The organism is Levilinea saccharolytica (genome assembly GCF_001306035.1).
GTDB classification, from domain to species: Bacteria; Chloroflexota; Anaerolineae; order Anaerolineales; family Anaerolineaceae; genus Levilinea; species Levilinea saccharolytica.
Genome location: NZ_LGCM01000045.1, coordinates 57,377 through 115,047, shown reverse-complemented (window position 1 = coordinate 115,047; position 57,671 = coordinate 57,377). Strand labels below are relative to the sequence as shown.

Genomic DNA, 57,671 nt, shown 5'->3' with positions numbered 1-57,671 from the left:
CCTGTACGAGGTGACCGTGGCGGGGCTCAACCCGCTGCAGCTGGTGCTGGTGGGCACCACCCTGGAGGCGGCGGTGTTCCTCTTCGAAGTGCCCACCGGCGTGGTGGCCGACAGCTTCAGCCGCCGCCTGTCCATCATCATCGGCCTGTTTCTGGTGGGAGCGGGCTTCATCACCGAAGGGCTGCTGCCCTTTTTTGTGCCCATCTTGCTGGCCCAGGTATTGTGGGGGGTGGGCTACACCTTCACCAGCGGGGCGCTGCAAGCCTGGATCAGCGATGAGATCGGCGAAGAACGCGCCAACCAGGCCTTCCTGCGGGCGCGCCAACTGGAAATGCTCACCGGCCTGGCGGGCATCGCGGCCGGAACCCTCTTGGGGCGGGTCAACCTGGCCTTTCCGCTGGTGGCCTGCGGTGCGCTGATGGCCTTGCTGGGGCTGGGGCTGATTTTCACCATGCCCGAAAACGGCTTTAAGCCCACCCCCAGCGCCGAGCGCACCACCTGGGGCAATATGTTCGAGACCTTCCGCGGCGGCCTGCGCACGGTTCGTCAGCGCCCGGCCTTGCGCGCCATCTTGTGGATTGGGCTGTTTTACGGCCTGTACAGCGAGGGCTTTGACCGTCTGTGGGTGGCGCACCTGCTGCAAAATTACAGCTTTCCGTGGGCCGAACCGGTGGTGTGGATGGGCCTGCTGCGCGGGACGGCCATGCTGCTTTCGGTGGCCGCGGTGGAGATGGTGCAGCGCCGCGTGGATGTGACCCGCCTGCGCAGTCTGGCGGGTTGGATCGCGGCGGCCAGCGCGGGGATTGTGCTCAGCCTGGCGGGTTTTGCCGTGACGCGTTGGCTTCCAGCCGCGCTGCTGCTGTATTTGATCATTTCGGTGCTGCGCAATTGGGTGGAGCCGCTGTACACCGCCTGGGTGAACCAGCGCCTGGATTCACAGGTGCGCGCTACCGTGCTTTCCATGAGCAGTCAGGTGGACGCCATCGGGCAGATTGGCGGCGGGCCGCTGGTGGGGCTGGTGGCCCAGCAGGTTTCCATCACGGCGGCGCTGCTCAGTTCCTCGGCGCTGCTCACCCCCGTCCTGGGTCTCATCCGCCCCCAACTGCGCGCCCCGAATCCACCCGCCGCCGGGCAGGGGGAAGACCCGCGCGATTAGGTCATTCGGCGGGGCTGCCCAGTTCGTCGCAGGCCGCCACCATCAGGGTGATGTCATCGGATTGGTCCACGCCGCCGCTGTGCGCCGCCACGGCTTCTAAAACCGCCTGGTGAATGGCCGCGGCGCTTTGGCCGCGCAGGGTTTTCAGCAGCTCGTAGAAAGGTTCATCCCCCAAACATTCCTGAGCGGCGTTCTGCGCTTCGGTGATGCCGTCGGTGTACAGCACCAGACGGTCTCCGGCCTGCAAGCGCACGCTGACCTGCTCCCAGGTGACATCCTCATAGATGCCCAGGGGGATGCCTGTGCGGCGCAGCAAGGGTGTATCGCTGGAATCCGCGCGCAGCCAGCAAGGGGGGTTGTGCCCGGCGTTGCAGTAAGTCATTTCGCCGCTGATGGGGTCGAGCACGGCATAAAACACGGTCACAAACAGATCGGCGCGCGTATCTTTGAGGATGCGCTGGTTGGCCACGCGCATGACATAGTCGGGGCGGGTGTGGTAAGCCACGGCATAGGTGCGAATGAGGGTACGGCTGAGGGCCATATACAGGGCCGCGCCCATGCCCTTATCGGCCACGTCGGCGATCACCAGGGCCACCCGTCCGTTGGGCAGAGGGATGATGTCGTAAAAATCGCCTGAGGTTTCGCGGGCGGGCAGCAGGGCGGCGCTGAAATCCCAGCCTTTGAGAGCGGGCAGTTCATCGGGCAGCAGGCTGGCCTGAATCTCCCCGGCCAGCTGTAATTCCTGCTCCACGCGTTGGTGGGCCAGGGTGCGGGCGTAAATGCGGGCGGCGTCCAGCGCAGCGGCAATCTGCGCCGCCAGGGACTGCGCCGCGGGCACGGTGGCGTCAATTTGCTCGGCAGAGCGTTGGCGCGCCAGGAACAGGGCGCCGATAGGCGCGGGGTGATCCTTCAAAACGATCGGCACGGTCACCACCGCCGAACGGGAGCGGGTCTGGTTCCAGGGCAGCACGCTGTCCAGGGGGAACACGCGCGACTGCTCCGCGCTGCGCGCCCAATCCCAAAAGGTCTCATCCGCGGCGGGGCTGTCGTGATCCGAACGGAACAGGGTCTCCCCGTTGAACAAACGAATGTCCACGTAACAGCTGGCGAACATGCTGGGGATATGCTGCTGCAGCACCTGCGGCAGGGTGGAGGCGTCCGGCGGAGCCAGCAGCAAGGCCTGCGATAGGCGTTCCAGCTCACCCAGCTCGCGCGAACGCATGTGGCTGCGGTCAGCGGCGCGGCTGAGCTGATTAGCCATCAGGCTGACCAGCAGGGTGCCGCTGAGCAAATAGAGATAGGCACCCAGGCCGTTTTGCACGAACAGGCCCGCCAGCAGCACCGCGTAGGGCATCACCAGCAGGTGCCAGCCGGTGGTCATGAGCGAAAAACGCCAAAATATCGAGGAACCCTTCTGCATGCGGGCGTTAAAATTGGCGGTCTGCCACAGGTAGGGCAGCCACAGCAGGAAAGACAGGATTTGCCAGATGAGGCTGATGCCCAGGGCCGGGAACACGCTGCGGCGGGTGAGGCCGGTCATGGGCACGCTGCCGCCGATTAAGGGGTAAATGCTCAGGGCCGCCAGGGCCAGCAGCACCGCGCGGGTGAGGTCGAGGGTCAGGTTCCAGGCGATGTTGAGGCTGGAGCGGGTAATGCGGTCGCGGCGCCAGCGCAGAATCTGGCTGAAGATGGCCCACAGCACAAACGGCCACAGCCCGTTGGGGCCAAAAACCAGCACCGCCGGCCAATGCACCAGGCTCCACAGGTTCTCCTGCCACGAGGCGTAGTTGCCGGGCTGGATTTCATAATAGGTGTAGAAATCGTACTGCTCAAAGAGGAAAAATAACGCCAGCAGCCCCAGCAGGTAAAAAATCTGTTCTGGGAGGGCTTCCAGGTCGGTGGCCAGGATCAGCCACACCACACCCGCCAGGGCCAGCGGGGCGGTGTACAGCAGGGCAAAGGCCTCGGTGACGTTTTCCCCTCGCTCCTGAAAGCCTTTTGAAGTTTCGCCGCGGTTGAACAGCCGGGCAATGCGCAGTAAGAAGTTGTGCAACGCTCACCTGTGTTGGGAAAGAGTGCGGTCCGTTGCGGCCGCGAACCTGCCATTGATGTCACTGCTTGCCCTCGCCTTTTGAGGACGAAGCAGTCTCTACCTAAAAAGAGCAGATCCCTTCAGCCTACCATGTCACTGCGAGCCCCCGCCTTTTGGGGGCGAGCCCCCGCCTTTTGGGGGCGAAGCAGTCTCCACCTCAGAAAAGCAGACCGCTTCACATTGACATGTCACTGCGAGACCCGATGGGTTTTCGGGTCGAAGCAGTCTCTACCTAAAAAGAGCAGATCCCTTCAGCCTACTATGTCACTGCGAGGCCGGGTGACCTTCCCGGCCGAAGCAGTCTCTCCCACAAAAGGTACGGATCCCTTTGGGGCGTGGTGCGTTCAGACAACGAACGCACCCTACCGGGGCTTCCCGGCCGAAGCAGTCTCCACCTTGAGGGAAGAGATCACCGCGCCGCTTTGCGGCTCGCGATGACACCAAGAAGTGTCACTGCTTGCCCTCGCCTTTTGAGGGCGAGCCCCCGCTCTTTGGGGGCGAAGCAGTCTCTACCCAGAAAGAGCAGATCCCTTCAGCCTACCTTGTCACTGCGAGGCCGGATGATCTTTCCGGCCGAAGCAGTCTCCACCCTGAGGGAAGAGATCGCCGCGCCCTCGAAGTGCGAGGGCACGCCGCTTCACGGCTCGCGATGACACCAAGAAGTGTCACTGCGAGGCCGGGTGACCTTCCCGGCCGAAGCAGTCTCTCCCACAAAAGGTACGGATCCCTTTGGGGCGTGGTGCGTTCAAAAAGCGAGCGCACCCTACCGGATCAAGGCTGCGAGGACAGGGCTGGGCGAACCGCCAGGGTTAATTATACAATTAACCCCACAAAATGAAACCAACGGATCGAAAAGAGGGGTAGTATACTTCATGGCTGAATTCCACACCCCTGGGAGGCAGTTCGCACACATGCACCACCGTACCGCCTGGAGCCTATATGCCGCCGCAGCCGCCGCCGCGGCGCTGTGGACTGCGGCTGCCTTTTGGGGGCAAGGCCGCACAACCATCGCCTGGGCCGGCGCGGCTGCCTTTGCCCTGCTGACGGCGGGCCTGACCCTGTTCGCCTGGGGGCTGCGCCAGGGCTGGCCGCGGCTGAGCGGCTTTGTGGACCATCTGCGCCCCAGCTGGGTCTGGGCAGGGGCAGCCCTGGGCTGGCTGCTCCATCTGATCACTGTGGTGATCCTCTCCCTGCCGCCGGAAGCCTATTCCGCGGCCGTGCAGCCCTTTGCCCTGCGGCTGCGCCCGGCGGGCGCCTTCCTGACCGTGTGGGGCGCCCTCACCGCCCTCACGGGCTGGCTCCTGGCCTCCGGCGCAGGCCAAACCCCGCTGGGGCCGCAGCCCGCGCAGACCGGCCTGACCCCCGCGCAGCGCCGCATCCTCGCCTGGGGCGGTGGGGGTCTGCTGGTGGGGGTGGGGACGTTGTTTCTCTCCGGTGCGGTCACCCCCCAGCAGATGAGCTATTTCCTCTTCACCCAACATCCCCTCCTGGGCGCGTCCCTGTGGCTGGGCAGCGGGCTGTGGCTGGCCGGGCTGCTCCTTTGGGGCGGTCGCTGGCTGCGCCTCACACCGCTGATCTTCATGGCGGCGGTCTGGGCATTAACTACAACCCATGCGGCGCGCTTCTACGACACCAACACTTTTTCTTACTACCACCTCGACCGCCAGCCCGACAACAGCCTGATGGAGCTGATCACGGATGAGGGCTACGAGTTCGCCACCTACCCGCTGCTGGTCTACCTGAGCGATCACTTTGCGGGCAGCACCTTGGTGGTTCGGCCCGAACTGGCCCGCGAACTGAGCCTGGGCGCAGAAAAACTGACCTACGCCGGGCGTCTGGCCGGTGTGGAAGCTCGCGCCACGGAGGCACCGCCAGTGAGCCGCCTGGAAGCCCTGGCTGAACGCCCCCAGGATACCCTATCCATCCGCAATCCCGACAGCGGCCTATGGCAGCGCTACACCCTGCTGCGCGTGACGCCCGCCGAAGACGCAGTCCGTATCTGCCTGGAGGCGCTGACGGCGGATCATTTGCTGGTGTACCCCTGCGCCTGGGAATGAGGGGGAGGACGCTTTGAACCTGATCGGCTTGAGTGTGGGGTTGTTTCTGGTGGGGCTGAGCCTGGGGCTGGCGGCTGGGCGGCGGCTGCCGCTGGGTGTGCTGGCAGGCTCGGCCTATCTGCTGGGCGCGGCCGCCTGGGCCGCGGTGACGGCAGTGATCCTGGTGCTAGGCATCCCCTACACCCTGATCTCAGCCGGGTTGGGGACGGCGGCGGTGGGGTTGGCGGCGCTGCTCTGGGCGCGGCGGCGCGGCGAGCTGAACCTGAGCCGCGCGCAAGGGCTGGTCCTGGCCGGGAGCGGGCTGCTCTTCACCCTGTTGGCCGCTCTGGGCACACGCTTCAACTTCTCGCAGGCCACCGGCGACAGTGTAGTCAAAATTCTGACCGGCCGTGCCCTGGTGCTCGACGGCCTTTCCGCGTCGGTGCAGGCCAATTTGCAGGGCAACAGCCTGCTGCCCGTGTCGCTGCAAGCCGCGGCCTATTGGGTGGGGGCGGAATATCACGTTCTGCACCAGCCGCTGACGGCCCTGTCGCTGTGCACCCTGTTTTTGACCCTGGGCGTGCGCAGCCTGCGCGCGCTGGGCGCACAGGCGGGCACGGCCCGCACGGCGGCCGGGTTGACCCTGGGGGGCTTTGCCGCCAGTTACCTGTTTCTCTTCCACAGCGGGCACATTCACGACAATCTGACGGCCGCCGCATTCCTGTTCACCGGCATGGTCAGCCTGTGGTGGGCGCAGCGCGAACCCGAGGCGGGTTGGCTGGGGCTGGCCGCGGCGGCCTTCACCGGCCTGAGCCTGACGCGCATTGACGGAGCCCTCTACGGGCTACTTTCGCTGGCGGTCTTCCTCAGCCTGGGCGCGGTGCCCCCCGCACGGCTGCTGCGGGTATGCGCGCCGTTTTTAGCGCTGGCGGGCCTGTGGATGGGGCGCATCCTGTTTTTTGGCCCCAGCGGCACGAACTACCTCAATGCTGGGAACGCGGCCTTCATCCTGGCTGCGCTGGCGGGCTTTGCCCTGCTGCTGGCAGCGGCGCAGCGCTGGCCCAGCCTGGCGCGCGTCTGGCTGCCGCGCCTGCATTGGGTGGAACTGGCCGCGGTGGGGCTGGCCTTTGCTGTCTTCACCCTGGCCGCGCCGCAGACCATGCTCCAGAGTTTGCGGGTGACGGCCGATAACCTACTCTTCAAAGGCTGGTGGTGGGGGCCGCTGTGGCTGGTGGTGTTGGGCCTGGGTCTGCTGGCCCTGACCCAGCCCGCGCTGCCCGCCGAGCGCATCTTCAGCCTGGGGATCGGCGTGTTTTTCCTGTTCCTGATGACGGAGAGCGGGCTGCGCGACCCCTACCGCTACGGCATCGGCGATTCGGCCAACCGCGCCGTTCTGCACATCCTGCCGGTGGTGATGTTCTACCTGCTGCTGAAATTTTCCCCGGGACGCGCCCCCGACCCGTCCGCCGAAGCTCGTCTGCGTTCCGGCGGACGCTACGCAGCCGCCCTGCTGATGGCAGGCGGGCTTTTCGCCGGGGTCAGCCTGCTGTGGGCCTTCCAGCCCCAGGATTACGCCCGGAGCGCCCAGGTGGCGGAGGGGGCAGCGGCATTTACGGAAGAGACGGGGATCGAATGGGCGCTGCGCGGCTTCGCGGATGAGCGCTTTGCCCAGGCGGGCAACAGCGGGCCGCTGACCCTGACCCTCGATTTAGGGCATGTGCGGCGGGCCAGCGTGTTGGAAGTGAAATCCGGTTATCAGGGCGAGGGGCGGGGCATCGCGGCGGTGTTCAGCGATTACCGCTGGGAGACTTCGGCCGACGGGCGAGCCTGGCAGGTGGTTTATGATTCACGCGCCGGGGATGCGGGCCGCCGGCGCACCGTGTCGGAGACGGTCTACCAGTACCCGCTGGCCCAGCAGGGGGAATTTCGTTATGTGCGTCTGCGCTACCGCGGCGGGCCCGATCAGCGCCTGATGCTGTGGCGGCTGAGCGTGTACTCGCATTCACCCGACGGCTTTTTCCGGCCTTAGCGCGGCTGCGCCCAGATCACCCGCTGCACACGGAAAAGGAAGGGCTTTTCGGCGCTGTCGGGGGTCTCCAGCAACGACCCGCACACGCCCAGCCAGGCGGCCTGTTCCGGCGCGGGCGGCGGTTCGTCCAGCACCACCCACACCCGTTTCAGCGTGCGCCGGTCCACATCCAGCCATACCCAGGCCGGAGCCTTCAGGCTTTCAAAATGCAGCGCGGCTTCGCTGTTGGGCAGGTTGTGCACCTGACGGCGGAACAGCTCCGTGTGGAAGCTGGGCAGCACGTCCGGGCGCAAGTCGCTTTTGGGGATGAGCTGAATGAATGTCCCCGGCTGGTAACGCACCACCGCCGACTCCTGCGGGGCGGGGCAGGTCAATTCCGGCAGGGGAGCAGGCGCATGCCCCATCAGCAGGCTGAGCGGCCCCGCCAGCACCACCAGCCCCGCCAGGGCCAGCACCGCGCCGGGCAGTCGGTTCATGGGCGGGGTTTCGCCCAGGGCGCGGCTTTCCCAGGCCTCCAGGCGCAGCCAGCGCAGCAGCTCGGCGGTTCCCAGGGCGGGCAGCCAGGCAAACACGGCGATGGTGGCGGCGTAGGGGCGCATTTTGTGCGCATCTTCCGGGGGCACAAAGGGCACCGAGAGCAGCACCCCCACCCACACCGCCAGCACCAACCAGGGGATGGGCTGCGGCGGGCGGCGCAGAGCGCGCACCAGGGCCAACCCCCACAGCACATACAGTCCCAGCCAGGCGGCCGTCTGCAGGCGCGGGTTCTCGCCGCCCACATAGGAATACACCCCAAACCAGGGATCGGTAAAGAATAATTGCCATTGGCGCAGCGCGCCGCGCGCAAAATTCAACGGTTGGCGGCGAATTTCATCCAGGGCCAGGGCGTACACCGTCTGCGAACGCTGCGGCTCCGGCAGGTTGGCCACCTCTGGGTGATCGCGGAAGACCTGCGTCCAGCCCTTGCCCCCCACCGACACGCCGTAGAGCGAAAACGAAAAGTTGGAAAAAGCCGCCGAGGTGGGCGAGGCCACCACCCGCAGCACGGCGAAATTGAGGGCAAAGCCCAAAGCCACCGCCAGCCCGCCCCACAGCACGGGTCTCCAGGCAAAGCGGCGCACCCCGCGGAAAGCCCAGCCCAGCCACAGCAGCAGCAAGGGCAGCACAAAGAAGGTTCCAGCGCGGGCGTTGAGGGCCAGGGTCAGGGTCAGCAAACCCGCCGCGGCGTGCCAGAGGCGTTGGTGGGCCGCGCCGCGCCACAAAAGGGCCAGCCCCAGCACCCCCAGCGAAAAGCCCACCGATTCGGTCAGGGCGATGCCGGTGAAGCGCCGGGCAAACAAGAACAGCACCGCCCAGGAGGCCGCCGCAGCGGCCGGGCCGTGGGTGCGCTGAATTTCGCGTGTGAAGGCATGGGCGCTGAGGGCCATCAGCAAGGTCAGCGCCGCCAGGGCCGCTTGCAGATGCCCGCCGGTGACGGTCAGCAGCAGGGCCAGCGTCCCCGCGAAGAGCGGACGGCGCGCCGAAAAACTGGTGACGGGGCTGCCTTGCAGCAGGCGCAGCGCGTCCTGATAATACGAAGCGGCGTCGTTCCAGGGCAGCAGCCCGCTGACCACGGCGGTTTCGCTGAGACCGTTGGCCCACAGCCCCACCAGCGCCAGGGCGTACGCCGCCAGGGTGACGGACAGGCTGAGGGCGTTTCGCCAGCGCCCCGGCAGGCGCAGGGCACCGTAGAGCAGGGCAGCGCTGAGCAGCAAAGGCACGCTGAAATCGGTGCGCGCTGCCCCTCCGGCGGTTTTCAGCCAGGGCAGGGGCGCCGCCAGCAAAGCGGCGAAGAGCAGCAGCGGGGCAAGGCTTTCCAGGGGCCAACGGGCGAGTCGCGTTTTCATCGGCTCCAATTGTACCGTGTTTTCCGGTCGGCGAGAATCAAACGACCCGCCGGGGGTGGGCGGGCCGTTGTGAGTCAACGCAGAGTCCTCAGCGCAGCAGCATCAGCGCGGCCGAGGCGTAATCCAGCAGAGGGCCGGGGAACAGGCTCAGCGCCACCACCAGGAAAGCCGACACCAGGGCGGTGAGCTGAATCCAGGGGTCCTGGGTGAGGGTGGGTTCGCCGGGTTTCATGAACATGTACACCACCACGCGCAGGTAGTAGTAAGCCGAGATCAGCGAGGTCAGCAGGCCCACCAGGGCCAGGCCGGTGAAACCGCCTTCCACCGCGGTGCTGAACAGGTAAAATTTGCCCCAGAAGCCCAAAGTGAGGGGCATGCCGGTGAAGGACAGCATGAAGACCGTCATGGCCGCGCCCAGCCAGGGGTATTTGCGCCCCAGCCCGGCGTAATCGGCGATCTCCAGGTCTTTGTTTTCCTCTTTTTCCAGAGCAATCACCACCGCCCAGGCCCCCAAGGTGGCCAGCGAATAGGTCACCAGGAAGAAGAGCATGGCGGCGATGGTGTCTTTGAGCACGGCTCCCTGCCCGTAAGGCACAAAGGCCATCAGCATGTAGCCAGATTGGGCGATGCTGGCATAGGCCAACATACGTTTGATGTTGGATTGGGCGATGGCCAGGATATTGCCGCCAAACATGGTCAGGGCGGCCAACGCCCACAAGATGGGGGTCATATCTGCTGAGATGCTTTGGAAGGCCACCACAAACACGCGCAGCAGCGCGGCGAAACCAGCGGCCTTGGCCCCCACGGTCATGAAGGCCGTCACGGAGGAGGGCGAACCCTGGTACACGTCCGGCGCCCACATGTGGAAGGGCATCACCGCGGATTTGAAGCCAAAGCCCACCAGCAGCATGGCCGCACCCACCAAGAAGAAGACCGGGTTGGCCGTTCCGCCCTGCACCGCCGCCACCACCCCCGGCAGATCGGTGCGGGCGGTGGCGCCGAAGATGAGGGCCACGCCGTAGAGCACAAAGGTGGAGGAGAAGGCCCCCATGAGGAAGTACTTGAGGGCGGCTTCTTCAGACAAAAGCTGCAAGCGCGCAAAGCCAGCCATAACGTACAGGGGCAGCGAGAGCAGCTCCAGGGCCAGGAAGACGATGACCAGATCGTTGGCGTAGGTCATCAGCATCATGCCCGCCACGGTGAAGAGCAGCAGGGAGTAATACTCGCCGCGTTCGATGTGCGTGCGCTTGAGGTAGTCATAAGCCAGGGCAATGCCCGCCAGGCCGCTGCCCAGGAAGATTACATCCAGGAAGACGGCAAAGCCGTCCACAGAGACCATGCCGTTAAAGGCTTCCAGGCTGTGCTGCCCGCGCGCCAGGGTCAGGCCCAGGGTCACGGCCAACCCGCCCGCCGCCAAGATAGCGGTGAGGCCCTTGCGGTTGGCGGGGATCCACAGATCCACCAGCAGCAGCAGCACACCCCAGGCCGCTAAAAAGGCCAGAGGAAGGATCGTGATCAGATCGTTCAGTGTCATCGCGTCACTCTCCGTTAATGCAGCGCCAGGGCCGCAGATTGAACCGCCGCGAGGATCTGGGCGACGCCGGGTTCGATCAGCCCAAAGAAGGGCTTAGGATACAGGCCAATCCAGAAAATCACCACCAGCAGCGGCAGGATCACCGCCAGTTCGCGCGGGCTGAGATCGGGCAGGCTGCGGTTTTCCGCGTGGGTGATGGGGCCGAGGAAGACCTTTTCCATCATGTGCAGCAGGTAGACCGCTGCCAGGATGACGCCTAGGGTGGACAGACCCGCAAACCAGGGGCTGCCCAACGCCGCCGAGCCAAAGGCCCCCGTCAGAATGGTGAACTCGCCCACGAAGCCGTTCAGACCCGGCAGGCCCATCGAGGACAGGCTGACGATGAGGGCCAGGGCCGCCAGAACGGGGACGCTCTTCCACAGGCCGCCAAAGGACTCCATCAGGCGGGTGTGGCGGCGCTCGTAGAGGAAGCCCACCATCAGGAACAGCGCGCCGGTGCTCAGACCGTGGTTCACCATCTGCAAAATGGCCCCGCTCAGGCCTTCAGCGTTCAGGGCGAAGATGCCCAGCATGACGAAGCCCAGATGGCTGACCGAGGAATAGGCCACCAGCTTTTTGACATCCTTTTGGGTGTACGCCACCGCCGCGCCGTAGAGGATGCCGATCACAGCCAGCCCCGCCATCCAGGGAGCCAACTGCAGGCTGGCCTGGGGGAAGAGCAGCAAATTGAAGCGCAGGAAACCGTATGCGCCCATCTTCAGCAGCACGCCCGCCAAAATGACCGAACCGGCGGTGGGCGCTTCCACATGCGCATCGGGCAGCCAGGTATGCAGCGGCCACATGGGCACTTTGATGGCGAAGGCCAGGGCAAAGGCCGCAAACAGCGGGATCTGCGCGGCGGCGAAGCTGTCGCGAGCGGCCAGCAGGGCCGGCAGATCAAAGGTCTTGGCGTTCCACCCCAGGTACAGGATGGCCAGCAGCATGATCACCGATCCGGCCATGGTGAACAGGAAGAACTTGACGGCGGCGTAGATGCGCCGTTCGCCGCCCCACAGGCCGATGAGGAAGTACATGGGGATGAGGGTGAATTCCCAGAAGATGTAGAACAGCACCAGATCCAGCGCCAGGAACACGCCCAGCATGCCCACTTCCAGCAGCAGGAAGAAGATCATGAAGCCTTTGACCCGTTCTTCCACCGCTTTCCAGGTGGAAAGCACAGCCAGCGGGGTCAGGAAGGTGGTCAGCAGCACCATGAGGATGTTGAGGCCGTCCACGGCCATGTGGAAGTGGATGGGCAGACCGGCGATGCGGAACCACAGGCGGTGAATGCCCACGTCCTGGCGGCCGTATGCGGCCAGCACCCACAGCGACAGCCCAAAGGTCACCAGGCTGGTGATCAGAGCGGTCCAGCGGATGGCCGATTTTTGCTCCGATTTGAAGAACAAAATGACGGCAGCCCCCACCAGCGGGAAAAAGGTCATCAAAAGGATTGGATTCAAAACCATAGTCATCGGTTCGCTCTCCCGCGGCCTAGTTGAACGCCAGGAAGGCCAGCATGAGCACCACGCCAAAGAGAACCACCAGAACGTAGGTGCGCACATAACCAGTTTGAATGCGGCGCAGGCTGCCCGCCGCCCAATGGGTCAACTGCCCCAAACCGTTGGCAATGCCGTCAATGCCGGTGCTGTCCACCGGACCCGAAAGCCAGCTCGCCAGGGCGTGGTAGGGGCGCACAATAACGGCTTGATAGAGTTCATCCACCCACCATTTGTTTTGCAGGGCGCGGAACAGGCCGCCCAGCGGCGCCGCCAGGGGATCGGGGTCGCTGGCGCGCATCTGCCGTTTGCCGTACAGCCACCAGGCCAGGGCGATAGCCGTCAGCGCCAGCAGCACCGAGCCAACCGCCACGGTCAGGTTAAATTCCACCACCAGGCTGTGCTGGAGGGAATGTTCCAGCCAGTGTTCCAGGGTGTAAATCTTAGGCAGGTTGAGCGCGCCGCCCAAGGCCGAGAGCAGCGCCAGCAGGATAAGCGGCACGGTGATGAGGGCCGGGCTTTCGACGGCATGTTCGGCAGCGGTGCTGCGCGGGCGGCCAAAAAACACCAGGAACACCTGACGGCCCATGTAAAAGGCAGTCAGGAAGGCGGCCGCGATCAGCAGGGCAAAGATCGCCGGAGAGGTGTGCAGGGCAGCAGCCAGAATTTCATCCTTGGAGAAGAAGCCCGAGAGCGGGGCAATCCCCGCCAGGGCCAGCGCGCCGATCAGATACACCCAGAAGGTGGTCTTCATGCGCCCCTGCAGCCCGCCCATGTTGCGCATGTCCTGCGGGTCGAAATGGTCTTCCTCGTGCCCATTGTGCCCGTTGTGGGAGTGGGCATGGCCGTGTTCCAGGCCGAGGATGACGGAACCCGCCGAGAGGAAGAGCAGCGCCTTGAAGAAGGCGTGGGTGATGAGGTGGAACATGCCCGCCACATAGGCCGTCATGCCCACCGCGGCCACCATGAAGCCCAGTTGGCTGATGGTGGAATAGGCCAGCACCTTCTTGATGTCATTTTGCGCCACGGCGATGGTGGCGGCGAAGAGGGCTGTCAGCGCACCCACCCACATCACCGCCTGCTGCGCCGCCGGCACTTCCAGATACAGCGGACTGGAACGAGCCACCAGATACACACCCGCGGTGACCATGGTGGCGGCATGGATGAGGGCCGAGACGGGGGTGGGGCCGGCCATCGCATCGGGCAGCCACACAAACAGGGGCAGCTGCGCCGATTTGCCCGCCACGCCCAGCAGCATGAAGAGGGTCACGGCCAGCACCACGCCGGGGGCCGCCTGCGCCAGGGCCGGGGCCTGGGCGAAGATTTCGTCAAAGCTGAGCGATTTGAAGTTCCAGAAGAGCAGGAACATGGCCAGCAGCAGGCCGAAATCGCCCACGCGGTTGACCACAAAGGCCTTTTTAGCCGCCTTGGCGTTGGCGGTGCCGTCCGCGCCTTTTTCAAACCAGAAGCCAATCAACAGATAAGAGCATAAGCCCACGCCTTCCCAGCCCACAAACAGCATCAGGTAGCTGTCGGCGCTGACCAGGATCATCATGGCGAGGATAAAGAGGTTGAAATAGACGAAGAAGCGGCGGTAACGGCTGGGGTCGCCGTTGTGGCGCACATCGCTGTGCATGTAAGCCGTGGCGTAGATGTGGATGAGGGAGCCGACGCCCGCCACCACCAGCATCATCGTCACCGACAGGGTGTCCACGCGGAAATCCCACCCCAGGTTCAGCCCGCCCACCTGAATCCAATCCAGCAGGTGGAATTTTCCCACCCCCGGCTCGCCCGCCAGGGTGACAGCCAGCACCACCGCCACCCCAAAGGCCGCCAGGGCAGCCAGGCTGGCCACCGCACCGACAAATTTTTCACCGAGACGCTGGCCCAGCACCAGGTTGATCACCAAACCGATCAACGGCAGGAAGACCACCCAGGGCACCAGACTTACGGCAGGGTTTTGAAGGGTTTCACTCAGAAGCATGTTCCTCTCCCGTGTCCAAGACACCCGCCGCAGCGGGTGCAGTTGGATCAGCCTTTCAGGCTGCTCATCTGGTCCACATCAATGCTGTGCTTGGTGCGGAAAATAGCCACCATCAGCGCCAGCCCCACCGCCACCTCCGCCGCGGCCACGGTCATCACGAAGAAGACTGAAATCTGGCCGATGATGGTGCCGTAATAGGCGGCAAAGGTGACAAACAGCAGGTTCGCGGCGTTAAACATCAATTCCAAGGACATGAAGACGATCAGGGCGTTGCGGCGCACCAGCACGCCCACAATGCCGATGACGAACATGACAGCCGACAAAGCCAGGTAGTAACCCAACGGCATGGTTTTAGCCCTCCTTCTCGCTCACAGCGGTGATCAGGTCTTTGCTGGCGGGCTTATCGCCGCGGGTCAGCAGGATGGCGCCGACGGTGGCCACCAGCAGGATGAAGCCGGTGACTTCAAAAGGCAGGGCGTATTGGGTGAAGAGGGCCATGCCCACGGCTTCGGGCGCGCCCGCGGTAGCCGCAGCGGGGGGCACGGGGGTAGTCATGTACCCGGCTTTCCACACCCCGAACAGGCCCAATTCCACCAGGAAAACCACGCCCAGGATGACGGCCAGCAGGCGCTGACCTTGCAGCTTTTCTTTGGCGGCCAGGCGTTCTGCGCCCAAGAGCATGATCACGAACAGGAACAGCACCATGATGGAACCGGCATACACCGAGATCTGCACCACAGCGATGAACGGTGCGCCCAAAATCAGATACAGCAGGGCCACGGTGGTGAAATTGCTCACCAGGAAGAGGGCCGAGTAGATGGCGTTGCGGCTGATGACCATCCCCACCGCGGTGATCACCACCACCAGGCCGATAAAACCAAAGAGGATTTCGCCAGGCAGCATGGGATTCCTTCCTTTTAGTCGCTGGGGTCTTGCATGGCCGGCACCGAACGGGTGAACACACCCGGCGGGGTCTCTTGGGGGGTCAGTTGGCCGCCTTCCGCCACCGGCTCCAGAAGCAGATCTTTGGTGTAAATGGAGGCGGCGCGGTCCACAAAAGACAGCTCGTAGTTATCCCCCAGCACAATGGCTTCGGTGGGGCAGGCGTCTTCGCAAAAGCCGCAGAAGATGCAGCGCAGCATATTGATTTCATAGGTGCTGGCGTAGCGCTCACCCGGGGAATAGCGCGCCGCATCCGTGTTTTCGGCGGCTTCCACAAAAATGGCGTCCGCGGGGCAGGCGGCAGCGCACAGGGCGCAGCCGATGCATTTTTCCAGCCCGTTGTCATAGCGCTTCAGCGTGTGGCGTCCCTTAAAGCGCACGCGCACGGGGCGCTTCTCTTCAGGGTATGAGATCGTCACCGGCTTGCTGAAAAAGGCTTTCAGCGTGGTCCACAGTCCTTCGATCATCGCTTAACCTCCTACCAATACAATCACAACGGCTGTGATCACAATGTTGACCAGGGCGACCGGGAAGAGCACCTTCCAGCCGTAGAACATCAGCCGGTCGTAGCGGATGCGCGGCAGGGTGGCGCGCAGCCAGATGATGACAAACAGCCACACCAATACCTTGGCCAACAGGTTGATCGGCCCGGCAAAGCCCCCCAACCATTCGGGCGGCAGCGGCCAGGCATAGCCCCCCAGGAAGAGGGTGGAGCCGATCATGGCCACGGCGATCATCTTGATGTATTCAGCCATGAAGAACAGGGCGAACTTCATGCCGGAATATTCGGTGTGATACCCGGCGGTCAGCTCCTGCTCGGCTTCGGGCATATCAAAGGGGGCGCGGTTGATCTCCGCCAGGGAGGACATGAAGTAAATCAGAAAGGCCACCGGCTGGAGGACGATGAAGGGCAGGGTGCGCTGACTTTCCACCACGTCCACCATGCTCATCGAGCCGGCCATCATCACCGGCGCCAGCATGGCCAGACCCAGGGCCAATTCGTAGCTGATCATCTGCGCTGTGGCGCGCAGACCGCCCATCGTGGCGTATTTGTTGTTGGAAGACCACCCCGCCAGGGCGATGCCGTACACGGAGATGGAGGTGACGGCCACGATGTAGAGCACGCCGATGTTAAGGTCCACCAGATACAGGGGCACAGGCCGCCCAAAGAGCATCACCTGCGGCCCCCAGGGGACCACGGCGGTGATGATCAGCGCGGGGATGACGGTGAGCACCGGCGCAAGGACGAAGACAAATTTGTCGGCGTAGGCCGGGATCAATTCCTCTTTGAAGATCAGCTTAACCCCGTCTGCCACCGGCTGCAGCAGGCCAAACGGCCCGGCGCGGTTGGGGCCGATGCGCACCTGCATGCGCGCCAGCACGCGCCGTTCCAGCAGGGTGACGTAGGCGAAGCCCGCGGTCATGAAGAGGATGATGAAAAGGGACTTGATGACCCATTCCCAGATTAATGCAGCATCCATGCGCACCTCACTCCTTGTTAGCCTGCCCGCTGGGGACAGGCGCCGGTACACGCACGACCACCCACGGCACATTGGGGGTGGGGAAACCCGCGCTGCGCGGCAGGCCAGCCGCATTCAGCGGCAGGTTTTCATCCGCCGCCGCGGGCAGCCGCAGGATCTCATCCCCGGCGGTTATTTCCACTTCCTCGCCGGGCTGAACGCCCAACTGCACCAGCAGGCTGGGGTGCAGCCAGACGGCGCGGGCCGCCAGGCGCTGACCGATCAGCGGGGAATGCCGCACCAGGCTGCCGTGGTCGTACAGGCGGCTGAAGCGCACCAGGCGCAAAGCCCCGGCAGGGACCGGCGCGGGCGCGTAAGCCTTGGGCGCGGGCAGGCTCACCATCTCCGGCAGGGGCAGAGACACGCCCAACCCCTGGGTATTCTCATACGACGTGCCGCCGTAATACAGGTCTTTGCGCCCGATGATGGGCCACTGCTCCTGGGTTTCGGCCAGGCGCTGGTAGCTGATCGCGGCGTAGGCGGGGATCTGAGCGGCGATGCGCTGCATCACCAGGGCGGCGGCGCGGCCTTCCACATCCGTCAGCAGACCCGTGCCCAACTGGGCGGCGATGACGAAATCGGGGCGGGCATTGGCGCGCGGCGGGGTGACGGGGTAAAAGCGCTGCACGCGCCGTTCGCCGGAGGTGTAGGTGCCTTCGCGCTCGGTATAAGCCGCGGCGGGCAGCACCACATCAGCCCGGCGCGCGCTTTCCGTCAGGAACAGCTCCTGCACCACCACAAACCCGGCCTGCTCCAGGGCAGCCGCCAGCGCGGGGTCGTCGCCCGCCGGGTCGGCCCCAGCCAAAAGCACCCCGCCCGCGCCCGCCAGGCTGTGCGCCAGTTCGGCGGGGGCCTGCGGGTGGAAGCCCATGTCCCAGGCGCCCTGGGTGTTGCCGTGCGGCCAAACCCCCACCAGCCCGTTGTTGGGGCGGGCGGTGTGGCCGGTGTGCACCAGCAAATCGGCGGCGGCGCGGGCCAAAGCCTCGGATTCGGCCAGTTCAACCCCGTCGCTGCCGAAGAAAATGACCACATTTTCGGCGCTGCGCAGGGCTTCGGCGGCCTCGCGGAAATCCCCTTCCAGCCCAGCCGGTTCCAGCAGGCTGGCCAGGGCCTGGGCTTGCTGGCCGTAATCGGCGCGCAGGCGCAGGCTGGCAAATGCCTCCAGCCGGGTCGGGCGGGCGCCCAGGGTGATCAGCCGCGCTCCGCGCTGGGCGGCCTGCTTGATGCGCAGCCACCACAGGGGGGCCTCTTCGTGCAGATCGCTGGCGGCCACCAGCACCACCGAACCCGCGCCCAGATCGGCCAGGTTGCTGCCGGGGGCCAGGCCCACTTGAGCGGTCAGGTCGCCGCCGGCCATATCGCTGTACAGCACGGCGCGGCCTTTGCGTGCGGCGGCCAGGGCGTGCAGGTTGAACAGGTCTTCGTTGCTCAGCCGCCCGCCCGCCAGCACCACCAGCTTTTCACCGGCGCTGCGCAGACCCTGGGCAGCGGCCTCCAGGGCTTCGTCCCACGAGGCGGGGGTCAGCTCGCCGTTCCTGCGCACCAGGGGCGTGGAAAGGCGTTCGGGGCTTTCGGTGTAGTGATACACAAAGCGGGCCTTGTCGCAGATCCAAATCTCGTTGACGGCCTCGTTTTGGCGCGGCAGGGCGCGCTTGATGACGGACTTGCCGTCCGAACGGGCCTCGCGGCGTACGTTGTAGGTCAGGTTGCAGCCCACCGGGCAGTGGTTGCACAGCGAGGCGGCGGATTTCAGTTCCCAGGGGCGGGCGCCAAAGCGGAAATCGGCGGTGGTCAGCGCGCCCACCGGGCAGATGTCGGTGGTGTTGCCGGAGAAGATCGAATCAAAGCCCGGCTCAGAATGGGTCATGATCTCCAGCGAGCGCCCGCGCTGGCTGAAGCCCAACACAGGGTCGGCGGCGATGTCGCTTTGGAAGCGCACGCAGCGCGCGCATTGGATGCAGCGTTCGCGGTCGAGGAAGATCAGCTCGCCCAGGGGCACATGCTTCTGCTGGCGCATTTTCTCGTCAAAGAGGAAGCGGCTTTCGCCGGGGCCGTGGGCCAGGGTCAGGTTTTGCAGCGGACATTCGCCGCCCTTGTCGCAGATGGGGCAGTCCAGGGGGTGCGAGGTGAGCAGAAATTCCAACACCTCTTTGCGGGCCGCGGTCACCTTTTGGTTTTCGGTGAGAACCACCATGCCCTCCGAAACGGGGGTGGTGCAGGCCGTCTCCAGCTTGGGGGCAAACTGGATGCGGGGCTTGCCGTCCGGCTCCAGCACGGGCTGTCCGCTGGCGCGGTCCATCACCGGGCGGCCGATTTCCACCAGGCACATGCGGCACATGCCCACCGGTTCCATCTTAGGATGGTAGCAGAACACGGGGATGTCGTTGCCAATCTTCTTGGCCGCATCCACCACCAGCGTTCCGGCGGGGACGGTTACGGTCTGATCATCTATGCTGAGCGTTACCATTTTCGCCATTAATTCTCAACTCCTTCGCGCTCCGGTCAGCGCCGGTGGGCGCGCGGTGGGCTTTATTTGTGCAGAAAATCCTCGCGGAATTTCTCGATGCCAGAAACGACCGCCATGGTGGAAAATTCACCCAGGGCGCACAGGCATTTGCCTTGCATCTGACGGGCAACCGCCGCCAGCAGATCCACATCCTTTTCGCTGCCCTGCCCCGCGGCGATGCGGGTGGCCAGGCGGTTCATCCAGAAGGTTCCTTCGCGGCAGGGGGTGCATTTTCCGCAGGATTCGTGCTTGAAGAAATGCACCGTCTTCTGCACCAGGTCGGCCATGTTCACGGTGTCATCCAGGATGATGACCGAGGCCGAACCCAGGGGGGCGTTAAGATTGTTCTGCGTGGATTCGTAATCCATGGGCGTGTCCAGGGCGGCGTCATCCGCGGCCACGATGGTGGACGAAGCCCCGGCGGACATGAAGGCCTTCACCTGGCCGCCGTTGGGGATGCCGCCGCCGTGCTGGAAGATCAGCTCACGGAAGGGCGTGCCCAGGGGCAGCTCATAGTTGCCCGGCTTGTTCACGCAGCCCGACAGCGAGAAGATCTTGACCCCGGGGCTTTTCTCGGTGCCGAAGGAGCGGTACCAATCCGGGCCGTGTTCCACAATCAGGGGCACATTCGCCAGGGTTTCCACGTTGTTGACCACGGTGGGGCTGTTGTACAGGCCGTGGGTGGCGGGGAAGGGCGGGCGCAGCCGCGGCTGACCCAGCTTGCCTTCCAGCGATTCCAGCAGGGCGGTTTCTTCACCGCAGATATAGGCTCCGGCCCCCAGGTGGGTGGCCAGGCGCAGGTGGTAGGCCGTGCCGAAGAGGTTTTCGCCCAGCAGCCCGGCCTTTTCCAGCTCGGCGATACAGCCGTCCAGCTTTTGGGCCAGCGCCCAGAATTCGCCGCGCAGGTACACGTAAGATTGGTTGGCCTGCACCGCGTAAGAAGCCAGCATCAGCCCTTCCAGGAACTGGTAAGGGTTGGATTCCAGCAGCTCGCGGTCTTTAAACGTGCCCGGTTCGGATTCGTCCGCGTTGGCCACCACGTAATGCGGCCAGCGGTCGTTGGGCAGAAAAGCCCATTTCATGCCGGTGGGGAAGCCCGCACCGCCGCGCCCGCGCAGGCCCGAATTTTTGACCGCCGCCAGCACATCCGCGGGGGTCATGCTGGTGACGGCTTTGCGGAAAGCCTCAAAACCGCCGTGGGCGCGGTACACGTCCAATTGGTGCAGGTTGGGTATTTCTCGGTGGCGCAGGAGGAGATATTGACCCATGCCTAGGCCTCCTTTCCAGCCCGCGCGCGCAGCTCTTCCACCAGGGCGCGCACGGTTTCGAGGGTTTGGTCTTCGTGGTAGGTGATTTGCCCATCCCCTTGCAGCTGGAACATGGGCGCGCGGTGGCAGGCCGCCAGGCACTTGACCTCTTCCAGGCTGAACATGCCGTCAGCGGTAGTCTGGCCGACCTCAATGCCCAGGTAGGCCTTCAGTTCCTGCAAAAAACGGTCTGCGCCGCGCAGCACACAGGGCAAATCGGTGCACACCTGAATGCGGTAACGCCCGCCCGGCTCTTCGTGGAAGAGGGTGTAAAAACCAGCCACCGAAGCCACCTCGGTGGCAGAAACCTCCGCAATTTCGGCGATTTCCGCGATGGCCTGCGGGGTGATGTAGTTCTTCTCGGCCTGCGCCAGGAAGAGGAGCGGCATAACCGCCGAGCGTTTACGCTCAGCCGGGTAGCGCGCCAGGATGCGCTGGACTTCTTGGGGGTATTTGCTCAGCAGCTCGTTCACCGGTCAGCATCTCCCAGAACAATATCAATGGAACCAATGATCGCCACCACGTCCGCCACAAAATGACCGCGGCTGAGCAGCGGCATAATTTGCAGGTTGGGGAAGGTGGGGGTGCGGAAGTGCACCCGGTAGGGCTTGGGGCCGCCGTCGCTTTCTAAGAACACGCCCAGCTCGCCGCGGGGCGATTCAATGGTGGCGTACACCGACCCCTGCGGGGCCGAAAAGCCTTCCGTCCACAACTTGAAGTGGTGGATGAGGGCTTCCATGCTGACGCCGATCTCAGAGCGCGGTGGGGGCACGTATTTGCGGTTGTTGGAGCGCACCGGCCCGTAGGGCAGGCGGTCCATGCCCTGCTGAATGATACGCAGGGACTGGCGCATCTCGGCCATGCGCACCAGGTAGCGCGCGCGCACATCCCCGGCGGTCTCGGTGGGGATGTCGAAATCGTAGGTCTCATAGCCGCTGTAGGGGCGGGCTTTGCGCAGGTCATAGGCCATGCCGGCGGCGCGCAGCACCGGGCCGGTAGCGGCATAGCGCAGGCAGTCCTCTTTCGAGATGATCCCAATCTGGCTGGTGCGTTCCAGGAAGAGGGGGTTATTGTTCAGCAGGCGCTCGTATTCGTCCAACCGGGCGGGCATGAGGGCCAGAAAATCGCGCACAGCGGCCTCAAATTCCACCGGCACATCCCGCCACAAACCGCCCGGCCGCACGTAGGTGGTCATCATGCGCTGGCCCGCGCACATCTCAAAGATGTCCAGAATCAGCTCGCGCTCGCGCATGGCGTACAGGAAGAGGGACATGGCCCCCAGATCCAGAGCCGAAGTGCCCACCCACACCAGGTGCGAGTTGATGCGGGTCAGCTCGGCCAGGATCACACGGATCACCTGGGCGCGCTCCGGCACGTCCAGATCCAGCAGCTTCTCCACCGCCAGGCTGTACACCAGGTTGTTGCCGATGGGGTTGAGGTAATCCAACCGGTCTGTCATCACCTCAGCCTGCTGGTAATTCTTGGATTCCATGTTCTTTTCCACACCGGTGTGCAGGAATCCAATGTCGGGAATACAGCTGACCACCGTTTCGCCGTCCAGCTCCAACAGCAAACGCAGCACACCGTGGGTGCTGGGGTGCTGCGGGCCCATGTTGAGCAGCATGGTCTCGCCGCTGCGGGCGCGGTCGGATACCAGATGGCGGAGTTCATCCACACTGACTTCGCGGATTTCGGTCATGAACGCTCCTCCAGCCTATTCTTTGGGGTGCGGCTTGCGCAGGCTGATGTCGTCAAAATTAAAGGTAAACTGGACTTCTTCATAGCCCAGGGGGTAATCTTTGCGCAGGGGGTGGCCCACCCAGTCGTAGGGCATGATGATGCGGCGCAGATCGGAATGCCCCTCAAATTGGATCCCGAACATGTCCCACACCTCGCGCTCATACCAGTTGGCGCCGGGGTACACGCCCTCCAGCGTGGGCACTTTCGGTTCTGCCGCCGAAAGGGGCACACGCACGCGCAGCAGGCCGTGGTGGCTGACGGAGTTGAACTGGTAAATGACGTGGAAGCGCGGTTCTTCTTGGGGCCAATAATCCACCGCGGTCACATCCACCAGCATCTCAAATTGGAAGCGGTCGCGCAGGGCCTGGGCAGCAGCCGCGATCTGTTCGCGGGCGAGGATCAGGGTGTGCTCGCCGCGAAAGGTTTGCAGACTGGCGCCGAACTCGGCCTGAATCGCATCAACAGCAGCTTGGAGATTTTCGTTCATCGGCATCATCCATCTTCGATCGGGAGAAGGGTGCAGGCAGGGGTATTAAGCCCAGGTTTTGAGCTTTTCTTGTTTGATCTTTTCGTGCAGGGTCATCACCCCGTGAATCAGGCCTTCGGGGCGCGGCGGGCAGCCGGCCACGTACACATCCACCGGCACAATTTCGTCCACCCCCTGCACCACGGCGTAATTGTTGAACACACCGCCGCAGGAAGCGCAGTCGCCCATGGCGATGACCCATTTGGGCGAGGGCATCTGGTCGTAGAGCTGGCGCAGCACGGGGGCCATCTTGCGGCTGACGCGCCCGGCCACAATCATCAGGTCGGATTGGCGCGGGCTGGCGCGCATCAGCTCCATGCCGAAGCGGCTCATATCATAATTAGCGGCCTGTGCAGCCATCATCTCGATGGCGCAGCAGGCCAGCCCAAACAGCATCGGCCACATGGAATTGGTGCGGGACCAGTTGATCACATCTTCCAGGCGGGCGGTGACCACGCCCATGTTTCCGGCTTTTTGCTCTATTCCCATTCGAGCGCTCCTTTCTTCCAGGCGTACACGTAGGCTACCTCTAAAACCAGCAGGAAGACGATCATCAGCCACAGGCCGGGCATGCCCAGGTCGCGGAAGGTGACCGCCCAGGGTAAGACAAAGATGACCTCAATATCGAACAGGATGAAGAGCACCGCCACCAGGTAGTAGCGCACAGACATGCGGCGGCGGCCGGGGCCGTAGGGAACCATGCCGGATTCATAGGGGGAGGATTTGCGTTCGGTGGGGCGTTTGGGGCCGAAAATGGTCCCTAAGACGACCACCAAAACCCCGACGAAGACCGCCAGGCCCAAGATGACAAACAGGGGGAGATAATGTTCGATCATAGGAATCCTTACCGGATAGGTCTTATTTGTGTGTAATGAGTATATCACATGTCCAGATTGGTGGCAATTTTCACATACAAGGGAAATGGAATCATGAATAAATTTCGCGGATTAACCCCGTAAGGGCGAGGTAGTACCTCGCCCTTACGCTCATTTTTGCGCTGCCTCAGCCCGCTACGGCAGCACCTCGATCCAATCCAGGTTAACCTCACCGCTGACGCTTTCCAGGGTGAGGGTGTGCTCCCCGGCTTTGAGCAGCTTGCTGGTCCATACCAGGCCGTCCTCCTGCACCAGCGAACTGGATTGATTCAGGGTGGTCAGGGTCACGCCGTCCACCTTGACGCGCAGCTTGCCCAGCCCCAGGGGCAGGCGGCTGTAGGCCAGGCGGATCTGGCGGCCCTCAAAATTCAACCCGGCGCTGGCGCGCGGGGCCGAAGAGGTCAGCAAAGCCCCGCTGTCCTCCCACAGCCCCAGGGTGGTCAGGTTCCCCAGGTCGGCTTCGTAATGGTTCTCGGTCAGCGCCGCGGCGGGCGCAAACTGGAGTTGGAAGTTCAGATTCGAGCCCAGCGCGCCAGGGGCGGCGGCCACTTCGATATAATACGTGACGCGGCCGACCAGATCCACCGACAGGCGGGAAGTGCCCTCCGCGCCGCCGTTGTCATCCCAGGCCACCAGCTGCGGGGCGCTGCGCGAGCCGTACCACACCCCCAACAGGGTATCATACTGGCTGCCCTCCGTGCTGACGGTCAGCGTGCCGCTGCGCAGTGGGGTAAAGCGGTACCACACGCTGCGCTGGCCCTGGCCGATACCGGGGAAAACCGGGTCGAGCAGGCTGGTGGTGGCGGCGTACACGTCGTCACTGCGCTGGAAATCCGTTCCCGTCAGGCTGTCGCGCACCAGGCGGCCGTAGGCGATGAGGTTGTTGGAGGCCTTGCGCGGCGTGAATTTGGTGCTGACCACCAGGTTCTTGGCGGTGTCGCTCTTGGCGGCAATTTCCACATAGTAGGTCGTGCCCGGGTTCACCGTCAGGCTCACCGAAGAATTCTTCTTCTGGTTGGGGCGGTTGTCATTCCATGCCACCCGCGTCCATTGGTCCGCGGTGCGCGTCCACACCCCCAAAACCGTGTCGTAGTCGCTGCCGAAGGTATTCACCTTCAGCGTCCCGCTGGCGAAAGGTGAAATCTGATACCAGACGGTGCGGTAGCCCTGGAATGGTTTCTTCTGGATGGTGTAGGTGGGGTCGCCCGGGTCAGCCGTGGCAAAATCCACCGACTGCACAAAGCGCGATTCGCGAATCCCGCCCGGCGTTTCCAGCAGCACCGCCCCCGCAGGGGTGTCGTTATCCGGAGGCAGGCCAAAGGCGGCCGTCACGGCGGCGTCGCTGTTCAAAATCACCTGGAAGGGGTTGTTAAGGGACTGATACGTGCCGCTCCAGCCGCCAAAGCGGTAATCCTCCGCGGGCACGGCGGTGAGGGTGAGGGTGGTGTTCTTCAGATATTTGCCTGCAATAGGGCAATTGGGCTCAGGGCTGACCTGCACCTGCCCGCCCTCCAGCGGCTGAACGCTGGTGGTGAGGGTGTAACATTCCAAGGCCGGGCCGCTCGCGCTGAATTTCAGCGCACCGCCCACCCCATTCAGGCCGTACGCGCCGATGCGGAAGTAATAGGTGCTGCCGGCCGCGGCCTGGAAGGAGATGCGCGAGGTGGGGTCGCTGCTGCTGACGTCGTCATTCTCACCTATTTTCACCAGGCTGTCATTTTCCATGCGGAACAAAGCCAGAACGGTGTCGTAATCACTGCCGCTGGTGTGGACGGTGGTGGTTCCGCTGGCGTAGGCGGTGAATTTGTACCAGACGGTGGCCGAAATGGGGATGGTATTGTCGTTGGCGGCGCCGGAATCTTCAACCCCCGCCCCGTAGGTGACCTGGTTGGCCGTGTAGGGCAGGGTGGTGAAGACCGCGGCGTTGGCCGGCAGGTCGTTGGCCGGGGCCGGCAGAGGGGTGTCGTAGAAGGTGTGCAGCCATTCATCCCAGGCGGTGTTGGCGGTGAACTGCAAGATACCCGCCGAGCCGTCGTAATGGATGATGGACGAGGTTTCGCGGACGGGGAAGAAAATGCTGATTCCGTGCGCCGCGGCGTATTGGGCGCGGTTGTGAATGACCGCCGCGCTGACGGCCGTCTGCACGGCCTGGGCGGCGTTTTGCACCGCCGTGTCCGTCACCTTAGCCTGCACCTGGGCGGCGAAATCGTAGAGGTCAATGTAACCGTCCAGGTCAAATTCCAGGGCGGCCAGACGGGCTTCCATGATCTCCCCGGCGTGGTCGGGCGCGGCCGTGATGAGCGCCTGGGCCAGGTTGTGCGTGGCGGTGTTCAGGGCGGTGTAGGGCGCACCCAGGTCCACCGCCGCCTGGGTTTCGGAATTCAAGTAGGAGGTGTAGTAACTCTCCGCAATCTGGGTTCCCAAAGCAGCGGCGGTGATGGCCGGGTTGCTGGTGATGGCGCTGAGGATGGGGGTGTAGGGCCAGCCGTTGCCGGGTTCGGTTTTCTCTGAGCCCACGCGCACCGAAGCGTAGGGGATGATCTGGTTATCCACTTCGGTCATGGCCATCAAGCAGGCGTCAAAGCCCAGCAGATCTATGGGATGCCCGATTTGAGCCGCCGCGGCCGAAAGCACCTGGCGCAGCTCCGGCATTTGCAGATGGTCGCCGTCGGTGGAGTCGCTCAGAATGGATTTGAGCACCACTTCGGGAGAAGCCTGCAGCCAGCCGTCGCCGTGATCCCACAGCACCACGGCGTAATGTTCTGCGGGGTAATTAGTGACCGCCCAGGAGATAAAATCGGTCAGCGCCTCGGGGCTGCCCATGTTCACCTCGCCCAAACTGGTGCCGTTGGCGGCCAGGGGGGTCATGCCGGGGGTGACGTAGAAACGGCGCGTGTCGGTCCAGTTGCCGTAGGTGGTGTCGTAACCGCTGATACGGTCCATCTGCACCACGATGTTAAGATCGGCGTTGGAACCCACCGCTGACATCTCCAAAAAGTCCGCGATGGCGTAAGGCTCCAGGTTGTTGTCGCCGTCCAGGAAGACCATGAAGGTCCAGTCCTTGGGGGCGGCGGGTTCGGCGGTGAATTGGGCGCTCACCGTGCGCGCGGCGTTCATGGTCACGCTGGCGGTGGCCTCCGTGCCGCTGGCGTCGCCGCCCCAGCTGGTGAAGGTGTAGCCGTCCGCCGGGCTGGCGCTGAGGGTCACCACGGTGCCCTCGGTGTATTTGCTGCCGCAGTTGGGGGCGGGGTTGGCCTGCACGCTGCCGCCCAGGGCGGGGTTGGCGCTGGCGCTCAGGGTGTAACAAGGAGCCCCAGCGGGCACAAAGCTGGCGTTAAGGGTCAGCGAACCGCCGGCATCGCTGTAATTGGCGACCTCAATCTGGTAGGGGGTGTCTGCGGTGACGGCCAGTTCCACACGCGACTGTAGGTTGGAGCCCGAAGTGATGTCATCATTAAACGCCCGCAGGGTCAAACTGCCACGGCTGCCCGTCCACACCCCCAGCATGGTGTCATAATTGCTGCCCTGAGTGTCCACGGTGAGGGTGCCGTCCTGGCTGGGGGTGTAGCGGAACCAGAGGGTCTTGTAGCCTTTGATGCCGTAGGCCATGATGGGGTCGTCGGCGGCGGTGGAGGCGCTGTCCACGGTCTGGGTGTGGGTGTAGGGGAAGCTCTGGATCAGCTCCGGCGAGTCGAAATCGTCATTACTGGGAGCGGGAGGCTCCTCATAGAGGATGTAGGCCGCGCCGTAGCCGACGTTGTTCACCCCCCAGCGGATGCGCATGTAGCCGCTGTCGCCCCAGGTGGTGCCCCAGGAGTTGCGTAAAATCCAGCTTTGGGTGGCGTCTTCCCAGCCCACCAGGACGATGCCGTGGTTAACAGCCACCTCCTGCCCGCTGCTGTTGTAACAGGTGTAATTGGTGTCAAACACGCCGTTAGAATAGCCGCCAAAGCCCTCGGCGCACACACTGGCGCTGATGGGACCGTATTCATAAATGGCCTGCTTGATCTTTTCGACCGAAGGGATATAGGCATAGGGATCCACTTCGTTCCAACTGTAAAGCGTATAGGGGTGGTTATACACCGCGCCGCAGGTGCCGTTGGTGGCGGTGTAGGGCTTGGCCGATTCCAACACCGCGCCGGGGGGGTTGCTGTTGGCCCCGTAGGTATCCATGTGATAGTCATGCGCCCACCAGCCGCCGCTGCAGCTCCAACCGCTCTGGTTGCAGGATACCAGGTACTGCTCAGAAAGATCGGTGGTGAGGTTTTCATGGATCAGCAGGGCTGATTCCAACGGTCCAACAGTGCCAAAGGCCCAGCAGCTGCCGCAGCCGCCCTGGTTACGCACAGCGGTGACCACCCCCTGGGTGCGCCAATCGAAAGAGGCGGGAAGGGACCGGATGCTGTCCCCGTCCTGGGCTTCAACCGAAGGTTTCGCGGCCGGCGCGGTCAGCGGAGGCACGGAGAAATCGGGGGCGGGCAGCGGGCTGGTCAGGTTGAGGGTTTCGGGCAAGGCCGCGGCCTCGATCCACAGGCGGCGGGTGGCGTTTTGGGCTTCGAAAGAACGGCGGTACTGCAAGCTCAGCGGGCGGCCGCCAAACCCAGCTGCCTTAATGGAAAGGGTGCTCACGGCGGGCGCGCCCAGCGAGCCGCTGCGGTAGGCGTTCTGCGGCGGCTGGCGCAAAGCCCAGCTTTCCTGCGCGCTGGCGGTCAGATCCCAGGCGTAGCCGGTGGTGGGGCGGCTTTCCAACAGCAACTCCACCCGGCGCACGCTGCCTTCGGGCAGCGCCAGGCTCAGGTCAATCGGCCCGCCCAAGAAGTCAAACTCGCTGCCCAGTTGGGCGTAAAGCAATTGGCGCAGGGCCTCGAAATCGCTCTGCCCTTCCATGCGCAGGGTATATTCCCAGCCTTCCGCAGTTTCACGCGGGCTGCTGACGGCCAGAGAGGCCGCGAAACCGTCCGCGCGCTCGGCGGCCAGGTCGTAGAGCATCTGGCGGGCGGCCTCAGCCCCGCCGCGCTCCTCGGCTTCGGCCTGCGGGATGGGCAGATCCATCTCCAGCACCCAGGTGGGCAAGGCGGCTTGCGCTGGGCCTGCCGCGGGCTGCGGCTGGGCGGATACGTTGATGGTAGAGAAAAGCAGGGCGGCCAGAGCTCCAAAGAGCACGGCTTTACGCAGCAGGGAAGTTTTCATGACCCCTCACAGGTTAGATAGAATGATCAAGCTGATCATATCGCGCGCGTTGGGCGCGGGGTATCCAAGGTGGGTGCTGCAAATCATAGCCATTTGTCATTGCAAACCGCCGTCAGGCGTCGTAGGGGCACGTCGTAGGCGCACGTCGTAGGGGCGCGTCGTAGGGGCGCGTCTGAGACGCGCCCATTACATTCCCGCGCCCATTACATTCCCGCGCCCATTTCATTCCCGCGCCCGCCCAACCATCTTTAATTGTATGCCCGCTAAGTGCAAGCCAACATTACAAATCTGCAAATTGACCCACCGCAGGCGATAAAAAAGCCGCACTCTCGGTGAAGTGCGGCTTTGAGAGGACAAAATCAGATCAAATATTCGCGCAGATGCCGGCTGCGGGTGGGGTGGCGCAGCTTGCGCAGGGCCTTGGCCTCAATCTGGCGGATGCGCTCGCGGGTCACGTTGAAATAGCGGCTGACCTCTTCCAGAGTGTGATCCTTGCCGTCAATCAGCCCAAAGCGCAGCTCCAACACCTGGCGCTCGCGCTCCGAAAGGGCCGCCAGGGCGTTTTGCACCTGTTCACGCAGCATCTCGCGGGCGGCGGCGTCCATCGGTTCCAGGGCGTCGTCATCTTCAATGAAATCGCTCAGCTGGCTGCTGTCTTCGTCACCCACAGGGCGCTCCAGCGAAACCGGCTCCTCCGCCGACTGCAAAATGCGCTGCACCTTGGCAGAAGCCCAGGTGAGGCGGCGCTGCAGCTCAGGATCCAGCGGCAGCCCCTCAGCGCGGCTGCGCATGACCTCGGCCGTGTCCGCATCCGAAAGCATACCGGCTTCGACGGCCAGCTCTTCCTGGGTAGGCTCGCGCCCCAACCCCTGCACCATCGAGCGCTGCACGCGCAGCAGGCGCGTGATGGCCTCAAAGAGGTGCACAGGGATGCGGATGGTGCGCGCCTGTTCGGCGATGTAGCGGCTGATGGATTGGCGAATCCACCAGGTGGCGTAGGTGCTGAACTTGAAACCGCGGGTGGGGTCAAACTTGGTCACCGCGCGCAGCAGCCCCAAATTGCCCTCCTGGATCAGATCCAGGAAAGAGATGCCGCGCCCCAGGTAGCGTTTGGCGATGCTGACCACCAGGCGCAGATTGGCGCGGATGAGGGTCTGGTTGGCTTCTTCGGCCCGCCAGCGGATTTCTTCCAGGTCAATTTCAATCTGCGATTCGGTGGGCGGATTGGCCTCAAAGAAGGCCAGATCCGGCAAAGTGCCTTCCTTTTGCAGGTAGCTGAGCAGCTCAGCGGCCTTATAGGTGGGGAACAGGTACAGGTGAATAAACACCGCGAAGAGCAGCCGCACCAGGGTTTCCCAGGCGGCGTCTTTGCCCCATTGGCCGTTATCCAAAAAGTGGCGCAGGTACGAAGGCGTCTCGCTGTGCCATTGGCGGCGCAGCATCTGCGCTTCGGAAAGCATCAGGCTTAAATCCGGCAGATCCTGCCGCGATTGAATCATAGCCTCCTGGGCAGCCGTCCAACTGGCCAAAAGCTCTTCCACCACGGCCGTATATACGCTCAGGTAGTGCCCCGCCACGCCAGCCGTGGGCTGCACGCGCTTGCGCAGTACGATGAGCACCTGTTCAGCCTCAATGCGCGTGGCCAGGCGGAATTCGCTGTCGGCGTCCAGCAGGTTGATCTGCCCGATCTCTTTTAAATAGAGGCGGACGGGGTCCTCAGACAGTTCCACCGCCAGATTGGGGTCTTCCAGAATGTTTAACGGGTCTTCCAACCCCACTTCGGCCCAATCTTCGCTGGTTTGGGCCAGAGACTGCTCATCGGGCTCTTCTTTTTCCAGAATCTCTTCGTCACCCAGGGCGGTTTTTGGCTTGGCGGCGGCTTTTGCACCGGCGCGTGCTGGGCGGCGGGCCTGACCGGCGGCGGGCGCTTTTTTGCGCTGGCCGGGCTTCGCAGGGGTAGGGGGAGTTTCGGAAGCGGTTCGTTTTCGCGGCATGGCTTAACTATACCATAACACTTTGTAAAGGATTTAATCGGGCTGGATTGGCTTTTGCAGGGCGCTGTCCAGCAGTTGGCGGGTGCGGTGATACTGCACCACAATGGCGTAATAGGTGCGCAGGCTGTCGTCGCCCTGCTCTTCCAGATCGCGCTGCATGAGCTGAATTTGATCAATGGCGCTGTTGATGCGCACCAGGCGCAGGCTGAGCAGCGAGCGGGCCAGGTCTTCCAGACACTCTTCGGCGGTGGGTTCTCCAAAGGGCAGCGGGCGGAGCATATCCTCCAGGGTTTCGCCCAGGCTCTCCGGCGCGTGTTCGCGCACATAGTGATGGGCGTCCATTTGATCCTGCTCCACCCCTTGCAGCAGCAGGCGCGAAAGGGTCTGAAAATCGCCGCGCTCAAAATCTTCGGGGGCCAGGGGGGGCAGCTTGGAGGCATGCAGGTGGCGGTTGAGCAGGAACAGGGTTTCGGGCTGGCGCATCAGCAGGCGCAGGATATGATGTTCCAACTCCTGGGCGCGCAGGGCCGAGGTGGGCAGCAGCACGGGGGTCTGCGGGCGGGCGCTTTGGGCCGGGGAGGACTTGCGGCGGCGGCCAGAGGGGGCTGGACGCGCAGCAGGCCGCCCGCCCAGCAGGGAACGCTCGTCCACACGCAGCAGGCGCGCCAGGCGCTGGCGGTAAGCCTCGCGTTCCACCATATCGGGCACGTCCTCCACCAGGGGCAGCACCTGGGCAGCAATTTCGCTCTTGACTTTGGCGTCGTCCAGATCGCGGCCAGCGGCCAGGGTATCCATCACGTGCACCACAATGGGCTGAGCCGCATCCAAAATGGCCTGCCACTCCGCCGGGTTGCGCAGCACCACCTCATCCGGGTCCATGCCGGGGGGCAGGCGCGTGACGCGCACATCCGCGCTGAGGCGAGCCTCCTGCCGGATCAGCCCGCGGGCATCAAAAACCAGCTCGGTTTCGTGATCCAGAGCCTGACGGGCAATCTCCAGCCCGCGCAGGGTGGCTTTTTCACCGGCGGCGTCGGCATCCAAGGCCAGGACGATGCGGCGGGTGAGGCGTTTGAGCAGGTGCAGCTGAGCCTCGCTCAGGGCCGTGCCCATGGGGGAGACGGTGTTGCGGAAACCCGCCTGGTGCAGGGCGATGACATCCAGATAGCCTTCCACAATCACCGCCTGATCCTTGACGCGGATGTCTTTGCGGGCCAGGTCGAGGGCGTAGAGCAGGCTGCCCTTGTCAAACAGGGGCGTTTGCGGCGAATTGAGGAATTTGGGGATGTCGTTGGGGTCCAAAATGCGCGCGCCGAAGCCGGTCATGCGCCCGCGCGAATCGCGAATGGGGAAGGTCACGCGGTTGCGGAAGCGGTCGTACACCCGACCGGTGTCGGGCGATTCGCTCAGCAGGCCGGCCTGCAGCATCTCGGCCTGGCTGAAGCCCAGGGCCATGAAATGCTGGCGGGCGGCGTCCCAACTGGCGGGGGCGTAGCCCAGCCCAAAGGTCTGGATGGTCTCGTCGGTCAGCCCGCGCTTATGTAAATAGTCCAGGGCGGGGCGCCCGGCGTCGCTGTGCAGCAGGTGGTGGTTGAAAAATGCGGCGGTCTGCTCCAGCAGATCGCGCAGGCGGTCGTTCTGCTCATCGGCGGCTTCGCGTTCGGGGGTGCGCGCTTCGAGGGTGACGCCCGCGCGCTGAGCCAGAAATTCAAGGGCCTGGCTGAAATCCCAGCCCTCTTTCTTCATAACGTATTTGAAGATGTCGCCGCCCTCGTTGCACTGGCCGAAGCAGCGCCAGGTGCCTGAATCGGGGAAGACCACAAAGGCAGGGGTGCGCGTGTTTGGATGGAAGGGGCAGAAGCCGGTGTAGCTCTTGCCAGACCGGCGCAGCTTCACCGATTCGGAGACCAGGTCCACGATATCCAAACGCGCTTTGATCTCGTCCACAGCCGTCATGCGCAGCGCCCCTCCAGAGAGCGCCTTGGGAATTATAGACTCGCGCTGCCGGACATGCAAGCCCCAAACGTCGTGCGCGCTCCCTGCTCTAAAAGAGTGTTCTCCCCACCATCTGCGGATCAATAGATTTATGGTTTCATCTGCGAAATCTGCGTAATCTGCGGATCAATAGATTTACGGTTTTATATGCGTCATCTGCGTAATCTGCGGATCAATAGGTTTAAGGTTTCATCTGCGTCATCTGCGTAATCTGCGGATGATTAGGTTATTGGTTTTATCTGCGAAATCTGCGAAATCTGCGGATGATTAGATTTAAGGTTTAATCTAGGTCATCTAGAAAATTGATCGCACCGCGGGCTTTGTGTACAATGGTCGTATGCCCAAACAATCCCCCCTCCAAACCCTGATCCTCTCCCTGGCGGCCTGCCTGCTGGCGGCCAGCTGCGTCCCCAGCGTCCCCTGGCCGGAGGACGCGCCCACCGCGCCCCCTGCCCAAACCAGACCCGTCACCCAGCCGCCAAACAGCCTCCCCCCACAGCCCCAGGAAAGCCCCACCCCGGCCCCCACAGCCGACCCGCAGTCCTGGGTGTGGACGGTGAACGAAGCTGAAATGACCGTCCTGCGCGTGGACCCCGCCAGCAATCAGGTGGACGGCGTGGTGGAATTGAACGGCGTCCCCGCCCTGGTGGCGGCGGGCGAGGGCAGCGTTTGGGCGCTGGAACAGGGCTGGCAGGAGCGCAGCCATGTGGTGCGCATGGATCCCGGCCGCCCAGATGTGATCGGTCGCTTCCCCGTGGCGCAGGGCAGCGCCGTCAGCCTGGCGGTGGGCCGCGGGGTGGTGTGGGTGGGGGTGGCCGAGCCGCTCACCGGCACGCGCGCCCCGGATGAGCCGGATTACAGCCTGCCGGGCGGCCTGCTGCGTTTGGATGCTGCCACCGGCCAGGAGATGGGCTATTCGCGGCGCTATTCGGTGCCCATGCAGATTCTGATCGAAGACCCCTTTTTATGGACTCTGGAATGGTTCAGCGTGCACACCCAGCTGCAGCGCGTGGATTTGACCAACGGCCAGCTGATCACCCTGCCCTCCGCGGTGGATTCACCCGCGGCGGTACACCAGTTCGCCCGCATGGCGCGCGGCCCGCTGGGGCTGTGGGCGCTTTCCATGGACCCGCGCTCGCGCTTTGTGTATGAATTGGACCCCCTCACCGGCCGCATGGTGCGCCTGCTGCCCGTGGGCGCGCAGGAGAACGATAACCCCCTGGATCTGCTGGCCGTGGACGGCTCGCTGTGGGTGGTGCTGCGCAGCGGGAAACTGGTGCAATTGGACGCCGCCCGCGGGGATCTTCAGCGCACGGTGCAGATTCGCGACGGCATGGAAAGCGTGCAGTACGCCGCCGGTGCGCTGTGGCTGGAGAACCGCACAGAAGCCGAGCTGTACCGCGTGAACGTTCAGAGCGGCCAGTTGGAAGCCGTCATCTCCACCGGCCCCAAGCAGCCCGCCACCCCCACGCCCTTGCCGCGCGAACGGCCTGGCCCATCCTGCAAACCGGCCAAACCCACCCGCCTGCAGGTGGGCGGGCGCGCCGTGGTGAAGGACGAACCGCCCCTGCCCAACCGCGTGCGCTCTGAACCCAGCCTGGGTTCCAAGATCATCGGGGAGATTGCCCCAGGGGACGGCATGGTGCTGTTGGAAGGGCCGGTGTGCGCGGGGAATTGGCTGTGGTGGAAGGTGCAGGCCGACGGCAGCGGGCTGGTGGGTTGGACCGCGGAAGGGGACGATCAGGACTATTGGCTGGTTCCCGTGAAGCAGCCGTAACGCGCGGCGGGGTGCGACCTAATCCGGGCCGTCTTCGGCCTGCGGCCCGCCCATGGGACAGCGCGGCTGGATGCGCTGCGGGTCGCAAAAAGCCCCAAAGGCCTGACGCAAATTCTCCAGCGCCTCCGGGTTGGGTGAATAGTACACCCAGCGCGCATCGTGCGCGTCGCGTTCCACCGTCACCAAACCGGCTTCACGCAGCACTCCCAAATGGTGCGAGATCAAATTGGGCGCAATTTGCAGCGCTTCTCCCAGGTCGTGGTTCGACTGTACCCCCTCGATGATCTTTTCCAGCAGCAGCAGCCGGTTTGGCTCGCTGATAGCTTTCAGCTCGCGGGCAAACTGGTTGATGTCCTCTGAAGAAAAAACGGATGATTCCATGCGCAGCCCCTGAACGGTGGTCATTACAAGGGTTATAGCGCGTTTGGGCGTGTTTCTCTAGTGAGCTTATTAACCCCAAAAGCGGTTATTGTTCCTGATCTTCGCCCCGCGAGTCTTCATCCCCATGCTGGTGATGCAGCAGGCTTTCCGGGTTTTCAGCCACAGCCTGACGCATGGCCTCGGTCATGGCCGCCCCGTTGCGGTATTGGAAAGGCCACATGGATTTGAGATCAAACAAGGCCACGCGGTCGCCGTCTTCAAAGACATGTCCCAGATCCGGCTGGAAACCCGGCAGGGCCGAGAGATTCCCATTAACAAAGGTGATGCCGCGCTCCTGCGTGGGCAGGTGCAGCATCGCTAGCAGGTCGCCCATACTGGCTCCCGCGGGCAATTCAGCATTGACCCGGGCAAAGCCGATCTGGCTGGGATCCGTCCCATATTTACGCAGCACCCCATACAACCACACATCCAGTTTCATACTGGGTTAGCCTCCTCCAACGGGTGGAAACAGCCCAATTTCATCTTGATCGTGCAGGACAAAATCCGGCTCTTGATAAATGCCGTTGACATAGGCCAGCTTGACCTCGTCTTCCGGCAGGCGGTAATGGGCCATGACGTCGCGCACCCGCGCCCCTTCGGGCAGCTCCAGCGAGAGGGTCACGCCGATTTTGGCTTCGGGCACGAAGCGGCGTAAGGTAGCGAACAGGCGCACATAAACTTGCACAGTTCAGGCCTCACGGACAGCGGACAATATCCTGCGCCCACAGACAGTCGGCGCAGGAGGGGTTCGGCCCCCAACAGGCATTGTTTTCCAGGCGCAGATCGCAGGTCTCGCGCAGGTCGCAGTCGGGGCAGGAGGGGAAATGAAAGGCACGCACGGCGCTGCGGTAGCGGGTGTACTCCTCGCTCATCCAAATATCCGCCAGAGACGACTGGTGCACATTGCCGAAGGTGTGGCGGCGCACCTCTTTTTCGATGCCGTCAATGGTGTAGTAGTGATAGCTGTGCGACAGGGCATAGCAGGGCGAAACGCCCCCATCCCAGCCGATGACGATGGAATAATCGTGGACAAAGCGGCAGTGGGGCTCGCCCCCCCAGTGCATGCGCGGCAGCTCGGTGATGCCCCATTTCATCCAGGCGTCCGAACGCACCGGCCACCCGCCGGATTTGAGCGGCGCGATGGGTTCATAGCCGTAGAGCTTTTCCTGGTTCATCTCCGCCGTGTAGGGCAGCACGTTGGAAACCACCGCGCGCGCCACCCCCAGCCGTCCGGCCAACTCGGCCAGGCTGTCCAGCTCGGCCACATTGCTTTTCATGGCCACAAATTCGACCCCCAGTGTGGGCTGAACCGCCCCGGCCTGACGCTTGGCTTCGTTCAGGCGCTGAATATTTTCCAGCACCTCGGCCAGCTGCGCCCCGCGCACATCCGCATAGGTGTCCGGCTGGATGCCGTCAATGGAAACCACCACCTGGCTGACCCCCAGCCGCACCAATTCGCGGGCGATGCGGTCGTCCAGCAGCAGCCCGTTGGTCCCCAAAGTGACCATCAAATTGCGCTCGCGCAGCTTTTCGATGATCTCCAGAATGCGCGGGTGCACCAGAGGTTCGCCAAAGCTGGTCAGCACCACCTGATCGAGAGCGGGGAAAGCGGGCAGGTCCGCCAAAATGCGCTCGAAGGTGTCGCGCTTCATGTGTGCGCTGGGATCCACCCAGGAATGGCGGATGCAGGTCTGGCAGTTGAGATTGCAGGCGGTGGTGACTTCGATATACAGCTTGCGGACATCTGGGCGGCGAGGGTGCAGGATGAGATCGCCGTCGCGCTCATCCAGCCAGTATTCAGCCTGAGGCTCCAGGCGGCGGCGGTTGAGAAAATCCGCTGGAAGGTGAAAACGGCCGTGTTCATCGGGGGTCAATTTGGGCATGGAGCGCTCCTGAGTCTACCGGTAAAATGCGCGTGGAAAGGAGAGGGGCTGGTGCGCCCCTCTCCTTTCCCGGAGGGTATACAGCAGCTTACATTTCTTTAAAGACCGAATCCAGAGCCTCATCCGGCACATCAAAGACCTGATTATGCGGGGGCAGCGGTTCGAGGTGCATGAATTCGGGCAGGCGGTCAGCTTCGGCTTTGATGCCGGCAGCTTCGTTGAAGGCGCGTTCCACCTTCAGCACTTCGGCGCCGTAAGCCACCACATCGTCTGCGCTCCAGTTGGTACCCAGCACGCCGTTGCACTCCTGGATGAAGCCTTCGAAGCCGCTGGCGATGTCGAGGATGGGGAAGGCGATGAACAGGCAGTGGCCGGAAGAGTCAATGAAGGCGGTGGTGGCCTGGAAAGCGCGGCTGAGGGCGGCTTTGCCTTCGGGGCTGAGCGGATCCTGCTTGCCGCTGACGCCCAAAATTTCAGGGCAGATGGTGTAACCAGCGGTGTGGTCAGCGCCCATGGTGGTGGTGGCGTAAGTGATGCCAATGCCCTTCACGGCGCGCGGCTCATAGGCGGGCATGGCCTGGCCTTTGACGGTGGGCACGCGGCGCACGCCCAGCAGTTTGCCTGCCACTTCGGCCCCGCCGCCCAGCATCTTGCCGGTAGGCGTGCCTTTGCCCATCTCATGAATCAGCTGGATGGCGCCCTTGCTGTCGCCGAAGGGGATCACCCCGCCTTCCATAGCCACGCCCAGGGTCACGCCGGTTTCGATAGTGTCCAGGCCGTACGCGTTGCACAGATGCACCATGGTGGCGATGTCGTCCAGGTCGTCCACGCCCAGGTTGGCGCCCAACGCCCAGGTGGATTCGTACTCGATACAGGAAGCGCGCTCGCTCTTGTCGGGGTTGAAGAGGGTATTGGAACATTGGATGATGCAGCCGGGGGAACAGGCGTGGTTGTACACCTCTTTGCCGGTGCGCTCTTTGTTGGTTTCAAAGATGGCTTCGCCAGCGGTCTTGGGGGCGCCGTCAAAGCGGCCCGCCGAGAAATTGCGGGTGGGCAGGCCGCCCGCTTCATTAAGAATGTTGACCAACACAGCCGTGCCGTAGGTGTTCAGGCCGCCCTTGGGCTTGGAGATGGGGTGCGTGCGGATGGCGTCAATCATCTTCTTGCGGCCTTCGTCAAAGAGGGCCTTATCGACAATTTCCACACCCGGCGAACCTTTTTCGTTCAGCACAATGAATTTGAGCCGCTTGGAGGCCATCACCGCACCCACGCCGCCGCGTCCGGCGTAACGGCTGGGGCGCTTGGCCTGGTCGTTGAAGACGATGCCGGAGTTACCGTAGCCGTATTCGCCCGCGTTGCCGATGCTGGCAATAGAAATGCGGCCCTCAAAGCGCTGGTAAATCATCGGGTAGGATTCGTACACATCCTTGCCGGTGTATTCGCTGGCGTCAAAGAATTCCACCACCGGTTTTTGAGCGTCTTTATCCCAATGGATAAAGGTTCCCCAGAATTTGTCTGTATCTTGGGGCAGACCTTCCACAATCAGGGCGCGAATGCGCATGCTGGCCAGATCGGGTCCCCAGGAGGTTCCGGCATTGGCTTCTTTAATACCGCCGGTGAGCGGCGATTTGCAGCCGACCGAGATGCGGGCAGAGGTGGGAGCCGGCGTGCTGGTGACGATGCCCGCCGAAAAGACCAGTTTGTTGTTGGGGCCGAGCGCGTGGCACAGCGGCGGCACTTCTTCCGCCACAATTTTTGAGGTCAGGGCGCGTCCGTAAAGAGTACGGAAGCGTTCTGGGACGGCTTCCCATTTGGACGTGCGGTCTGTCATGTTAATGCGTAAGATCCACATAGCTTCCTCCACTGGATGGAACATAAAAAGAGGGGCTTTCTTTTGGGCGGGGATGGAGCGAGGGAAAAGAAAAAGCGCGCCTCCTGGGGTGGGCAGGGCGCGCAAAAAAACGCAAAGTGACCCTGCTCCGCAGCAGTTGGGGGTCTCCTTTGCACACTGGCAGGCGATGAGAATTGCTCCTCATGCCCTATCGTTCTCCTATCCGAGACGGAATCAGAGAATCGGAGAGTTTTCAATTGAAGCTCACTACTGTTTCATTATACAGACGAAGAGACACAAATGTCAACCGAAATTGAATCAATTTTGGTTGATCATTGCTGTCGGGCGGTATGCGGAGCAGCCTTACGCCTTCCAGGGTACAATACTATCAAGACCGCATGGACGAAGGAGGAAGAAGAGGCTCATGAGACCCTGGTACCGTTCGCTCATCAAGCCCCTGCCGCCGGAGGATTGCAACGCGGTGATCGCCGAAGTCACACCGGCGGCCTCGCCCGGTTTTGATTACTTCCTGCTGGTGGTGCTGTCCTGCAGCATCGCCACCCTGGGGTTGATTACCGATTCGCCTGCGGTGATCATTGGGGCCATGCTCGTGGCTCCGCTGATGTCGCCCATTATCGGTATCGGCCTGGCTTCGCTGACCGGCAACACGCGGCTGCTGCGCAATGCGGCCTCGGCCCTGCTGCGCGGGGCGCTTTTAGCAGTGGCGCTGGCCGCGCTGATGACCCTGCTCAATAACCTGCTGCCCTTTTTCAGCATCCAAGAGCTGCCGCGCGAGGTGATGGCCCGTACCCGTCCCAGTCCCATTGATCTGGTGATCGCCTTCGCCGGCGGGGTGGCGGCGGCTTATGCCATGACCCAGCCAAATATCTCTGCGGCCCTGCCGGGGGTGGCCATTGCCACGGCCCTCATGCCCCCGTTGTGCACGGTGGGGATTGGGCTGGCTTTGCAGCGCTGGGATGTGGCGGGAGGGGCGCTGCTGCTGTTCATCACCAACGCCGTGACCATCGCATTTGCCTCGGTTTTGGTGTTTTTCCTGCGCGGCTTTTCATCCAATTTGCGGCTAAAAAACGGCTCTCTCCCCCGCAGCCTGGTGCTTTCGGCCGCCCTCACCGGCCTGCTGCTCATCCCCCTCACCTTTTTCAGCGTCAAATTCTTCCGCGAGGCCTCCGCCAACCGCCTGATCCAATCCGTGGTCATGCGCGAGGTGGAAAATTTGAGTGGGGCGGAGCTGGTGGAACTGGAGGTGAACCGCAACGGCACCAAACTGGATATGCTGCTGACTGTGCGCACGGGATCTTCGCTGCGCTATGAGCAGGTGGTGGCCCTGCAGAAGGCCATCGTGGAGGGCCTGCATCAGCCGGTATCTTTAAAGGTCAGCCAGGTGATCGCCGAAAATTTAGATCCGCTTATCCCGCCCACGCCGACCTTCACCTTCACCCCTGGCCCCAGCCCAACTGCCACGTACACGCCCACCGCCACCGCCACGTCCCTGCCCACGGCCACCGCCCTGCCCACGCACACCCTCACACCCCTGCCCAGCGGCACACCCACGGCCACAGCTACCCCCGCCGAGGGCTTGGTGGTGCGGGTGGGGCTGCCGGAGATGCGCATCGTGCAGTTCCCTGGCGGGCCGAGCATTGGTCCTTTGCTCCCCGGACAAAAACTGACTCGGTTATACGGGCGCGAGACGTTCAACGGGCTGACCTGGGTGGAAGTGCGCGACGCAGAAGGGCGAATCGGCTGGATTCCAGAAATTTACCTGCGCCTGATCCTCCCCACTCCCACCCGCACGGTCACAGCCAGCACACCTTAGCGTTACGGCCCCGCCGCGGGACGGGCAAACACCAGGGTGTAATAGCCTTTAAAGGGGCTGCCGGGCACATAGGCATAGGCCATGCCAACCTCGGTCACTTTGGCGCTGAGGATATTGCCGCGGTGCACGGGGCTGTTCATCCACCACTCCCAGGCTCCCTGGGCGTCGCCGCCAAAAGCCGGGTCGCCCACATAGATATTTTCAGCGGCGGCAGCGGCCTTGTAGCCCTGATCGCGGATGCGCGTGTTCCAGGTGGAGCCGTTGGAGCCGGTGTGATCCACAAATTGATTGCAGCCCATATCGGCGCTGTGCACGGCGGCGGCGGCGTCTAACGCGCTTTGGCGGGTCAGCCCGGCCAACCCCTCGGCGGCGCGGGCGGCGTTGATCCAGGTCAGCAGGTTGGCTTCTGCCTGGGGGTCGGTTTGCGGGCTGCACCCCGGGGGCAAAATCACCGGGCTGTCCCCGCCCACCACGGGCACGAGTGCGCCGTTTTCATCATAGATGCTCACCCCAATTTTGACCCAAAACAGATCCTTCCCGCCCAACCCACCTCCACCAGCCTGCCGCCCAAAGGCTGCACCGATATGGCCGTTTATTTGGAGGATGTCACCATCCCCGATGGGACCGCTTTTAAACAAAATGTGCCCTTTGTCAAAACCTGGCGCTTTCAAAACAAGGGAACCTGTACCTGGGGAGCCAATTACGCGGTGGTATTTCACTCCGGCGACCCCATGGGCGCGGCCTTCACCAACCCCCTGCCGCCCGCTGCGCCGGGGGAGGTGGTGGAGGTGTCGGTGAACATGGTTTCGCCCGCCAGCGGCGGCGCCTTCACCGGTTACTGGCAGTTCCAGGACCCCTACGGCACGCGCTTTGGCACCAACAGCGGCGGGAAGGATCTGTTTTGGGTCAAAATTGGGGTGAGCATCTATGATGAAAACGGCGCACTCGTGCCCGTGGTGGGCGGGGACAGCCCGGTGATTTTGCCCCCGGGGTGCAGCCCGCAAACCGACCCCCAGGCAGAAGCCAACCTGCTGACCTGGATCAACGCCGCCCGCGCCGCCGAGGGGTTGGCCGGGCTGACCCGCCAAAGCGCGTTAGACGCCGCCGCCGCCGTGCACAGCGCCGATATGGGCTGCAATCAATTTGTGGATCACACCGGCTCCAACGGCTCCACCTGGAACACGCGCATCCGCGATCAGGGCTACAAGGCCGCTGCCGCCGCTGAAAATATCTATGTGGGCGACCCGGCTTTTGGCGGCGACGCCCAGGGAGCCTGGGAGTGGTGGATGAACAGCCCCGTGCACCGCGGCAATATCCTCAGCGCCAAAGTGACCGAGGTTGGCATGGCCTATGCCTATGTGCCCGGCAGCCCCTTTAAAGGCTATTACACCCTGGTGTTTGCCCGTCCCGCGGCGGGGCCGTAACGCTAAGGTGTGCTGGCTGTGACCGTGCGGGTGGGAGTGGGGAGGATCAGGCGCAGGTAAATTTCTGGAATCCAGCCGATTCGCCCTTCTGCGTCGCGCACTTCCACCCAGGTCAGCCCGTTGAACGTCTCGCGCCCGTATAACCGAGTCAGTTTTTGTCCGGGGAGCAAAGGACCAATGCTCGGCCCGCCAGGGAACTGCACGATGCGCATCTCCGGCAGCCCCACCCGCACCACCAAGCCCTCGGCGGGGGTAGCTGTGGCCGTGGGTGTGCCGCTGGGCAGGGGTGTGAGGGTGTGCGTGGGCAGGGCGGTGGCCGTGGGCAGGGACGTGGCGGTGGCGGTGGGCGTGTACGTGGCAGTTGGGCTGGGGCCAGGGGTGAAGGTGAAGGTCGGCGTGGGCGGGATAAGCGGATCTAAATTTTCGGCGATCACCTGGCTGACCTTTAAAGATACCGGCTGATGCAGGCCCTCCACGATGGCCTTCTGCAGGGCCACCACCTGCTCATAGCGCAGCGAAGATCCCGTGCGCACAGTCAGCAGCATATCCAGTTTGGTGCCGTTGCGGTTCACCTCCAGTTCCACCAGCTCCGCCCCACTCAAATTTTCCACCTCGCGCATGACCACGGATTGGATCAGGCGGTTGGCGGAGGCCTCGCGGAAGAATTTGACGCTGAAAAAGGTGAGGGGGATGAGCAGCAGGCCGGTGAGGGCGGCCGAAAGCACCAGGCTGCGGGGGAGAGAGCCGTTTTTTAGCCGCAAATTGGATGAAAAGCCGCGCAGGAAAAACACCAAAACCGAGGCAAATGCGATGGTCACGGCGTTGGTGATGAACAGCAGCAGCGCCCCTCCCGCCACATCCCAGCGCTGCAAAGCCAGCCCAATCCCCACCGTGCACAACGGGGGCATGAGGGCCGTGGCAATGGCCACCCCCGGCAGGGCCGCAGAGATATTTGGCTGGGTCATGGCATAAGCCGCCGCCACCCCGCCGGCGAAGGCGATCACCAGATCAATGGGACTGGGACGGGTACGGGCCATCACCTCGCGCGGCAGCTCTTGGATGCTGAAAAAGGGCAGCAGGTTATTGAGCAGGGTCATCAGCGCGGCCAGCGCCACTGCTAAAAGCGCCCCGCGCAGCAGGGCCGAGGCCGCATTGCGCAGCAGCCGCGTGTTGCCGGTCAGCGAAGCCAGGCCGATACCGATAATGGGCGACATCAGCGGAGCCACGAGCATGGCCCCAATGATCACCGCAGGCGAATCGGTAATCAACCCCAGGGTGGCGATGCTGCAGGACAGCACCACCAGCAGGAAGTAATCAAAACCGGGCGAGGCCGCCGGTGTGACTTCGGCGATCACCGCGTTGCAATCCTCCGGCGGCAGGGGCTTGATGAGCGAACGGTACCAGGGTCTCATGAGCCTCTTCTTCCTCCTTCGTCCATGCGGTCTTGATAGTATTGTACCCTGGAAGGCGTAAGGCTGCTCCGCATACCGCCCGACAGCAATGATCAACCAAAATTGATTCAATTTCGGTTGACATTTGTGTCTCTTCGTCTGTATAATGAAACAGTAGTGAGCTTCAATTGAAAACTCTCCGATTCTCTGATTCCGTCTCGGATAGGAGAACGATAGGGCATGAGGAGCAATTCTCATCGCCTGCCAGTGTGCAAAGGAGACCCCCAACTGCTGCGGAGCAGGGTCACTTTGCGTTTTTTTGCGCGCCCTGCCCACCCCAGGAGGCGCGCTTTTTCTTTTCCCTCGCTCCATCCCCGCCCAAAAGAAAGCCCCTCTTTTTATGTTCCATCCAGTGGAGGAAGCTATGTGGATCTTACGCATTAACATGACAGACCGCACGTCCAAATGGGAAGCCGTCCCAGAACGCTTCCGTACTCTTTACGGACGCGCCCTGACCTCAAAAATTGTGGCGGAAGAAGTGCCGCCGCTGTGCCACGCGCTCGGCCCCAACAACAAACTGGTCTTTTCGGCGGGCATCGTCACCAGCACGCCGGCTCCCACCTCTGCCCGCATCTCGGTCGGCTGCAAATCGCCGCTCACCGGCGGTATTAAAGAAGCCAATGCCGGAACCTCCTGGGGACCCGATCTGGCCAGCATGCGCATTCGCGCCCTGATTGTGGAAGGTCTGCCCCAAGATACAGACAAATTCTGGGGAACCTTTATCCATTGGGATAAAGACGCTCAAAAACCGGTGGTGGAATTCTTTGACGCCAGCGAATACACCGGCAAGGATGTGTACGAATCCTACCCGATGATTTACCAGCGCTTTGAGGGCCGCATTTCTATTGCCAGCATCGGCAACGCGGGCGAATACGGCTACGGTAACTCCGGCATCGTCTTCAACGACCAGGCCAAGCGCCCCAGCCGTTACGCCGGACGCGGCGGCGTGGGTGCGGTGATGGCCTCCAAGCGGCTCAAATTCATTGTGCTGAACGAAAAAGGTTCGCCGGGTGTGGAAATTGTCGATAAGGCCCTCTTTGACGAAGGCCGCAAGAAGATGATTGACGCCATCCGCACGCACCCCATCTCCAAGCCCAAGGGCGGCCTGAACACCTACGGCACGGCTGTGTTGGTCAACATTCTTAATGAAGCGGGCGGCCTGCCCACCCGCAATTTCTCGGCGGGCCGCTTTGACGGCGCCCCCAAGACCGCTGGCGAAGCCATCTTTGAAACCAACAAAGAGCGCACCGGCAAAGAGGTGTACAACCACGCCTGTTCCCCCGGCTGCATCATCCAATGTTCCAATACCCTCTTCAACCCCGACAAGAGCGAGCGCGCTTCCTGTATCGAGTACGAATCCACCTGGGCGTTGGGCGCCAACCTGGGCGTGGACGACCTGGACGACATCGCCACCATGGTGCATCTGTGCAACGCGTACGGCCTGGACACTATCGAAACCGGCGTGACCCTGGGCGTGGCTATGGAAGGCGGGGTGATCCCCTTCGGCGACAGCAAGGGCGCCATCCAGCTGATTCATGAGATGGGCAAAGGCACGCCTACCGGCAAGATGCTGGGCGGCGGGGCCGAAGTGGCAGGCAAACTGCTGGGCGTGCGCCGCGTGCCCACCGTCAAAGGCCAGGCCATGCCCGCCTATGAGCCGCGCGCCGTGAAGGGCATTGGCATCACTTACGCCACCACCACCATGGGCGCTGACCACACCGCTGGTTACACCATCTGCCCTGAAATTTTGGGCGTCAGCGGCAAGCAGGATCCGCTCAGCCCCGAAGGCAAAGCCGCCCTCAGCCGCGCTTTCCAGGCCACCACCGCCTTCATTGACTCTTCCGGCCACTGCCTGTTCATCGCCTTCCCCATCCTCGACATCGCCAGCGGCTTCGAAGGCTTCATCCAGGAGTGCAACGGCGTGCTGGGTACCAACTGGAGCGCAGACGATGTGGTGGCTTACGGCGCCGAAGTGCTGAAGGTGGAACGCGCCTTCAACGAAGCTGCCGGCATCAAAGCCGAAGCTGACCGCCTGCCCGAATTCATGCACCTCGAACCGCTGCCCCCGCATAATCAGGTCTTTGATGTGCCGGATGAGGCTCTGGATTCGGTCTTTAAAGAAATGTAAGCTGCTGTATACCCTCCGGGAAAGGAGAGGGGCGCACCAGCCCCTCTCCTTTCCACGCGCATTTTACCGGTAGACTCAGGAGCGCTCCATGCCCAAATTGACCCCCGATGAACACGGCCGTTTTCACCTTCCAGCGGATTTTCTCAACCGCCGCCGCCTGGAGCCTCAGGCTGAATACTGGCTGGATGAGCGCGACGGCGATCTCATCCTGCACCCTCGCCGCCCAGATGTCCGCAAGCTGTATATCGAAGTCACCACCGCCTGCAATCTCAACTGCCAGACCTGCATCCGCCATTCCTGGGTGGATCCCAGCGCACACATGAAGCGCGACACCTTCGAGCGCATTTTGGCGGACCTGCCCGCTTTCCCCGCTCTCGATCAGGTGGTGCTGACCAGCTTTGGCGAACCTCTGGTGCACCCGCGCATTCTGGAGATCATCGAAAAGCTGCGCGAGCGCAATTTGATGGTCACTTTGGGGACCAACGGGCTGCTGCTGGACGACCGCATCGCCCGCGAATTGGTGCGGCTGGGGGTCAGCCAGGTGGTGGTTTCCATTGACGGCATCCAGCCGGACACCTATGCGGATGTGCGCGGGGCGCAGCTGGCCGAGGTGCTGGAAAATATTCAGCGCCTGAACGAAGCCAAGCGTCAGGCCGGGGCGGTTCAGCCCACACTGGGGGTCGAATTTGTGGCCATGAAAAGCAATGTGGCCGAGCTGGACAGCCTGGCCGAGTTGGCCGGACGGCTGGGGGTGGCGCGCGCGGTGGTTTCCAACGTGCTGCCCTACACGGCGGAGATGAACCAGGAAAAGCTCTACGGCTATGAACCCATCGCGCCGCTCAAATCCGGCGGGTGGCCGGTGCGTTCGGACGCCTGGATGAAATGGGGCATCACCGAGCTGCCGCGCATGCACTGGGGGGGCGAGCCCCACTGCCGCTTTGTCCACGATTATTCCATCGTCATCGGCTGGGATGGGGGCGTTTCGCCCTGCTATGCCCTGTCGCACAGCTATCACTACTACACCATTGACGGCATCGAAAAAGAGGTGCGCCGCCACACCTTCGGCAATGTGCACCAGTCGTCTCTGGCGGATATTTGGATGAGCGAGGAGTACACCCGCTACCGCAGCGCCGTGCGTGCCTTTCATTTCCCCTCCTGCCCCGACTGCGACCTGCGCGAGACCTGCGATCTGCGCCTGGAAAACAATGCCTGTTGGGGGCCGAACCCCTCCTGCGCCGACTGTCTGTGGGCGCAGGATATTGTCCGCTGTCCGTGAGGCCTGAACTGTGCAAGTTTATGTGCGCCTGTTCGCTACCTTACGCCGCTTCGTGCCCGAAGCCAAAATCGGCGTGACCCTCTCGCTGGAGCTGCCCGAAGGGGCGCGGGTGCGCGACGTCATGGCCCATTACCGCCTGCCGGAAGACGAGGTCAAGCTGGCCTATGTCAACGGCATTTATCAAGAGCCGGATTTTGTCCTGCACGATCAAGATGAAATTGGGCTGTTTCCACCCGTTGGAGGAGGCTAACCCAGTATGAAACTGGATGTGTGGTTGTATGGGGTGCTGCGTAAATATGGGACGGATCCCAGCCAGATCGGCTTTGCCCGGGTCAATGCTGAATTGCCCGCGGGAGCCAGTATGGGCGACCTGCTAGCGATGCTGCACCTGCCCACGCAGGAGCGCGGCATCACCTTTGTTAATGGGAATCTCTCGGCCCTGCCGGGTTTCCAGCCGGATCTGGGACATGTCTTTGAAGACGGCGACCGCGTGGCCTTGTTTGATCTCAAATCCATGTGGCCTTTCCAATACCGCAACGGGGCGGCCATGACCGAGGCCATGCGTCAGGCTGTGGCTGAAAACCCGGAAAGCCTGCTGCATCACCAGCATGGGGATGAAGACTCGCGGGGCGAAGATCAGGAACAATAACCGCTTTTGGGGTTAATAAGCTCACTAGAGAAACACGCCCAAACGCGCTATAACCCTTGTAATGACCACCGTTCAGGGGCTGCGCATGGAATCATCCGTTTTTTCTTCAGAGGACATCAACCAGTTTGCCCGCGAGCTGAAAGCTATCAGCGAGCCAAACCGGCTGCTGCTGCTGGAAAAGATCATCGAGGGGGTACAGTCGAACCACGACCTGGGAGAAGCGCTGCAAATTGCGCCCAATTTGATCTCGCACCATTTGGGAGTGCTGCGTGAAGCCGGTTTGGTGACGGTGGAACGCGACGCGCACGATGCGCGCTGGGTGTACTATTCACCCAACCCGGAGGCGCTGGAGAATTTGCGTCAGGCCTTTGGGGCTTTTTGCGACCCGCAGCGCATCCAGCCGCGCTGTCCCATGGGCGGGCCGCAGGCCGAAGACGGCCCGGATTAGGTCGCACCCCGCCGCGCGTTACGGCTGCTTCACGGGAACCAGCCAATAGTCCTGATCGTCCCCTTCCGCGGTCCAACCCACCAGCCCGCTGCCGTCGGCCTGCACCTTCCACCACAGCCAATTCCCCGCGCACACCGGCCCTTCCAACAGCACCATGCCGTCCCCTGGGGCAATCTCCCCGATGATCTTGGAACCCAGGCTGGGTTCAGAGCGCACGCGGTTGGGCAGGGGCGGTTCGTCCTTCACCACGGCGCGCCCGCCCACCTGCAGGCGGGTGGGTTTGGCCGGTTTGCAGGATGGGCCAGGCCGTTCGCGCGGCAAGGGCGTGGGGGTGGCGGGCTGCTTGGGGCCGGTGGAGATGACGGCTTCCAACTGGCCGCTCTGAACGTTCACGCGGTACAGCTCGGCTTCTGTGCGGTTCTCCAGCCACAGCGCACCGGCGGCGTACTGCACGCTTTCCATGCCGTCGCGAATCTGCACCGTGCGCTGAAGATCCCCGCGGGCGGCGTCCAATTGCACCAGTTTCCCGCTGCGCAGCACCACCCACAGCGAGCCGTCCACGGCCAGCAGATCCAGGGGGTTATCGTTCTCCTGCGCGCCCACGGGCAGCAGGCGCACCATGCGGCCGGTGAGGGGGTCCAATTCATACACAAAGCGCGAGCGCGGGTCCATGGAAAGCGCCCACAGCCCCAGCGGGCCGCGCGCCATGCGGGCGAACTGGTGTACCGCCGCGGGTGAATCCACCGCGGAGGGCAGGGTGATCAGCTGGCCGTTGGTCAAATCCACGCGCTGCAGCTGGGTGTGCACGCTGAACCATTCCAGAGTCCATAAAAAGGGGTCTTCGATCAGAATCTGCATGGGCACCGAATAGCGCCGCGAATAGCCCATCTCCTGGCCGGTGGCAGCATCCAAACGCAGCAGGCCGCCCGGCAGGCTGTAATCCGGCTCATCCGGGGCGCGCGTGCCGGTGAGCGGCTCGGCCACCCCCACCCACACCACCCCGCGGCCCACCGCCAGGCTGACGGCGCTGCCCTGCGCCACGGGGAAGCGACCGATCACATCTGGGCGGCCGGGATCCATGCGCACCACATGGCTGCGCTCCTGCCAGCCCTGTTCCAGCGCCCAAACGCTGCCCTCGCCCGCCGCCACCAGGGCGGGGACGCCGTTCAATTCCACCACGCCGTCCACCTGATTGCTGGCGGGGTCCACGCGCAGGACGGTCATTTCAGCTTCGTTCACCGTCCACACCCAGGACTGCGGGTCGGCTGTGGGGGCCGGGGTGGGGCTTTCCTGGGGCTGTGGGGGGAGGCTGTTTGGCGGCTGGGTGACGGGTCTGGTTTGGGCAGGGGGCGCGGTGGGCGCGTCCTCCGGCCAGGGGACGCTGGGGACGCAGCTGGCCGCCAGCAGGCAGGCCGCCAGGGAGAGGATCAGGGTTTGGAGGGGGGATTGTTTGGGCATACGACCATTGTACACAAAGCCCGCGGTGCGATCAATTTTCTAGATGACCTAGATTAAACCTTAAATCTAATCATCCGCAGATTTCGCAGATTTCGCAGATAAAACCAATAACCTAATCATCCGCAGATTACGCAGATGACGCAGATGAAACCTTAAACCTATTGATCCGCAGATTACGCAGATGACGCATATAAAACCGTAAATCTATTGATCCGCAGATTACGCAGATTTCGCAGATGAAACCATAAATCTATTGATCCGCAGATGGTGGGGAGAACACTCTTTTAGAGCAGGGAGCGCGCACGACGTTTGGGGCTTGCATGTCCGGCAGCGCGAGTCTATAATTCCCAAGGCGCTCTCTGGAGGGGCGCTGCGCATGACGGCTGTGGACGAGATCAAAGCGCGTTTGGATATCGTGGACCTGGTCTCCGAATCGGTGAAGCTGCGCCGGTCTGGCAAGAGCTACACCGGCTTCTGCCCCTTCCATCCAAACACGCGCACCCCTGCCTTTGTGGTCTTCCCCGATTCAGGCACCTGGCGCTGCTTCGGCCAGTGCAACGAGGGCGGCGACATCTTCAAATACGTTATGAAGAAAGAGGGCTGGGATTTCAGCCAGGCCCTTGAATTTCTGGCTCAGCGCGCGGGCGTCACCCTCGAAGCGCGCACCCCCGAACGCGAAGCCGCCGATGAGCAGAACGACCGCCTGCGCGATCTGCTGGAGCAGACCGCCGCATTTTTCAACCACCACCTGCTGCACAGCGACGCCGGGCGCCCCGCCCTGGACTATTTACATAAGCGCGGGCTGACCGACGAGACCATCCAGACCTTTGGGCTGGGCTACGCCCCCGCCAGTTGGGACGCCGCCCGCCAGCATTTCATGGCCCTGGGCTTCAGCCAGGCCGAGATGCTGCAGGCCGGCCTGCTGAGCGAATCGCCCGACACCGGTCGGGTGTACGACCGCTTCCGCAACCGCGTGACCTTCCCCATTCGCGATTCGCGCGGGCGCATGACCGGCTTCGGCGCGCGCATTTTGGACCCCAACGACATCCCCAAATTCCTCAATTCGCCGCAAACGCCCCTGTTTGACAAGGGCAGCCTGCTCTACGCCCTCGACCTGGCCCGCAAAGACATCCGCGTCAAGGATCAGGCGGTGATTGTGGAAGGCTATCTGGATGTCATCGCCCTGCACCAGGCGGGTTTCCGCAACACCGTCTCCCCCATGGGCACGGCCCTGAGCGAGGCTCAGCTGCACCTGCTCAAACGCCTCACCCGCCGCATCGTCCTGGCCTTGGATGCCGACGCCGCCGGTGAAAAAGCCACCCTGCGCGGGCTGGAGATTGCCCGTCAGGCTCTGGATCACGAAACCGAGCTGGTTTTTGATGCCCGCGGGCTGATCCGGCAGGAGGCTCGCCTCAGCGCGGATGTGCGCGTCACGCGCCTGCCCCCCGGCATGGACCCGGATGAGGTGGTGCTGCGCAACCCGGCGGAGTGGCAGGCCATTTTGGATGCGGCTCAGCCCATTGTGGTGCACGTGATGGATACCCTGGCCGCTGGCCGCGATCTGGACGACGCCAAAGTCAAGAGCGAAATTGCTGCCCAGGTGCTGCCCCTGGTGGAGGACGTGCCCGATATGGTGGAACGCGAGGCTTACCGCCAGCGCCTGGCGCGCCTGCTGCGTGTGGACGAGCGTTCCCTGCTGGGCGGGCGGCCTGCTGCGCGTCCAGCCCCCTCTGGCCGCCGCCGCAAGTCCTCCCCGGCCCAAAGCGCCCGCCCGCAGACCCCCGTGCTGCTGCCCACCTCGGCCCTGCGCGCCCAGGAGTTGGAACATCATATCCTGCGCCTGCTGATGCGCCAGCCCGAAACCCTGTTCCTGCTCAACCGCCACCTGCATGCCTCCAAGCTGCCCCCCCTGGCCCCCGAAGATTTTGAGCGCGGCGATTTTCAGACCCTTTCGCGCCTGCTGCTGCAAGGGGTGGAGCAGGATCAAATGGACGCCCATCACTATGTGCGCGAACACGCGCCGGAGAGCCTGGGCGAAACCCTGGAGGATATGCTCCGCCCGCTGCCCTTTGGAGAACCCACCGCCGAAGAGTGTCTGGAAGACCTGGCCCGCTCGCTGCTCAGCCTGCGCCTGGTGCGCATCAACAGCGCCATTGATCAAATTCAGCTCATGCAGCGCGATCTGGAAGAGCAGGGCGACGACAGCCTGCGCACCTATTACGCCATTGTGGTGCAGTATCACCGCACCCGCCAACTGCTGGACAGCGCCCTGCAAAAGCCAATCCAGCCCGATTAAATCCTTTACAAAGTGTTATGGTATAGTTAAGCCATGCCGCGAAAACGAACCGCTTCCGAAACTCCCCCTACCCCTGCGAAGCCCGGCCAGCGCAAAAAAGCGCCCGCCGCCGGTCAGGCCCGCCGCCCAGCACGCGCCGGTGCAAAAGCCGCCGCCAAGCCAAAAACCGCCCTGGGTGACGAAGAGATTCTGGAAAAAGAAGAGCCCGATGAGCAGTCTCTGGCCCAAACCAGCGAAGATTGGGCCGAAGTGGGGTTGGAAGACCCGTTAAACATTCTGGAAGACCCCAATCTGGCGGTGGAACTGTCTGAGGACCCCGTCCGCCTCTATTTAAAAGAGATCGGGCAGATCAACCTGCTGGACGCCGACAGCGAATTCCGCCTGGCCACGCGCATTGAGGCTGAACAGGTGCTCATCGTACTGCGCAAGCGCGTGCAGCCCACGGCTGGCGTGGCGGGGCACTACCTGAGCGTATATACGGCCGTGGTGGAAGAGCTTTTGGCCAGTTGGACGGCTGCCCAGGAGGCTATGATTCAATCGCGGCAGGATCTGCCGGATTTAAGCCTGATGCTTTCCGAAGCGCAGATGCTGCGCCGCCAATGGCACAGCGAGACGCCTTCGTACCTGCGCCACTTTTTGGATAACGGCCAATGGGGCAAAGACGCCGCCTGGGAAACCCTGGTGCGGCTGCTCTTCGCGGTGTTTATTCACCTGTACCTGTTCCCCACCTATAAGGCCGCTGAGCTGCTCAGCTACCTGCAAAAGGAAGGCACTTTGCCGGATCTGGCCTTCTTTGAGGCCAATCCGCCCACCGAATCGCAGATTGAAATTGACCTGGAAGAAATCCGCTGGCGGGCCGAAGAAGCCAACCAGACCCTCATCCGCGCCAATCTGCGCCTGGTGGTCAGCATCGCCAAACGCTACCTGGGGCGCGGCATCTCTTTCCTGGATCTGATCCAGGAGGGCAATTTGGGGCTGCTGCGCGCGGTGACCAAGTTTGACCCCACCCGCGGTTTCAAGTTCAGCACCTACGCCACCTGGTGGATTCGCCAATCCATCAGCCGCTACATCGCCGAACAGGCGCGCACCATCCGCATCCCTGTGCACCTCTTTGAGGCCATCACGCGCCTGCTGCGCGTGCAGCGCTCGATGGTGCAGGGGTTGGGGCGCGAGCCTACCCAGGAAGAGCTGGCCGTCGAAGCCGGTATGCTTTCGGATGCGGACACGGCCGAGGTCATGCGCAGCCGCGCTGAGGGGCTGCCGCTGGATCCTGAGCTGCAGCGCCGCCTCACCTGGGCTTCTGCCAAGGTGCAGCGCATTTTGCAGTCGGCGGAGGAGCCGGTTTCGCTGGAGCGCCCTGTGGGTGACGAAGACAGCAGCCAGCTGAGCGATTTCATTGAAGATGACGACGCCCTGGAACCGATGGACGCCGCCGCCCGCGAGATGCTGCGTGAACAGGTGCAAAACGCCCTGGCGGCCCTTTCGGAGCGCGAGCGCCAGGTGTTGGAGCTGCGCTTTGGGCTGATTGACGGCAAGGATCACACTCTGGAAGAGGTCAGCCGCTATTTCAACGTGACCCGCGAGCGCATCCGCCAGATTGAGGCCAAGGCCCTGCGCAAGCTGCGCCACCCCACCCGCAGCCGGCATCTGCGCGAATATTTGATCTGATTTTGTCCTCTCAAAGCCGCACTTCACCGAGAGTGCGGCTTTTTTATCGCCTGCGGTGGGTCAATTTGCAGATTTGTAATGTTGGCTTGCACTTAGCGGGCATACAATTAAAGATGGTTGGGCGGGCGCGGGAATGAAATGGGCGCGGGAATGTAATGGGCGCGGGAATGTAATGGGCGCGTCTCAGACGCGCCCCTACGACGCGCCCCTACGACGTGCGCCTACGACGTGCCCCTACGACGCCTGACGGCGGTTTGCAATGACAAATGGCTATGATTTGCAGCACCCACCTTGGATACCCCGCGCCCAACGCGCGCGATATGATCAGCTTGATCATTCTATCTAACCTGTGAGGGGTCATGAAAACTTCCCTGCTGCGTAAAGCCGTGCTCTTTGGAGCTCTGGCCGCCCTGCTTTTCTCTACCATCAACGTATCCGCCCAGCCGCAGCCCGCGGCAGGCCCAGCGCAAGCCGCCTTGCCCACCTGGGTGCTGGAGATGGATCTGCCCATCCCGCAGGCCGAAGCCGAGGAGCGCGGCGGGGCTGAGGCCGCCCGCCAGATGCTCTACGACCTGGCCGCCGAGCGCGCGGACGGTTTCGCGGCCTCTCTGGCCGTCAGCAGCCCGCGTGAAACTGCGGAAGGCTGGGAATATACCCTGCGCATGGAAGGGCAGAGCGATTTCGAGGCCCTGCGCCAATTGCTTTACGCCCAACTGGGCAGCGAGTTTGACTTCTTGGGCGGGCCGATTGACCTGAGCCTGGCGCTGCCCGAAGGCAGCGTGCGCCGGGTGGAGTTGCTGTTGGAAAGCCGCCCCACCACCGGCTACGCCTGGGATCTGACCGCCAGCGCGCAGGAAAGCTGGGCTTTGCGCCAGCCGCCGCAGAACGCCTACCGCAGCGGCTCGCTGGGCGCGCCCGCCGTGAGCACCCTTTCCATTAAGGCAGCTGGGTTTGGCGGCCGCCCGCTGAGCTTGCAGTACCGCCGTTCTTTCGAAGCCCAAAACGCCACCCGCCGCCTGTGGATCGAGGCCGCGGCCTTGCCCGAAACCCTCAACCTGACCAGCCCGCTGCCCGCCCCCGATTTCTCCGTGCCTCCGCTGACCGCGCCGGCCGCGAAACCTTCGGTTGAAGCCCAGGACGGGGACAGCATCCGGTCCCTTCCCGCCTCTTTCGATTGGCGCACCCAGGGGGTGGTCACCGCTGTGCGTAACCAGGGCGGCTGCGGCAGCTGCTGGGCCTTTGGCACTGTTGGACCGTTGGAATCAGCCCTGCTGATCCATGAAAACCTCACCACCGATCTTTCTGAGCAGTACCTGGTATCCTGCAACCAGAGCGGTTGGAGCTGCAGCGGCGGCTGGTGGGCGCATGACTATCACATGGATACCTACGGGGCCAACAGCAACCCCCCCGGCGCGGTGTTGGAATCGGCCAAGCCCTACACCGCCACCAACGGCACCTGCGGCGCGGTGTATAACCACCCCTATACGCTTTACAGTTGGAACGAAGTGGATCCCTATGCCTATATCCCTTCGGTCGAAAAGATCAAGCAGGCCATTTATGAATACGGTCCCATCAGCGCCAGTGTGTGCGCCGAGGGCTTTGGCGGCTATTCTAACGGCGTGTTTGACACCAATTACACCTGTTACAACAGCAGCGGGCAGGAGGTGGCTGTTAACCACGGCATCGTCCTGGTGGGCTGGGAAGACGCCACCCAAAGCTGGATTTTACGCAACTCCTGGGGCACCACCTGGGGCGACAGCGGCTACATGCGCATCCGCTGGGGGGTGAACAACGTCGGCTACGGCGCGGCCTACATCCTCTATGAGGAGCCTCCCGCTCCCAGTAATGACGATTTCGACTCGCCGGAGCTGATCCAGAGCTTCCCCTACACCCACACCCAGACCGTGGACAGCGCCTCCACCGCCGCCGACGACCCCATCATGGCCTACGGCATCAAAGGCTACAAGACCCTCTGGTTCCGCTACACCCCCAGCCAGGACGGCACCCTCACCGTGGACACTCAGGGCAGCAATTATGACACCATGCTGGGGGTGTGGACGGGCAGCCGTGGCAGTTTGACCCTGCGGGCGTTTAATGATGACATCACTTCGGGCTCCAACCTACAGTCGCGTGTGGAACTGGCCGTCACCGCAGACACCCCCTACCAGATTGAGGTCGCCAATTACAGCGATGCCGGCGGTTCGCTGACCCTTAACGCCAGCTTTGTGCCCGCTGGGGCTCCTTGTTACACCCTGAGCGCCAGCGCCAACCCCGCCCTGGGCGGCAGCGTGCAGGCCAACCCCGCCCCCAACTGCGGCAGCAAATACACCGAGGGCACCGTGGTGACCCTCAGCGCCAGCCCGGCGGACGGCTACACCTTCACCAGCTGGGGCGGCGACGCCAGCGGCACGGAGGCCACCGCCAGCGTGACCATGAACGCCGCGCGCACGGTGAGCGCCCAATTCACCGCCGAACCCGCCGCCCCCAAGGACTGGACCTTCATGGTCTTCCTGGACGGCGACAACAACCTGGAGCCTTACGCCATCGCGGACTTTTTGGAGATGTCAGCGGTGGGTTCCAACGCCGATCTTAACATCGTGGTGCAGATGGACCGTATCAGCGGTTACGACACCACCTACGGCAACTGGACCGACACGCGCCGTTTCTACGTCACCCCCGGCATGACCCCCCTGGCCGCCAACGGCACCAGTTTGGGCGAGGTGAACATGGGCAGCCCCGAGGCGCTGACCGATTTTATCTCCTGGGCGGTCACTAATTACCCCGCAGAACATTACGCCGTGGTGCTGTGGGATCACGGCGACGGCTGGCTGCAGGCTTCTCCCGAAGTGGTGCTCAAATCCATTCTGAGCGACTCCACCGACGGCGACCATCTGCAAATGCCGGAGCTGCGCCAGGTGCTTTCGGCCGCGGCGGCTCAAATCGGGCATCCCATAGATCTGCTGGGCTTTGACGCCTGCTTGATGGCCATGACCGAAGTGGATAACCAGATCATCCCCTACGCTTCGGTGCGCGTGGGCTCAGAGAAAACCGAACCCGGCAACGGCTGGCCCTACACCCCCATCCTCAGCGCCATCACCAGCAACCCGGCCATCACCGCCGCTGCTTTGGGAACCCAGATTGCGGAGAGTTACTACACCTCCTACTTGAATTCCGAAACCCAGGCGGCGGTGGACCTGGGTGCGCCCTACACCGCCCTGAACACCGCCACGCACAACCTGGCCCAGGCGCTCATCACGGCCGCGCCCGACCACGCCGGGGAGATCATGGAAGCCCGTCTGGCCGCCCTGGAATTTGACCTGGACGGTTACATTGACCTCTACGATTTCGCCGCCCAGGTGCAGGCTAAGGTGACGGACACGGCGGTGCAAAACGCCGCCCAGGCCGTGCAGACGGCCGTCAGCGCGGCGGTCATTCACAACCGCGCCCAATACGCCGCGGCGCACGGAATCAGCATTTTCTTCCCCGTCCGCGAAACCTCGTCCATCATCCATTACGACGGCTCGGCGGGTATCTTGCAGTTCACCGCCAACACCGCCTGGGATGAATGGCTGCACACCTTCTACGACACCCCTCTGCCGGCCCCGGCCAACGACCTGCCGGCCAACGCCGCGGTCTTCACCACCCTGCCCTACACGGCCAACCAGGTCACCTACGGGGCGGGGGTTGAAGATTCCGGCGCCGCCAACGACAATACCATCCCCATTTCGGCCACCGTCTGGTACAAATTCACCGCCTACGCCAGCGGAACCACCACCGTCCACACCAGCGGCAGTGATTACGACACCGTTCTGGCTTTGTTCCGCATGGAAAATGACAGCCTGGTGAAAATAGGTGAGAATGACGACGTCAGCAGCAGCGACCCCACCTCGCGCATCTCCTTCCAGGCCGCGGCCGGCAGCACCTATTACTTCCGCATCGGCGCGTACGGCCTGAATGGGGTGGGCGGTGCGCTGAAATTCAGCGCGAGCGGCCCGGCCTTGGAATGTTACACCCTCACCACCAGCGTTCAGCCGCTGGAGGGCGGGCAGGTGCAGGTCAGCCCTGAGCCCAATTGCCCTATTGCAGGCAAATATCTGAAGAACACCACCCTCACCCTCACCGCCGTGCCCGCGGAGGATTACCGCTTTGGCGGCTGGAGCGGCACGTATCAGTCCCTTAACAACCCCTTCCAGGTGATTTTGAACAGCGACGCCGCCGTGACGGCCGCCTTTGGCCTGCCTCCGGATAACGACACCCCTGCGGGGGCGGTGCTGCTGGAAACGC

The 57,671-nt window shown here is 63.2% G+C and carries 41 protein-coding genes (2 of these 41 running past the window's edge); 14 read left to right on the top strand and 27 right to left on the bottom strand.

The genetic code is table 11. The annotated features are described in order from the left end of the window. A protein-coding gene (locus ADN01_RS13340; RefSeq protein WP_062417371.1) for an MFS transporter crosses the window boundary here: on the top strand, positions 1-1,156 show its 3' portion. It extends 89 nt beyond the left edge of the window; the window shows 1,156 of its 1,245 coding nt (coding positions 90-1,245); its start codon lies beyond the left edge, outside the window; the stop codon is at positions 1,154-1,156. 1 nt (position 1,157) lies between these two features. Here ADN01_RS13340 and ADN01_RS13335 read toward each other — a convergent pair whose 3' ends face one another. After that, entirely contained in the window at positions 1,158-3,209 is a 2,052-nt protein-coding gene (locus ADN01_RS13335; protein ID WP_062417370.1) for a PP2C family protein-serine/threonine phosphatase, read from the bottom strand. 950 nt (positions 3,210-4,159) lie between these two features. On the opposite strand from ADN01_RS13335, the gene ADN01_RS13330 reads away from it, so the two are divergent. Together ADN01_RS13330 and ADN01_RS13325 are read left to right on the top strand one after the other, a co-directional pair. Beyond that, complete coding sequence (locus ADN01_RS13330; RefSeq protein WP_062417369.1) at positions 4,160-5,305, top strand: hypothetical protein; 1,146 nt, start codon at positions 4,160-4,162, stop codon at positions 5,303-5,305. Positions 5,306-5,318: 13 nt separating this feature from the next. Beyond that, positions 5,319-7,313, top strand: coding sequence for a discoidin domain-containing protein (locus ADN01_RS13325; RefSeq protein WP_062417368.1), 1,995 nt, complete (start codon positions 5,319-5,321; stop codon positions 7,311-7,313). On the opposite strand, the gene ADN01_RS13320 is transcribed toward ADN01_RS13325, so the two are convergent. The 18 genes from ADN01_RS13320 to dnaG (ADN01_RS13235) form a co-directional block, all read right to left on the bottom strand. Next, positions 7,310-9,199, bottom strand: a complete 1,890-nt coding sequence (locus tag ADN01_RS13320; protein ID WP_062417367.1) for a hypothetical protein — start codon at positions 9,197-9,199, stop codon at positions 7,310-7,312. The genes ADN01_RS13325 and ADN01_RS13320 overlap by 4 nt on opposite strands. Before the next feature lie 88 nt (positions 9,200-9,287). Further along, the gene (locus ADN01_RS13315) at positions 9,288-10,733 is read right to left on the bottom strand and encodes an NADH-quinone oxidoreductase subunit N (RefSeq protein WP_062417366.1); all 1,446 of its coding nucleotides are present in this window, start codon (positions 10,731-10,733) and stop codon (positions 9,288-9,290) included. 14 nt (positions 10,734-10,747) lie between these two features. Further along, positions 10,748-12,238, bottom strand: coding sequence for a complex I subunit 4 family protein (locus ADN01_RS13310; RefSeq protein WP_062417381.1), 1,491 nt, complete (start codon positions 12,236-12,238; stop codon positions 10,748-10,750). A gap of 25 nt (positions 12,239-12,263) precedes the next feature. After that, positions 12,264-14,252: an NADH-quinone oxidoreductase subunit L gene (gene nuoL / locus ADN01_RS13305; RefSeq protein ID WP_062417365.1), complete on the bottom strand. Its 1,989-nt coding sequence runs from the start codon at positions 14,250-14,252 to the stop codon at positions 12,264-12,266. 47 nt (positions 14,253-14,299) lie between these two features. After that, entirely contained in the window at positions 14,300-14,599 is a 300-nt protein-coding gene (gene nuoK / locus ADN01_RS13300; RefSeq protein ID WP_062417364.1) for an NADH-quinone oxidoreductase subunit NuoK, read from the bottom strand. A gap of 4 nt (positions 14,600-14,603) precedes the next feature. Next, positions 14,604-15,155 (bottom strand): NADH-quinone oxidoreductase subunit J family protein, encoded by a 552-nt coding sequence (locus tag ADN01_RS13295; RefSeq protein ID WP_062417363.1) that lies wholly within the window; start codon positions 15,153-15,155, stop codon positions 14,604-14,606. A gap of 14 nt (positions 15,156-15,169) precedes the next feature. Then, the gene (gene nuoI / locus ADN01_RS13290) at positions 15,170-15,661 is read right to left on the bottom strand and encodes an NADH-quinone oxidoreductase subunit NuoI (RefSeq protein ID WP_062417362.1); all 492 of its coding nucleotides are present in this window, start codon (positions 15,659-15,661) and stop codon (positions 15,170-15,172) included. Between the two features lie 3 nt (positions 15,662-15,664). After that, on the bottom strand, positions 15,665-16,675 hold the full coding sequence (nuoH, locus tag ADN01_RS13285; RefSeq protein WP_062417361.1) for an NADH-quinone oxidoreductase subunit NuoH: 1,011 nt from the start codon (positions 16,673-16,675) through the stop codon (positions 15,665-15,667). A gap of 7 nt (positions 16,676-16,682) precedes the next feature. Beyond that, entirely contained in the window at positions 16,683-19,190 is a 2,508-nt protein-coding gene (nuoG, locus tag ADN01_RS13280) for an NADH-quinone oxidoreductase subunit NuoG (protein WP_062417360.1), read from the bottom strand. A 53-nt stretch (positions 19,191-19,243) separates the two neighbouring features. Beyond that, a complete protein-coding gene (gene nuoF / locus ADN01_RS13275; RefSeq protein ID WP_075071194.1) occupies positions 19,244-20,488 on the bottom strand; it encodes an NADH-quinone oxidoreductase subunit NuoF in 1,245 nt (414 codons plus the stop codon). A 2-nt stretch (positions 20,489-20,490) separates the two neighbouring features. Then, a complete protein-coding gene (locus tag ADN01_RS13270; RefSeq protein ID WP_082142650.1) occupies positions 20,491-21,000 on the bottom strand; it encodes an NADH-quinone oxidoreductase subunit NuoE family protein in 510 nt (169 codons plus the stop codon). Further along, positions 20,997-22,151 (bottom strand): NADH dehydrogenase (quinone) subunit D, encoded by a 1,155-nt coding sequence (gene nuoD / locus ADN01_RS13265; protein ID WP_369425844.1) that lies wholly within the window; start codon positions 22,149-22,151, stop codon positions 20,997-20,999. The genes ADN01_RS13270 and nuoD overlap by 4 nt, the downstream gene beginning before the upstream one ends. 90 nt (positions 22,152-22,241) lie before the next feature. Then, positions 22,242-22,754: an NADH-quinone oxidoreductase subunit C gene (locus tag ADN01_RS13260; RefSeq protein ID WP_062417358.1), complete on the bottom strand. Its 513-nt coding sequence runs from the start codon at positions 22,752-22,754 to the stop codon at positions 22,242-22,244. Between the two features lie 45 nt (positions 22,755-22,799). Beyond that, positions 22,800-23,282 carry an NADH-quinone oxidoreductase subunit B gene (locus ADN01_RS13255; protein WP_062417357.1) on the bottom strand — a complete coding sequence of 161 codons (483 nt, stop codon included), beginning with the start codon at positions 23,280-23,282 and terminating at the stop codon, positions 22,800-22,802. Continuing rightward, entirely contained in the window at positions 23,273-23,629 is a 357-nt protein-coding gene (locus ADN01_RS13250) for an NADH-quinone oxidoreductase subunit A (protein WP_062417356.1), read from the bottom strand. Before ADN01_RS13250 ends, ADN01_RS13255 begins: the two co-directional genes overlap by 10 nt. 174 nt (positions 23,630-23,803) lie before the next feature. Next, positions 23,804-28,858, bottom strand: coding sequence for a clostripain-related cysteine peptidase (locus ADN01_RS13245; RefSeq protein WP_062417355.1), 5,055 nt, complete (start codon positions 28,856-28,858; stop codon positions 23,804-23,806). A 359-nt stretch (positions 28,859-29,217) separates the two neighbouring features. Next, the gene (locus ADN01_RS20260; RefSeq protein ID WP_062417354.1) at positions 29,218-30,852 is read right to left on the bottom strand and encodes a sigma-70 family RNA polymerase sigma factor; all 1,635 of its coding nucleotides are present in this window, start codon (positions 30,850-30,852) and stop codon (positions 29,218-29,220) included. Positions 30,853-30,885: 33 nt separating this feature from the next. Beyond that, positions 30,886-32,805, bottom strand: a complete 1,920-nt coding sequence (gene dnaG / locus ADN01_RS13235) for a DNA primase (RefSeq protein WP_062417353.1) — start codon at positions 32,803-32,805, stop codon at positions 30,886-30,888. A gap of 376 nt (positions 32,806-33,181) precedes the next feature. On the opposite strand from dnaG (ADN01_RS13235), the gene ADN01_RS13230 reads away from it, so the two are divergent. Continuing rightward, a complete protein-coding gene (locus ADN01_RS13230) occupies positions 33,182-34,621 on the top strand; it encodes an SH3 domain-containing protein (RefSeq protein ID WP_075071195.1) in 1,440 nt (479 codons plus the stop codon). An 18-nt stretch (positions 34,622-34,639) separates the two neighbouring features. Here the strand turns inward: ADN01_RS13230 and ADN01_RS13225 are convergent, their stop codons facing one another. The 5 genes from ADN01_RS13225 to ADN01_RS13205 all read right to left on the bottom strand — a co-directional run bounded on the left by ADN01_RS13225 (position 34,640) and on the right by ADN01_RS13205 (position 38,776). Next, the gene (locus ADN01_RS13225; protein WP_201778685.1) at positions 34,640-35,026 is read right to left on the bottom strand and encodes an ArsR/SmtB family transcription factor; all 387 of its coding nucleotides are present in this window, start codon (positions 35,024-35,026) and stop codon (positions 34,640-34,642) included. A gap of 61 nt (positions 35,027-35,087) precedes the next feature. After that, the gene (locus ADN01_RS13220; RefSeq protein WP_062417350.1) at positions 35,088-35,480 is read right to left on the bottom strand and encodes a MoaD/ThiS family protein; all 393 of its coding nucleotides are present in this window, start codon (positions 35,478-35,480) and stop codon (positions 35,088-35,090) included. 6 nt (positions 35,481-35,486) lie between these two features. Beyond that, positions 35,487-35,726, bottom strand: coding sequence for a MoaD/ThiS family protein (locus ADN01_RS13215; protein WP_062417349.1), 240 nt, complete (start codon positions 35,724-35,726; stop codon positions 35,487-35,489). Between the two features lie 10 nt (positions 35,727-35,736). After that, positions 35,737-36,924, bottom strand: coding sequence for a tungsten cofactor oxidoreductase radical SAM maturase (locus ADN01_RS13210; RefSeq protein WP_062417348.1), 1,188 nt, complete (start codon positions 36,922-36,924; stop codon positions 35,737-35,739). 88 nt (positions 36,925-37,012) lie between these two features. Further along, entirely contained in the window at positions 37,013-38,776 is a 1,764-nt protein-coding gene (locus ADN01_RS13205) for an aldehyde ferredoxin oxidoreductase family protein (RefSeq protein ID WP_062417347.1), read from the bottom strand. 403 nt (positions 38,777-39,179) lie between these two features. Between ADN01_RS13205 and ADN01_RS19325 the strand changes: the two genes are divergently transcribed. Continuing rightward, positions 39,180-40,589: a DUF389 domain-containing protein gene (locus ADN01_RS19325; RefSeq protein WP_062417346.1), complete on the top strand. Its 1,410-nt coding sequence runs from the start codon at positions 39,180-39,182 to the stop codon at positions 40,587-40,589. A gap of 2 nt (positions 40,590-40,591) precedes the next feature. On the opposite strand, the gene ADN01_RS13190 is transcribed toward ADN01_RS19325, so the two are convergent. Beyond that, positions 40,592-41,134, bottom strand: a complete 543-nt coding sequence (locus ADN01_RS13190) for a CAP domain-containing protein (protein WP_075071197.1) — start codon at positions 41,132-41,134, stop codon at positions 40,592-40,594. 39 nt (positions 41,135-41,173) lie between these two features. On the opposite strand from ADN01_RS13190, the gene ADN01_RS13185 reads away from it, so the two are divergent. Continuing rightward, entirely contained in the window at positions 41,174-42,013 is an 840-nt protein-coding gene (locus ADN01_RS13185) for an NBR1-Ig-like domain-containing protein (RefSeq protein WP_075071196.1), read from the top strand. Positions 42,014-42,015: 2 nt separating this feature from the next. Here ADN01_RS13185 and ADN01_RS19320 read toward each other — a convergent pair whose 3' ends face one another. Then, entirely contained in the window at positions 42,016-43,425 is a 1,410-nt protein-coding gene (locus ADN01_RS19320; RefSeq protein WP_062417346.1) for a DUF389 domain-containing protein, read from the bottom strand. Positions 43,426-43,828: 403 nt separating this feature from the next. Here ADN01_RS19320 and ADN01_RS13170 point away from each other — a divergent pair, with 403 nt between their 5' ends. From ADN01_RS13170 to ADN01_RS13150, 5 genes are all read left to right on the top strand, one after another. After that, entirely contained in the window at positions 43,829-45,592 is a 1,764-nt protein-coding gene (locus ADN01_RS13170; protein WP_062417347.1) for an aldehyde ferredoxin oxidoreductase family protein, read from the top strand. An 88-nt stretch (positions 45,593-45,680) separates the two neighbouring features. Continuing rightward, complete coding sequence (locus tag ADN01_RS13165) at positions 45,681-46,868, top strand: tungsten cofactor oxidoreductase radical SAM maturase (RefSeq protein ID WP_062417348.1); 1,188 nt, start codon at positions 45,681-45,683, stop codon at positions 46,866-46,868. A gap of 10 nt (positions 46,869-46,878) precedes the next feature. Further along, a complete protein-coding gene (locus ADN01_RS13160; protein ID WP_062417349.1) occupies positions 46,879-47,118 on the top strand; it encodes a MoaD/ThiS family protein in 240 nt (79 codons plus the stop codon). Positions 47,119-47,124: 6 nt separating this feature from the next. Then, positions 47,125-47,517, top strand: coding sequence for a MoaD/ThiS family protein (locus ADN01_RS13155; RefSeq protein ID WP_062417350.1), 393 nt, complete (start codon positions 47,125-47,127; stop codon positions 47,515-47,517). 61 nt (positions 47,518-47,578) lie between these two features. Then, positions 47,579-47,965: an ArsR/SmtB family transcription factor gene (locus tag ADN01_RS13150; RefSeq protein ID WP_201778685.1), complete on the top strand. Its 387-nt coding sequence runs from the start codon at positions 47,579-47,581 to the stop codon at positions 47,963-47,965. An 18-nt stretch (positions 47,966-47,983) separates the two neighbouring features. Here ADN01_RS13150 and ADN01_RS13145 read toward each other — a convergent pair whose 3' ends face one another. Further along, positions 47,984-49,423 (bottom strand): SH3 domain-containing protein, encoded by a 1,440-nt coding sequence (locus ADN01_RS13145; protein ID WP_075071195.1) that lies wholly within the window; start codon positions 49,421-49,423, stop codon positions 47,984-47,986. Between the two features lie 376 nt (positions 49,424-49,799). Here ADN01_RS13145 and dnaG (ADN01_RS13140) point away from each other — a divergent pair, with 376 nt between their 5' ends. From dnaG (ADN01_RS13140) to ADN01_RS13130, 3 genes are all read left to right on the top strand, one after another. Next, positions 49,800-51,719 (top strand): DNA primase, encoded by a 1,920-nt coding sequence (gene dnaG, locus ADN01_RS13140; protein ID WP_062417353.1) that lies wholly within the window; start codon positions 49,800-49,802, stop codon positions 51,717-51,719. A 33-nt stretch (positions 51,720-51,752) separates the two neighbouring features. Next, positions 51,753-53,387 carry a sigma-70 family RNA polymerase sigma factor gene (locus ADN01_RS20255; protein ID WP_062417354.1) on the top strand — a complete coding sequence of 545 codons (1,635 nt, stop codon included), beginning with the start codon at positions 51,753-51,755 and terminating at the stop codon, positions 53,385-53,387. A 359-nt stretch (positions 53,388-53,746) separates the two neighbouring features. Beyond that, positions 53,747-57,671, top strand: partial view of a clostripain-related cysteine peptidase gene (locus ADN01_RS13130; RefSeq protein WP_062417355.1) — the 5' portion only. Its footprint extends 1,130 nt past the window's final position; 3,925 of the gene's 5,055 nt are visible here — the first part of the coding sequence; its start codon is at positions 53,747-53,749; its stop codon lies beyond the right edge, outside the window.

Bases quoted from the DNA above. Each gene is read 5' to 3' on its own strand.
- ADN01_RS13330 (WP_062417369.1), top strand. From the start codon at position 4,160: ATGCACCACCGTACCGCCTGGAGCCTATATGCCGCCGCAGCCGCCGCC.
- ADN01_RS13320 (WP_062417367.1), bottom strand. From the start codon at position 9,199: ATGAAAACGCGACTCGCCCGTTGGCCCCTGGAAAGCCTTGCCCCGCTG.
- ADN01_RS13315 (WP_062417366.1), bottom strand. From the start codon at position 10,733: ATGACACTGAACGATCTGATCACGATCCTTCCTCTGGCCTTTTTAGCG.
- ADN01_RS13310 (WP_062417381.1), bottom strand. From the start codon at position 12,238: ATGGTTTTGAATCCAATCCTTTTGATGACCTTTTTCCCGCTGGTGGGG.
- nuoL (WP_062417365.1), bottom strand. From the start codon at position 14,252: ATGCTTCTGAGTGAAACCCTTCAAAACCCTGCCGTAAGTCTGGTGCCC.
- nuoK (WP_062417364.1), bottom strand. From the start codon at position 14,599: ATGCCGTTGGGTTACTACCTGGCTTTGTCGGCTGTCATGTTCGTCATC.
- ADN01_RS13295 (WP_062417363.1), bottom strand. From the start codon at position 15,155: ATGCTGCCTGGCGAAATCCTCTTTGGTTTTATCGGCCTGGTGGTGGTG.
- nuoI (WP_062417362.1), bottom strand. From the start codon at position 15,661: ATGATCGAAGGACTGTGGACCACGCTGAAAGCCTTTTTCAGCAAGCCG.
- nuoH (WP_062417361.1), bottom strand. From the start codon at position 16,675: ATGGATGCTGCATTAATCTGGGAATGGGTCATCAAGTCCCTTTTCATC.
- nuoG (WP_062417360.1), bottom strand. From the start codon at position 19,190: ATGGCGAAAATGGTAACGCTCAGCATAGATGATCAGACCGTAACCGTC.
- nuoF (WP_075071194.1), bottom strand. From the start codon at position 20,488: ATGGGTCAATATCTCCTCCTGCGCCACCGAGAAATACCCAACCTGCAC.
- nuoD (WP_369425844.1), bottom strand. From the start codon at position 22,151: ATGCTGCTCAACATGGGCCCGCAGCACCCCAGCACCCACGGTGTGCTG.
- ADN01_RS13260 (WP_062417358.1), bottom strand. From the start codon at position 22,754: ATGAACGAAAATCTCCAAGCTGCTGTTGATGCGATTCAGGCCGAGTTC.
- ADN01_RS13255 (WP_062417357.1), bottom strand. From the start codon at position 23,282: ATGGGAATAGAGCAAAAAGCCGGAAACATGGGCGTGGTCACCGCCCGC.
- ADN01_RS13250 (WP_062417356.1), bottom strand. From the start codon at position 23,629: ATGATCGAACATTATCTCCCCCTGTTTGTCATCTTGGGCCTGGCGGTC.
- ADN01_RS13245 (WP_062417355.1), bottom strand. From the start codon at position 28,858: ATGAAAACTTCCCTGCTGCGTAAAGCCGTGCTCTTTGGAGCTCTGGCC.
- ADN01_RS20260 (WP_062417354.1), bottom strand. From the start codon at position 30,852: ATGCCGCGAAAACGAACCGCTTCCGAAACTCCCCCTACCCCTGCGAAG.
- dnaG (WP_062417353.1), bottom strand. From the start codon at position 32,805: ATGACGGCTGTGGACGAGATCAAAGCGCGTTTGGATATCGTGGACCTG.
- ADN01_RS13230 (WP_075071195.1), top strand. From the start codon at position 33,182: ATGCCCAAACAATCCCCCCTCCAAACCCTGATCCTCTCCCTGGCGGCC.
- ADN01_RS13225 (WP_201778685.1), bottom strand. From the start codon at position 35,026: ATGACCACCGTTCAGGGGCTGCGCATGGAATCATCCGTTTTTTCTTCA.
- ADN01_RS13220 (WP_062417350.1), bottom strand. From the start codon at position 35,480: ATGAAACTGGATGTGTGGTTGTATGGGGTGCTGCGTAAATATGGGACG.
- ADN01_RS13210 (WP_062417348.1), bottom strand. From the start codon at position 36,924: ATGCCCAAATTGACCCCCGATGAACACGGCCGTTTTCACCTTCCAGCG.
- ADN01_RS13205 (WP_062417347.1), bottom strand. From the start codon at position 38,776: ATGTGGATCTTACGCATTAACATGACAGACCGCACGTCCAAATGGGAA.
- ADN01_RS19325 (WP_062417346.1), top strand. From the start codon at position 39,180: ATGAGACCCTGGTACCGTTCGCTCATCAAGCCCCTGCCGCCGGAGGAT.
- ADN01_RS13185 (WP_075071196.1), top strand. From the start codon at position 41,174: ATGGCCGTTTATTTGGAGGATGTCACCATCCCCGATGGGACCGCTTTT.
- ADN01_RS19320 (WP_062417346.1), bottom strand. From the start codon at position 43,425: ATGAGACCCTGGTACCGTTCGCTCATCAAGCCCCTGCCGCCGGAGGAT.
- ADN01_RS13170 (WP_062417347.1), top strand. From the start codon at position 43,829: ATGTGGATCTTACGCATTAACATGACAGACCGCACGTCCAAATGGGAA.
- ADN01_RS13165 (WP_062417348.1), top strand. From the start codon at position 45,681: ATGCCCAAATTGACCCCCGATGAACACGGCCGTTTTCACCTTCCAGCG.
- ADN01_RS13155 (WP_062417350.1), top strand. From the start codon at position 47,125: ATGAAACTGGATGTGTGGTTGTATGGGGTGCTGCGTAAATATGGGACG.
- ADN01_RS13150 (WP_201778685.1), top strand. From the start codon at position 47,579: ATGACCACCGTTCAGGGGCTGCGCATGGAATCATCCGTTTTTTCTTCA.
- ADN01_RS13145 (WP_075071195.1), bottom strand. From the start codon at position 49,423: ATGCCCAAACAATCCCCCCTCCAAACCCTGATCCTCTCCCTGGCGGCC.
- dnaG (WP_062417353.1), top strand. From the start codon at position 49,800: ATGACGGCTGTGGACGAGATCAAAGCGCGTTTGGATATCGTGGACCTG.
- ADN01_RS20255 (WP_062417354.1), top strand. From the start codon at position 51,753: ATGCCGCGAAAACGAACCGCTTCCGAAACTCCCCCTACCCCTGCGAAG.